70 protein-coding genes and 2 pseudogenes (2 of these 72 cut by a window edge) are annotated in these 54,240 nt (G+C 54.9%); 44 read left to right on the top strand and 28 right to left on the bottom strand.

Annotation, left to right across the window (positions count from 1 at the left end; translation table 11 throughout):
- A protein-coding gene (locus AZH53_RS06480; RefSeq protein ID WP_319642700.1) for a tubulin/FtsZ family protein crosses the window boundary here: on the bottom strand, positions 1-2,013 show its 5' portion. It extends 147 nt beyond the left edge of the window; the window shows 2,013 of its 2,160 coding nt (coding positions 1-2,013); it begins with the start codon at positions 2,011-2,013; its stop codon lies beyond the left edge, outside the window.
- A gap of 309 nt (positions 2,014-2,322) precedes the next feature.
- Between AZH53_RS06480 and AZH53_RS06475 the strand changes: the two genes are divergently transcribed.
- Together AZH53_RS06475 and AZH53_RS06470 are read left to right on the top strand one after the other, a co-directional pair.
- Complete coding sequence (locus AZH53_RS06475; RefSeq protein WP_319642699.1) at positions 2,323-3,324, top strand: 5,10-methylenetetrahydromethanopterin reductase; 1,002 nt, start codon at positions 2,323-2,325, stop codon at positions 3,322-3,324.
- 420 nt (positions 3,325-3,744) lie between these two features.
- Complete coding sequence (locus AZH53_RS06470) at positions 3,745-4,362, top strand: hypothetical protein (RefSeq protein WP_319642698.1); 618 nt, start codon at positions 3,745-3,747, stop codon at positions 4,360-4,362.
- Between the two features lie 81 nt (positions 4,363-4,443).
- On the opposite strand, the gene AZH53_RS06465 is transcribed toward AZH53_RS06470, so the two are convergent.
- A complete protein-coding gene (locus AZH53_RS06465; RefSeq protein ID WP_319642697.1) occupies positions 4,444-5,283 on the bottom strand; it encodes a F420-dependent methylenetetrahydromethanopterin dehydrogenase in 840 nt (279 codons plus the stop codon).
- A gap of 140 nt (positions 5,284-5,423) precedes the next feature.
- Here AZH53_RS06465 and AZH53_RS06460 point away from each other — a divergent pair, with 140 nt between their 5' ends.
- The 28 genes and pseudogenes from AZH53_RS06460 to cmk all read left to right on the top strand — a co-directional run bounded on the left by AZH53_RS06460 (position 5,424) and on the right by cmk (position 20,821).
- Positions 5,424-5,828 (top strand): Tfx family DNA-binding protein, encoded by a 405-nt coding sequence (locus AZH53_RS06460; RefSeq protein ID WP_319642696.1) that lies wholly within the window; start codon positions 5,424-5,426, stop codon positions 5,826-5,828.
- 561 nt (positions 5,829-6,389) lie between these two features.
- On the top strand, positions 6,390-7,346 hold the full coding sequence (locus AZH53_RS06455; RefSeq protein WP_319642695.1) for a 50S ribosomal protein L3: 957 nt from the start codon (positions 6,390-6,392) through the stop codon (positions 7,344-7,346).
- A gap of 6 nt (positions 7,347-7,352) precedes the next feature.
- Entirely contained in the window at positions 7,353-8,099 is a 747-nt protein-coding gene (gene rpl4p / locus AZH53_RS06450; protein WP_319642694.1) for a 50S ribosomal protein L4, read from the top strand.
- Positions 8,100-8,348 (top strand): 50S ribosomal protein L23, encoded by a 249-nt coding sequence (locus AZH53_RS06445; RefSeq protein ID WP_319642693.1) that lies wholly within the window; start codon positions 8,100-8,102, stop codon positions 8,346-8,348.
- Positions 8,349-8,359: 11 nt separating this feature from the next.
- The gene (locus AZH53_RS06440) at positions 8,360-9,070 is read left to right on the top strand and encodes a 50S ribosomal protein L2 (protein ID WP_319642692.1); all 711 of its coding nucleotides are present in this window, start codon (positions 8,360-8,362) and stop codon (positions 9,068-9,070) included.
- Positions 9,071-9,082: 12 nt separating this feature from the next.
- Complete coding sequence (locus tag AZH53_RS06435; protein WP_319642691.1) at positions 9,083-9,496, top strand: 30S ribosomal protein S19; 414 nt, start codon at positions 9,083-9,085, stop codon at positions 9,494-9,496.
- 5 nt (positions 9,497-9,501) lie between these two features.
- Positions 9,502-9,957, top strand: a complete 456-nt coding sequence (locus AZH53_RS06430; protein WP_319642690.1) for a 50S ribosomal protein L22 — start codon at positions 9,502-9,504, stop codon at positions 9,955-9,957.
- Between the two features lie 6 nt (positions 9,958-9,963).
- Complete coding sequence (locus AZH53_RS06425; RefSeq protein WP_319642689.1) at positions 9,964-10,680, top strand: 30S ribosomal protein S3; 717 nt, start codon at positions 9,964-9,966, stop codon at positions 10,678-10,680.
- A gap of 2 nt (positions 10,681-10,682) precedes the next feature.
- Positions 10,683-10,883 carry a 50S ribosomal protein L29 gene (gene rpmC, locus AZH53_RS06420; protein WP_319642688.1) on the top strand — a complete coding sequence of 67 codons (201 nt, stop codon included), beginning with the start codon at positions 10,683-10,685 and terminating at the stop codon, positions 10,881-10,883.
- Between the two features lie 33 nt (positions 10,884-10,916).
- Positions 10,917-11,192: a ribonuclease P protein component 1 gene (locus AZH53_RS06415; protein WP_319642687.1), complete on the top strand. Its 276-nt coding sequence runs from the start codon at positions 10,917-10,919 to the stop codon at positions 11,190-11,192.
- Between the two features lie 7 nt (positions 11,193-11,199).
- Positions 11,200-11,526, top strand: coding sequence for a 30S ribosomal protein S17 (locus AZH53_RS06410; RefSeq protein WP_319642686.1), 327 nt, complete (start codon positions 11,200-11,202; stop codon positions 11,524-11,526).
- Positions 11,523-11,921, top strand: a complete 399-nt coding sequence (locus AZH53_RS06405; protein WP_319642685.1) for a 50S ribosomal protein L14 — start codon at positions 11,523-11,525, stop codon at positions 11,919-11,921. Before AZH53_RS06410 ends, AZH53_RS06405 begins: the two co-directional genes overlap by 4 nt.
- A 12-nt stretch (positions 11,922-11,933) precedes the next feature.
- Positions 11,934-12,299, top strand: a complete 366-nt coding sequence (rplX, locus tag AZH53_RS06400; RefSeq protein WP_319642684.1) for a 50S ribosomal protein L24 — start codon at positions 11,934-11,936, stop codon at positions 12,297-12,299.
- Positions 12,299-13,027, top strand: coding sequence for a 30S ribosomal protein S4e (locus AZH53_RS06395; RefSeq protein ID WP_319642683.1), 729 nt, complete (start codon positions 12,299-12,301; stop codon positions 13,025-13,027). The genes rplX and AZH53_RS06395 overlap by 1 nt, the downstream gene beginning before the upstream one ends.
- Positions 13,024-13,530, top strand: coding sequence for a 50S ribosomal protein L5 (locus AZH53_RS06390; RefSeq protein ID WP_319642682.1), 507 nt, complete (start codon positions 13,024-13,026; stop codon positions 13,528-13,530). Before AZH53_RS06395 ends, AZH53_RS06390 begins: the two co-directional genes overlap by 4 nt.
- The gene (locus AZH53_RS06385) at positions 13,530-13,706 is read left to right on the top strand and encodes a 30S ribosomal protein S14 (protein ID WP_319642681.1); all 177 of its coding nucleotides are present in this window, start codon (positions 13,530-13,532) and stop codon (positions 13,704-13,706) included. The genes AZH53_RS06390 and AZH53_RS06385 overlap by 1 nt, the downstream gene beginning before the upstream one ends.
- A 12-nt stretch (positions 13,707-13,718) precedes the next feature.
- Positions 13,719-14,111, top strand: coding sequence for a 30S ribosomal protein S8 (locus AZH53_RS06380; RefSeq protein WP_319642680.1), 393 nt, complete (start codon positions 13,719-13,721; stop codon positions 14,109-14,111).
- A gap of 9 nt (positions 14,112-14,120) precedes the next feature.
- Positions 14,121-14,645: a 50S ribosomal protein L6 gene (locus AZH53_RS06375; protein ID WP_319642679.1), complete on the top strand. Its 525-nt coding sequence runs from the start codon at positions 14,121-14,123 to the stop codon at positions 14,643-14,645.
- Positions 14,646-14,651: 6 nt separating this feature from the next.
- The gene (locus AZH53_RS06370) at positions 14,652-15,107 is read left to right on the top strand and encodes a 50S ribosomal protein L32e (RefSeq protein WP_319642678.1); all 456 of its coding nucleotides are present in this window, start codon (positions 14,652-14,654) and stop codon (positions 15,105-15,107) included.
- Positions 15,100-15,552: a 50S ribosomal protein L19e gene (locus tag AZH53_RS06365; protein WP_319642677.1), complete on the top strand. Its 453-nt coding sequence runs from the start codon at positions 15,100-15,102 to the stop codon at positions 15,550-15,552. The genes AZH53_RS06370 and AZH53_RS06365 overlap by 8 nt, the downstream gene beginning before the upstream one ends.
- Complete coding sequence (locus tag AZH53_RS06360; RefSeq protein WP_319642676.1) at positions 15,552-16,079, top strand: 50S ribosomal protein L18; 528 nt, start codon at positions 15,552-15,554, stop codon at positions 16,077-16,079. The genes AZH53_RS06365 and AZH53_RS06360 overlap by 1 nt, the downstream gene beginning before the upstream one ends.
- 1 nt (position 16,080) lies before the next feature.
- On the top strand, positions 16,081-16,698 hold the full coding sequence (locus AZH53_RS06355; protein WP_319642675.1) for a 30S ribosomal protein S5: 618 nt from the start codon (positions 16,081-16,083) through the stop codon (positions 16,696-16,698).
- On the top strand, positions 16,699-17,160 hold the full coding sequence (locus AZH53_RS06350) for a 50S ribosomal protein L30 (RefSeq protein ID WP_319642674.1): 462 nt from the start codon (positions 16,699-16,701) through the stop codon (positions 17,158-17,160).
- Between the two features lie 6 nt (positions 17,161-17,166).
- Entirely contained in the window at positions 17,167-17,592 is a 426-nt protein-coding gene (locus tag AZH53_RS06345) for an uL15m family ribosomal protein (protein ID WP_319642673.1), read from the top strand.
- A 21-nt stretch (positions 17,593-17,613) separates the two neighbouring features.
- Positions 17,614-19,047 carry a preprotein translocase subunit SecY gene (gene secY / locus AZH53_RS06340; RefSeq protein WP_319642672.1) on the top strand — a complete coding sequence of 478 codons (1,434 nt, stop codon included), beginning with the start codon at positions 17,614-17,616 and terminating at the stop codon, positions 19,045-19,047.
- Positions 19,048-19,079: 32 nt separating this feature from the next.
- A pseudogene (locus AZH53_RS06335) lies at positions 19,080-19,650 on the top strand (adenylate kinase).
- Positions 19,651-19,655: 5 nt separating this feature from the next.
- Entirely contained in the window at positions 19,656-20,297 is a 642-nt protein-coding gene (locus tag AZH53_RS06330; protein WP_319642671.1) for a DUF106 domain-containing protein, read from the top strand.
- Complete coding sequence (gene cmk / locus AZH53_RS06325; protein ID WP_319642670.1) at positions 20,297-20,821, top strand: (d)CMP kinase; 525 nt, start codon at positions 20,297-20,299, stop codon at positions 20,819-20,821. Before AZH53_RS06330 ends, cmk begins: the two co-directional genes overlap by 1 nt.
- A gap of 96 nt (positions 20,822-20,917) precedes the next feature.
- Here cmk and AZH53_RS06320 read toward each other — a convergent pair whose 3' ends face one another.
- From AZH53_RS06320 to AZH53_RS06285, 8 genes and pseudogenes are all read right to left on the bottom strand, one after another.
- Entirely contained in the window at positions 20,918-21,709 is a 792-nt protein-coding gene (locus tag AZH53_RS06320; protein WP_319642669.1) for an energy-coupling factor transporter transmembrane component T family protein, read from the bottom strand.
- Positions 21,709-21,981 carry an AAA family ATPase gene (locus AZH53_RS06315; protein ID WP_406600386.1) on the bottom strand — a complete coding sequence of 91 codons (273 nt, stop codon included), beginning with the start codon at positions 21,979-21,981 and terminating at the stop codon, positions 21,709-21,711. The genes AZH53_RS06320 and AZH53_RS06315 overlap by 1 nt, the downstream gene beginning before the upstream one ends.
- Positions 21,955-23,738, bottom strand: a pseudogene (locus AZH53_RS06310) (ATP-binding cassette domain-containing protein); the annotation flags it as partial. The gene AZH53_RS06315 and the pseudogene AZH53_RS06310, both read right to left, overlap by 27 nt.
- 87 nt (positions 23,739-23,825) lie before the next feature.
- A complete protein-coding gene (locus AZH53_RS06305) occupies positions 23,826-24,341 on the bottom strand; it encodes a hypothetical protein (RefSeq protein WP_319642668.1) in 516 nt (171 codons plus the stop codon).
- A 142-nt stretch (positions 24,342-24,483) separates the two neighbouring features.
- Positions 24,484-24,933 (bottom strand): universal stress protein, encoded by a 450-nt coding sequence (locus tag AZH53_RS06300; RefSeq protein WP_319642667.1) that lies wholly within the window; start codon positions 24,931-24,933, stop codon positions 24,484-24,486.
- Positions 24,934-25,053: 120 nt separating this feature from the next.
- Positions 25,054-26,274: an ArsB/NhaD family transporter gene (locus AZH53_RS06295; protein WP_319642666.1), complete on the bottom strand. Its 1,221-nt coding sequence runs from the start codon at positions 26,272-26,274 to the stop codon at positions 25,054-25,056.
- A gap of 13 nt (positions 26,275-26,287) precedes the next feature.
- Entirely contained in the window at positions 26,288-26,830 is a 543-nt protein-coding gene (locus AZH53_RS06290) for a universal stress protein (protein ID WP_319642665.1), read from the bottom strand.
- A 110-nt stretch (positions 26,831-26,940) separates the two neighbouring features.
- The gene (locus AZH53_RS06285; RefSeq protein ID WP_319642664.1) at positions 26,941-27,492 is read right to left on the bottom strand and encodes an archaemetzincin family Zn-dependent metalloprotease; all 552 of its coding nucleotides are present in this window, start codon (positions 27,490-27,492) and stop codon (positions 26,941-26,943) included.
- A gap of 17 nt (positions 27,493-27,509) precedes the next feature.
- Between AZH53_RS06285 and AZH53_RS06280 the strand changes: the two genes are divergently transcribed.
- Complete coding sequence (locus AZH53_RS06280; RefSeq protein WP_319642663.1) at positions 27,510-27,911, top strand: UPF0146 family protein; 402 nt, start codon at positions 27,510-27,512, stop codon at positions 27,909-27,911.
- Here AZH53_RS06280 and AZH53_RS06275 read toward each other — a convergent pair.
- On the bottom strand, positions 27,908-29,326 hold the full coding sequence (locus AZH53_RS06275; RefSeq protein ID WP_319642662.1) for a replication factor C large subunit: 1,419 nt from the start codon (positions 29,324-29,326) through the stop codon (positions 27,908-27,910). The two genes, AZH53_RS06280 and AZH53_RS06275, sit on opposite strands and share 4 nt — an antisense overlap.
- Positions 29,327-29,467: 141 nt before the next feature.
- Between AZH53_RS06275 and AZH53_RS06270 the strand changes: the two genes are divergently transcribed.
- The 13 genes from AZH53_RS06270 to AZH53_RS06210 all read left to right on the top strand — a co-directional run bounded on the left by AZH53_RS06270 (position 29,468) and on the right by AZH53_RS06210 (position 40,813).
- The gene (locus tag AZH53_RS06270; RefSeq protein WP_319642661.1) at positions 29,468-30,652 is read left to right on the top strand and encodes a site-specific integrase; all 1,185 of its coding nucleotides are present in this window, start codon (positions 29,468-29,470) and stop codon (positions 30,650-30,652) included.
- A gap of 203 nt (positions 30,653-30,855) precedes the next feature.
- Positions 30,856-31,023: a ribbon-helix-helix domain-containing protein gene (locus tag AZH53_RS06265; RefSeq protein ID WP_319642660.1), complete on the top strand. Its 168-nt coding sequence runs from the start codon at positions 30,856-30,858 to the stop codon at positions 31,021-31,023.
- Positions 31,024-31,314: 291 nt separating this feature from the next.
- Entirely contained in the window at positions 31,315-33,147 is a 1,833-nt protein-coding gene (locus AZH53_RS06260; RefSeq protein ID WP_319642659.1) for a phage tail tape measure protein, read from the top strand.
- Positions 33,148-33,325: 178 nt separating this feature from the next.
- Positions 33,326-33,529: a hypothetical protein gene (locus AZH53_RS06255; RefSeq protein WP_319642658.1), complete on the top strand. Its 204-nt coding sequence runs from the start codon at positions 33,326-33,328 to the stop codon at positions 33,527-33,529.
- Positions 33,530-34,122: 593 nt separating this feature from the next.
- Complete coding sequence (locus AZH53_RS06250; protein WP_319642657.1) at positions 34,123-35,580, top strand: RNA-binding protein; 1,458 nt, start codon at positions 34,123-34,125, stop codon at positions 35,578-35,580.
- A gap of 568 nt (positions 35,581-36,148) precedes the next feature.
- On the top strand, positions 36,149-36,436 hold the full coding sequence (locus AZH53_RS06245) for a hypothetical protein (protein WP_319642656.1): 288 nt from the start codon (positions 36,149-36,151) through the stop codon (positions 36,434-36,436).
- A gap of 93 nt (positions 36,437-36,529) precedes the next feature.
- Positions 36,530-37,102 (top strand): hypothetical protein, encoded by a 573-nt coding sequence (locus tag AZH53_RS06240; protein WP_319642655.1) that lies wholly within the window; start codon positions 36,530-36,532, stop codon positions 37,100-37,102.
- A 148-nt stretch (positions 37,103-37,250) separates the two neighbouring features.
- Positions 37,251-37,595, top strand: a complete 345-nt coding sequence (locus tag AZH53_RS06235) for a hypothetical protein (RefSeq protein ID WP_319642654.1) — start codon at positions 37,251-37,253, stop codon at positions 37,593-37,595.
- 97 nt (positions 37,596-37,692) lie between these two features.
- Complete coding sequence (locus AZH53_RS06230; RefSeq protein ID WP_319642653.1) at positions 37,693-37,863, top strand: helix-turn-helix domain-containing protein; 171 nt, start codon at positions 37,693-37,695, stop codon at positions 37,861-37,863.
- Positions 37,864-38,147: 284 nt separating this feature from the next.
- Positions 38,148-38,444, top strand: coding sequence for a hypothetical protein (locus AZH53_RS06225; RefSeq protein WP_319642652.1), 297 nt, complete (start codon positions 38,148-38,150; stop codon positions 38,442-38,444).
- 208 nt (positions 38,445-38,652) lie between these two features.
- On the top strand, positions 38,653-39,648 hold the full coding sequence (locus AZH53_RS06220) for a methanogenesis marker 2 protein (protein ID WP_319643657.1): 996 nt from the start codon (positions 38,653-38,655) through the stop codon (positions 39,646-39,648).
- A gap of 9 nt (positions 39,649-39,657) precedes the next feature.
- Positions 39,658-40,401 (top strand): methanogenesis marker protein Mmp4/MtxX, encoded by a 744-nt coding sequence (gene mtxX / locus AZH53_RS06215; protein WP_319642651.1) that lies wholly within the window; start codon positions 39,658-39,660, stop codon positions 40,399-40,401.
- A 196-nt stretch (positions 40,402-40,597) separates the two neighbouring features.
- Positions 40,598-40,813 carry a histone family protein gene (locus tag AZH53_RS06210; RefSeq protein WP_319643656.1) on the top strand — a complete coding sequence of 72 codons (216 nt, stop codon included), beginning with the start codon at positions 40,598-40,600 and terminating at the stop codon, positions 40,811-40,813.
- Between the two features lie 37 nt (positions 40,814-40,850).
- Here AZH53_RS06210 and hisB read toward each other — a convergent pair whose 3' ends face one another.
- The 17 genes from hisB to AZH53_RS06125 form a co-directional block, all read right to left on the bottom strand.
- Complete coding sequence (hisB, locus tag AZH53_RS06205; RefSeq protein WP_319642650.1) at positions 40,851-41,432, bottom strand: imidazoleglycerol-phosphate dehydratase HisB; 582 nt, start codon at positions 41,430-41,432, stop codon at positions 40,851-40,853.
- Positions 41,429-42,145, bottom strand: a complete 717-nt coding sequence (hisA, locus tag AZH53_RS06200) for a 1-(5-phosphoribosyl)-5-[(5-phosphoribosylamino)methylideneamino]imidazole-4-carboxamide isomerase (RefSeq protein WP_319642649.1) — start codon at positions 42,143-42,145, stop codon at positions 41,429-41,431. Before hisA ends, hisB begins: the two co-directional genes overlap by 4 nt.
- A gap of 6 nt (positions 42,146-42,151) precedes the next feature.
- Positions 42,152-43,030, bottom strand: coding sequence for an ATP phosphoribosyltransferase (gene hisG, locus AZH53_RS06195; RefSeq protein ID WP_319642648.1), 879 nt, complete (start codon positions 43,028-43,030; stop codon positions 42,152-42,154).
- 25 nt (positions 43,031-43,055) lie between these two features.
- Complete coding sequence (locus tag AZH53_RS06190; protein WP_319642647.1) at positions 43,056-44,264, bottom strand: methionine adenosyltransferase; 1,209 nt, start codon at positions 44,262-44,264, stop codon at positions 43,056-43,058.
- Between the two features lie 121 nt (positions 44,265-44,385).
- A complete protein-coding gene (locus AZH53_RS06185) occupies positions 44,386-45,180 on the bottom strand; it encodes a DNA integrity scanning protein DisA nucleotide-binding domain protein (RefSeq protein WP_319642646.1) in 795 nt (264 codons plus the stop codon).
- Entirely contained in the window at positions 45,177-46,043 is an 867-nt protein-coding gene (gene sucD, locus AZH53_RS06180) for a succinate--CoA ligase subunit alpha (RefSeq protein ID WP_319642645.1), read from the bottom strand. Before sucD ends, AZH53_RS06185 begins: the two co-directional genes overlap by 4 nt.
- Complete coding sequence (locus tag AZH53_RS06175) at positions 46,040-47,128, bottom strand: succinate--CoA ligase subunit beta (RefSeq protein WP_319642644.1); 1,089 nt, start codon at positions 47,126-47,128, stop codon at positions 46,040-46,042. Before AZH53_RS06175 ends, sucD begins: the two co-directional genes overlap by 4 nt.
- A gap of 24 nt (positions 47,129-47,152) precedes the next feature.
- Positions 47,153-47,689: a 2-oxoacid:ferredoxin oxidoreductase subunit gamma gene (locus AZH53_RS06170; protein WP_319642643.1), complete on the bottom strand. Its 537-nt coding sequence runs from the start codon at positions 47,687-47,689 to the stop codon at positions 47,153-47,155.
- The gene (locus AZH53_RS06165; protein ID WP_319642642.1) at positions 47,686-48,483 is read right to left on the bottom strand and encodes a thiamine pyrophosphate-dependent enzyme; all 798 of its coding nucleotides are present in this window, start codon (positions 48,481-48,483) and stop codon (positions 47,686-47,688) included. The genes AZH53_RS06170 and AZH53_RS06165 overlap by 4 nt, the downstream gene beginning before the upstream one ends.
- Before the next feature lies 1 nt (position 48,484).
- On the bottom strand, positions 48,485-49,588 hold the full coding sequence (locus tag AZH53_RS06160; protein ID WP_319642641.1) for a 2-oxoacid:acceptor oxidoreductase subunit alpha: 1,104 nt from the start codon (positions 49,586-49,588) through the stop codon (positions 48,485-48,487).
- Positions 49,585-49,857: a 4Fe-4S dicluster domain-containing protein gene (locus tag AZH53_RS06155; protein WP_319642640.1), complete on the bottom strand. Its 273-nt coding sequence runs from the start codon at positions 49,855-49,857 to the stop codon at positions 49,585-49,587. Before AZH53_RS06155 ends, AZH53_RS06160 begins: the two co-directional genes overlap by 4 nt.
- Positions 49,858-49,937: 80 nt before the next feature.
- Positions 49,938-50,483, bottom strand: coding sequence for a FumA C-terminus/TtdB family hydratase beta subunit (locus tag AZH53_RS06150; protein WP_319642639.1), 546 nt, complete (start codon positions 50,481-50,483; stop codon positions 49,938-49,940).
- The gene (locus AZH53_RS06145; RefSeq protein ID WP_319642638.1) at positions 50,480-51,316 is read right to left on the bottom strand and encodes a fumarate hydratase; all 837 of its coding nucleotides are present in this window, start codon (positions 51,314-51,316) and stop codon (positions 50,480-50,482) included. Before AZH53_RS06145 ends, AZH53_RS06150 begins: the two co-directional genes overlap by 4 nt.
- Positions 51,317-51,398: 82 nt before the next feature.
- Complete coding sequence (locus AZH53_RS06140; RefSeq protein ID WP_319642637.1) at positions 51,399-51,908, bottom strand: 50S ribosomal protein L16; 510 nt, start codon at positions 51,906-51,908, stop codon at positions 51,399-51,401.
- A gap of 61 nt (positions 51,909-51,969) precedes the next feature.
- Positions 51,970-52,731 carry an ABC transporter ATP-binding protein gene (locus AZH53_RS06135; RefSeq protein WP_319642636.1) on the bottom strand — a complete coding sequence of 254 codons (762 nt, stop codon included), beginning with the start codon at positions 52,729-52,731 and terminating at the stop codon, positions 51,970-51,972.
- A gap of 3 nt (positions 52,732-52,734) precedes the next feature.
- Positions 52,735-53,532 carry an ABC transporter permease gene (locus tag AZH53_RS06130; protein ID WP_319642635.1) on the bottom strand — a complete coding sequence of 266 codons (798 nt, stop codon included), beginning with the start codon at positions 53,530-53,532 and terminating at the stop codon, positions 52,735-52,737.
- 70 nt (positions 53,533-53,602) lie between these two features.
- On the bottom strand, positions 53,603-54,240 hold the 3' portion of the coding sequence (locus AZH53_RS06125) for an ABC transporter substrate-binding protein (RefSeq protein ID WP_319642634.1). The gene runs 367 nt beyond the window's last position; the window shows 638 of its 1,005 coding nt (coding positions 368-1,005); its start codon lies beyond the right edge, outside the window; its stop codon occupies positions 53,603-53,605.

Genomic DNA, 54,240 nt, shown 5'->3' with positions numbered 1-54,240 from the left:
GGTTTCGACCCGTGCCATAAGTTCGTCCTTGGGGGCAGGGATTTTCTCCTTCATCCGGACTTCTCCGTCGAGAAGTTCCTTCGTCTGTATCTTCGACCCCGAAAGCTGCACTGAATTGCCGGAGACGACGCTGTCGTTGAGTCTGGTATTGACCGGCCGCACCTTCACCGACGACCCGTTGATGGAACTGTCGTTTGGCCCGGCTGCCGAAGCAACGGATACCTTCCCTCCCTCGAAGGTGCTGTCCTTCGCCCGGAAGCCGGGGGTATCGATGGCGATGGAACTGCCGACAAGCGAGGTATCTCTTGGACCCTTCTGCCCCCTCTTCGGGATCTCTTTCAGTCCGAAGATTGCATCGTTCGGCGCATTGTTCGAACCGCCGCTCGTCATACGGGTCATATCGGCGACTGTTCGGGCCTGTCTTCCGGGAAGGACCAGCTTATCGTCACTGCTTTCCTGCCTGCCTGCACCTGCAATAGTAATCTGTCCATCCTTCGCTGTGAGGGAATCATCTGTCGAATCTTTCGTAGCAGCAATTCCCTCAAGGCGTACCATCTCATCCTTCACGTCGCCGTCATCTCCTTTGGACCCATAATCCGTATCATAATCCTGTGAATACTCCACATATTCCCGGGATGTGACCGGGCGGCCATCCTCATCATTCAAAACCGCCTCTTCCTCTCCTTCCCCGGAAATTTCGGGCGGCATGCATTCATCGTCATCTTCGAGGAGGTCGATAAAGGAAATTCCTCCCGTAGTCTCCCCGGAATTACGATAATCCCCCGTATCGGGATTCCGGGCGGTGACCCATGATTCCTCTTCGGCCTCCCAGGCCTGCATCTCTTCTCTCCTTTTTATTTCCTCTTCTTCTTCGAGACGTTCAGCCTCATATTCTTTCTTAATGTCGGCGAGTTCGGTCACCCGCGGGATGTTTTCGATCCCCGAGAGAACGATGATAATCCCCACGTATTTCGTATTGCGGACAGGGTAGTCCCCGGAACGCATCTCGAGCCCCGAAATGCTCCGGTCAATCCATTTACGTACCGTCTGGAATCCCTTCATGGACAGTTCCTGTGAAGGGCCTGCAATGAGTACCAGTGCCTTGTCTGCGCTGGTGATGTCGCATGGGACTGAGATATCTTCGTAGACCGCCTTTTTTGCAAGGGATACAATGCGGGTGGCCCGTTTATGGGAATATTCCGAGAAATAGGTCTCTGAACGCCAGTTTAAAAAGCGTTCCTTCAGGGATACCGTGAGCGGTTCGACCGCATATCCGATTGCGACCAGTCCGTTGTCACGCAGGGTGTTGAGTACCTCCCCTGCGTCCAGAACGACCTCCGCTGCTTCCAGGCCCTCTTCATTGAATTCGCCCGCCCTGAGCAGGAGTCCTATCTGACGGGCAATACGATCATTGAGCATCCGGTACAGATCGCGGGGGTTTTCCGGAAACTTTTTCGCCGGATACGGGAGGCGCTTCTCCTCCATGGCCACGCTGTGCTCATGAAATTCCGCCTGCAATTTCCCGTACCAGGTCTCATTGTCGAAGAGAATGACCGCATCAAGCACATCACGAAGCATTATGATGTCTTCCGATGCCTTTGAGGATTGTTTCTTTCCCTCATGGCGCATGGGGAGGGTACAGACCCCGAATACTGGTTCAATATAGGCAATTCTCAGTTCTTCGACGAGCTCGGGGACGGCGTCGATGACGCTTCCTCCCAGGCCCGCGAAGATCATGATGGCATCGATTTCGACCGTATCCATCCGCTGGATCATGGTCATGATCTCTTCAACATTGACCGTTGAAGGAACATCAAAATGGATATCAGGATCGAGGGGAGGAAAATTCATCCGCTGGGGCTGGGGGATAAACTCGAGCTGGCGCAGACTATTGCCATCCATATCGACGGCGAGCGCATTGACACACCCAACACGGCTCCTGGTGTCGTGATCATAGAGCTGATCGACAATCCGTGTTCCGGCGCCGCCCAGTCCAATTGCAAGTATTCTCATGTGGTGCCCTGCAGGGGGGTTTTCCCCCAGATCTTTTCCGTTCTTCGTACCTGAATGTGTGTGCGGGATGCCACCCGGGAAAAAGACCCGGATAAAACACAATTTCCTAAATGTAAGGTGTGTTCAGAAGCATAATAAAATCTCTGGATGCATATTCATAAAATCGCCATTTTGTGGAATCCAAAGAATAATAAGCGTTATTGGGGCGAATTTTAGAAAAATACTCCCATTGAAGAACCCAAAAATCCAAGCAAATGATAACGTATATTAAGAACGATGCAGTAATACTAAATTTGAGGTGAAAGACCTATGAGCTATGGAATTGAATTCGTTCCGGGAAATGTCAATGTAAAGCAGGTTGTCAACTACTGTAAACTTGCTGAGCAGAAGGACATTGACTTTGCCTGGATTACCAACCACTACAACAACCGCCACTGCTACCCGACCCTTGCGGCCATTGCACAGGCGACCGACTCCCTGAAGATGGGACCCGGCATCATGAACACCTTCACCGACACTCCGGCAGCAATTGCCTCGTTCATGTGCACCCTTAACGAGATTTCCGACGGCCGTGCAGTCCTCGGTATCGGACCGGGTGACCTGTCCACTCTTCCGAAACTGGCCATTGACCCCGTAAAGCCGGTGGCACGCCTGAAGGAGGGCGTCGTGCAGATCAAGGCGCTCTGCTCCGGAGAAGAAGTCAAGAAGACCGGCGACATGGAATTCTTCGACTACGATGGTGCAAAGCTCACCGGTGTGACGCTTCCTGCAAAGAAGAAGCAGATCCCCGTCTACATCGGCGCACAGGGCCCGAAGATGCTCCAGCTTGCCGGCGAGATCGGAGAGGGAGCTCTCATCAACGCATCCAACCCGAAGGACTTTGAGATTGCAATCCCCCTGATCAAAGAGTCATGCGACGCAGTCGACGAGAAGAAGTTCAAGAAATTCGACGTCGGTGCATACACCGCAATGTCCATCGACCAGAGCGAGAAGAAGGCACGCAACGCAGCAAAGATCGTTGCAGCATTCATCGCAGCAGGCTCGCCGCCCCCCATTCTGGAGCGCCACGGCCTTGACATGGCAAACGTCGGAAAGATCAAAGACGCACTTGCACGCTTTGACTTCGGTGCAGTTGGCGGCCTTGTCGGCGACGCCGAGATTGACGCATTCACCATCGCAGGTACTCCTGAAATGGTCAAGGAGAAGTGCGACGACCTCACCGCATCCGGTGTTACCCAGATCATCTTCGGTTCCCCACTTGGTCCGGACATGACCAACTCCATCCGTCTCCTCGGCAAGTACATTGTCTGAGAAGAACAGATACCAATTCTTTTTTTTATTTCGCAGTCCTTCTCCTGTGTGTGGAGCTAATACTCCAAATCCGGCCGTATGCCGCCTGCAGGAGGGAGATTTTGAATGTTTACCATCAGTGAAATCCGCGGGATGCCCTTTCCCGTGCAGTTGCGCACCGACCACCTGACCGGTCAGCAGTGCAGGATCAGTCCGCTTCGGGGGGGCAGAGGTATCGGTACCGGGGCATGTGTGGCCGCTGATACCGGGGAGGTCCCGTGTCCCTTCTGTCCTGAGCGGATTTTCCGGGAGACGCCCACCTTTCCGTCGGGGAGGCGTGTCTGCATCGGGGAGAGCGTGACATTTCCCAATATGTATCCCTTCTCCGCTTTTCATCTTGTAACGGTGATCACACGTTCTCACACTCAGGAAAAGTTTTCTGTGCAGCAGATCGCAGACGCACTCGAAGGGCAGTGGTCGGCATTGGCAGACGCACGGGGATATGTGTCGGTGAACTGGAACCACCTGTCATCTGCAGGTGCCAGTATGTATCATCCTCACATGCAGGGCATAGCGGACGATAAACCGACTGTATATACCCGCCGCTGCCTGGAGGGGGGTGCCCGGTACCGGGAGAAAACCGGTGAAAACTACTGGGAGACTTTTCTTGATGGCGAGATGGGCGGCCCAAGATACCTCTTTGGCGATGAAGTACCATGGTATGCACACCCTGTCCCCATGGGAGAGAAGGAGATCCGTGCATATCTTCCCGTTGGTACCCTTCCTGATGCGCACCCCTACATTGATGCTCTTGCCTCCGGTCTTCATCAGGTGATTGGATTCTATCATTCGCAGGGCCACTGCGCCTTCAACGTCGCGGTTCGGTTCGACCGTGCAGGCAGCGCCGGTGACTTCAGGGCACATCTGTCGATCATTGCACGGATAAATCCGACGCCTGCGGGAACGTCCGACTCGGCGTTTATGGAACGTCTTCACGATGAACCGGTGCTCTTCACCATCCCGGAAGAACTGCCGTCGATGTTTTTTAACGGAACGTGAGTCGTTGCACTCTGCCCGATCGGCACACAACTATTGCAGAAAAAAGGCTCAAACTGGAAAAGAAAAATTGGGTTTGGGTATTTACTCCGGCTTGGAGATAAGAGTGGTCTTGGAGACGATGGTGCCGTCATTCTTGTGCGGCATGCGCACAACACCGTCACAGCCCTTCTCGATCTCACGTGCTTCGTCACAGAGGACGGTTGCAGCGCGCATCATTTCGTGTGCGGATGCAACGATAGGTACGTAGTTCTCGAATCCCTTGGTCATGAAGCAGCCCTTCACGTTGACCATTGCGACTGCTGCTGCAATCTCGAATGCTGCACGTGCCTTTGCATATGCGTAGGGGTTGGTGAATTCGTCCTTGACAGCCTTGTCAGCGGTCATGACAATCTTGGGGAGCTCGAGTTCTGCACCTGCTTTGCCTGCCTTGACCTGGTCGATGACTGCATCGATTGCGATCTGCATCTTGCGGAATGCACCGGTGACGGTGAGGACCTTGATGAGGTTGCCGTTGTAGTCGGACATCTCATTCGGGTCGAGGAATTCACGGCGTGCACCGATCATGGAGTCTGCCTTCTGGATAACATATCCGAAGTCGCTCTCCTTGAGGTCCGCCCATTCCTTCTTGGTGGTGACATCGTCAGTGATGACGATTACGGGGATGCCTGCTGCCTTGAGTGCTTCACGTGCACCGGTGGGGCCGGGGAGGACACCGTTCGGTGAAACCACAATTGCGAAGTCGGGCTTGTATGCGATAAGGTTGCTGACCACACGGTCGACGTCCTCGACTTCGAGCTTGGTCCCGCTTGTTGCCATGAAGGTCTGCATGTCCTGACGGTCTGCACGCTCGTCGAGGAGTAACTCGACCATAACACCACTTGCGATGTTGCCTAATTTTGCAACTCCAACTTTAACTACCATATTCTAAACCTCTCAAATTTGAGAACATTCAACTATCAACAAGTCTGGTAATAAACATTTTGAATTTCTGCCAATCGACGGATTTGTACGGCTGATGTTAAATGAAATAGTTTAAGTTTCTGCGCGTGATACTATAGTTAATGAAACAAGGGCTCCTTACCGATCGGCAGAAAGAGGTGCTCAGATTCCGCAAGCAGGGTCTCACACAGCAACAGATAGCAGATATCATCCACACGTCCAAGGCGAATGTGTGTACGATTGAGAAGGCTGCATATGAGAATATCGAAAAAGCAAAGGAAACTCTCGAATTCCTGTACACTCTTGATGCGACGCATCTTTGTACGATCAAGTCGGGCACGGATCTCTTCGATGCAATAGGGGAGATATATACCGAGGCCGAGAAGATACATATCAAGGTGCGGTACGATTCAATAGGTCTCATTAACCGTCTCAAGGAATCAAACCCGGAACGGTTCAAGGGTCGGTTTGTCAGGGATGATGTTGAGGTGTATATCACCGAAGAAGGCGATCTCTGCTTCGGATGAAGCACTCCTTTTCTCCAAATTTCCGACATGTTTATATCTCTTTCTTTGCAATATTTATGGAACCAATATGAGGATTTCATCTACCGGTGCCGGAATCATTCCGGCCGCCCGGTGAGATCTTCTCATATCGTGGTGGCTCTCACCTCCGTTTTCGGAGGGGGGAGATACCGAGATGGGTTGTGCACAGGCGCAACAGGTGAAAGACGTAGGATCTGACGGAACCGTAAGGGTGGACGTTTCGTGGAAACGAGCCCATTTCCGCCGCCCATCATGGGTGCGCAGAATGCGGGAAGAATCAGGATCACTTTGTGAGAATCAGCAATTCCGGTCCACACCGGAAGAATCTCCCAACCTAAAAGGGCCCGTATGCAGGGAATTCGTCGGAAATCTCTTAATAAAGAGGTTTTCGTGCGGTACGCTGCATCATCGGAAACCGGCCGCAAGGCCATGGCGTCAGTTGACCCTTGAACTGTCAGCACGAAATCTCGGAGCTCCAGGCACATTCGTGCCCTGAGGCTTAACGTTCGCAACTGAAACCAAGAATACAGGATTGATCGAAAAATGTCGAAAACATCCAGACCACGCAGGGGCTCACTTGCATACAGTCCCCGCAAACGTGCCCTGAGCCAGGTACCAAAATACCACTCCTGGCCGGCGTACGACGGGGAACCGGCGCTGCAGGGATTTGCCGGCTATAAGGTGGGTATGACCCATCTTATTATGGTGGATGACCATGCCTCCAGCCCGTCAGAAGGCAAAGAGATCATGGTGCCCGTAACCATTGTTGAAATTCCCCCGATGAAGGTTGTCGGTGTCCGTGGCTACAGGGAGGATACCTATGGGAAGCACGCCTGTGCTGAAGCATGGTCCGAGGAAGACGTTTCCAGGATCCGCGAAGCGGCAGAAGCCGGGAAACTCTCGGATATTTTTGTCATCATGCAGACGCAGCCCGCGGAGATTACCGGTGTTCCGAAGAAGACCGGCGACATCATGGAAATGGGTGTCGGCGGTGACAGCATGGCAGAGCGTGTAGAATATGCAATCTCTCTCATGGGAACCGAAATCACAGCGGATATGATCTTCGATGCAGGTCAGTACATCGATGTCACCGCAATTACCACCGGAAAGGGAACAAATGGTCCGGTAAAGCGCTGGGGCATTCAGACCCGGAAGGGGAAACACGGCCGTCAGGGAAAGAAGCGTCATATCGGCAACCTTGGGCCGTTCAATCCGTCCCACGTCAGGTGGCAGGTTCCGCAGATGGGTCAGATGGGATACCAGCAGAGGACCGAGTACAACAAGCGGATTCTGAAGTTCGGCACGAGCGGTGAAGACATCAACCCGGCAGGCGGATTTGTGAATTATGGTCTTGTCCGGTCGAACTATGTCGCCATCAAGGGCTCGGTGCCCGGACCGGTAAAACGTCTTATCAGAATTCGTCCGGCCATCCGTCCAGGAAACCATGTAGACCGCGTACCGGTAATCCAGTACGTCAGTCTTGCCAGCAAACAGGGGTGATCAGGAATGAAAGCACAGATTAGAACACTTGACGGCGGCTCTGCAGGAGAGATCGATCTTCCGGCAGTATTCAGCGAAGATTACCGCCCGGATCTTATCAAAAACGCAGTTCTTGCACTCCAGAGCGAGAGGTACCAGCCTCATGGCACCGACCCATATGCAGGCATGAGGACGTCTGCGGTCTCTTGGGGAAGTGGCCGTGGTGTCGCACAGGTTCCCCGCCTGAAGAACGGTTCCCGTGTTGCACGGATTCCCCAGTCCGTCGGTGGACGTGTTGCACACCCCCCGAAGACTGCAAAGATCCTCGTCCGAAAGATGAACAAGCAGGAGAAGAGGAAGGCGATTCGCTCGGCAATTGCCGCGACTATCAACGAAGAACTCGTCGCAGCCCGCGGACACCGCTTCGAAGCAGGGATTCCCGTTGTCTTTGATGATGCATTTGAAGGCCTCACCAAGACCTCCGATGTGGTAAATGCTCTCCGTGCAGCAGGCGTCTTCGCAGATGTGGAACGCTCCGCAGCAAGCCGCAAGGTCCGTGCAGGCCGCGGGAAACTGCGTGGCCGCAGGTACAAGCAGCGCACGTCACTTCTTATCGTAACCGGTGAGACTGCCCTGAAGGCAGCATCGAACCTTGCAGGTGTCGATGCCGTCAGCGTCGCAGAACTCAATGCAGAGCTTCTTGCCCCGGGCACACAGGCCGGCAGGCTGACCGTCTGGACCGCAGGGGCACTGAAGAGACTGGAGGATATGTAAATGGTAATTAAAACTCCGTTTGTCTCGGAAAAGGCAACCATGCTTCTTGAATCCGATGGCAAGCTCCAGTTCCTCGTGCGCCGTGAGGCAAGCAAGAATGATGTCGCAGCGGCGGTCGAGGACATGTTCGGGCACAAAGTCACGTCGGTCCGGACTCTCATGACTATGAAGGGACAGAAGAAAGCTATCGTCTCGTTTGAAGACGAGAAAGCCGGGGAAGAGATCCTCTCCCGTATCGGTATACTCTGAGGTGGCGGAACATGGGAAAACGTATTATCTCACAGAACCGTGGACGCGGCGGCCCGACCTATCGTGCCCCTTCGCACAAATACAAGGCATCGCTCAAGCATCCCGGCAATGTCGGCGATGTTACCCGCGGGGTTGTCATTGATATCGAACACGATCCTGCCCGTCACACCCCGATTGCAAAGATCCAGCTCGAAAGCGGGGACAAGATGTTCATGCTTGTCACCGAGGGCGTGGGCGTCGGTGACGACGTTGAATGGGGTGCTGAGGCACGGGTAAAGAACGGCAACACCCTGCCGCTCAAAAATGTCCCCGTCGGTGCCTACGTATGCAATGTCGAGGCACGCCCCAACGATGGCGGCAAGTTCATCCGCGCAAGCGGTGTTCAGGCCCAGGTCATCGGCAAGGATGGCGATCGTGTCGGTATCAAGATGCCGTCCGGAACACACAAGTGGTTCAACGGCGACTGCCGTGCCACCATCGGCATCGTAGCCGGCGGCGGGCGTGGCGAGAAGCCGTTCGTCAAGGCCGGAAAGAAGTTCCACAAGATGAAGAGCCAGGCTCAGAAATGGCCTCGTGTCAAGGCTGTCTGTATGAACGTCATCGATCACCCGTTCGGCGGTGGTGGCCACCAGCACGTCGGAAGGCCGAAGACCGTTGCACGTGGCACATCTCCGGGACGTAAGGTCGGCCACATTGCGGCCAAGAGGACCGGAAGGAAATAGGGGGTCTGAAATATGGCAAAGAAAACACAGAGAAGGTTGCCGCGGCGGAAAGAGGAATTCACCTACCACGGCTACAAGATCGAGGATCTTCAGCAGATGGGCATGAGCGAGCTGCTCCCCATTATGCCGGCACGTTCACGCCGCAAAATCAACCGCGGATTTACCCCCGGCCACGAGAAGGTTCTTCGTGAAATTCGGGAAGGCAAGGAGCGTGTGCGGACACATGCCCGTGACATGGTCATCCTGCCTGAGATGATTGGAAAAACGATCGAAGTGCACAACGGAAAGGATTTCGTTCCGGTTGAACTCCAGCCCGAGGCGGTCTTCCACTACCTCGGGGAGTTCGCACTCACCCGCAGGCGTGTCAGCCACGGCAGTGCCGGTATCGGTGCAACCCGGTCGAGTAAGTATGTGCCCCTGAAGTGATGATCATGGCAAGGACAGGATATTCAGTTCAGACCGGGGAAGAAGAAGCACGCGCGAAAGCAAACGAGCTTCCGATCTCGCCCAAGCACTCGATTGAGATTGCCAGAACGATTAAAGGAATGAAGACCGGCGATGCGATTGCCTACCTCGAGGATGTAGTTGCCCTGAAAAAGGCAATTCCGTTCAAGCGGTTCAACCGTAACGTTGCCCACAAGAAGGGACTTGAGGGTTGGGATGCCGGGAGGTATCCCGTCAAGGCATCCGCGAAGTTCATCCGCCTCATCAAATCTGTTGAGAAGAATGCGGAGTACATCGGCCTTGATGTGGAAAACCTCGTCATCACTCACGTCTCTGCAAATCGTGGACGGAGAATGCGCGGGATCTTCCCGCGTGCAATGGGCCGTGCGACACCGAAATACGCAGAATCGGTCAACGTTGAGATTGTGGTAAAGGAGGCCTGAGCAGACATGGGAATTGAGAAGAGATTTATCGAGGACGGTGTCCGCTCAGCACGGGTCGACAAGTTCCTGACAAAAGAACTGAAGCGTGCCGGCTATGGGGGCATGGATATTGCCCGTACTCCCCTCGGCACCCAGATCACGATCTTCGCTGAAAAGCCCGGTATCGTGATTGGAAAAGGCGGAAAGGTGGTTCGTCAGATCACCGCCGATCTTCAGGCCCAGTTCGGGATTGAATCCCCGCAGATTGAGGTCCAGCAGGTCGACAACCCGTCGTTCAATGCACAGATTATGGCCGAACGCCTGGCAAGCTCACTCGAGCGCGGCTGGTATTTCCGCAAAGCAGGAAACAGCACCATCCGCCGTGTGATGGAGTCCGGTGCACTCGGGTGTGAGGTTGTCCTCTCCGGAAAGCTTACCGGTGCCCGTTCACGTGTCCAGAAGTTTACCGAGGGCTACATCAAGCACTCGGGAGAGCCGTCTGACACAATCGTCGAGAAGGGGTATGCAATTGCCATTAAAAAGCTCGGCGTCATCGGCGTTCAGGTTAAGATCATTCCGCCGGGAGCCCGGCTTCCCGACACCTTCGAGGTTCTCGAACCCCAGCCTATGGCAGAGGTTGAAGAGGCTGTCTACGAGGAAGGGACGGATGAGGATATCCTCGGTGCAGAGATCGATGCCGAACTCTCCGAAGTCGAGGATGTTCCCGAAGAGGAGGCGTTCTGAAAATGGCAATCTTCAGGGCAAAGGAAATCGCTCAGTTCAGTGATGTGGAACTCCAGGAGCAGCTTGGAAAGCTCAGGCTCGAACTTGTCCAGGACAACGGAAAGGTCAGTGCCGGTGGAGCACCGGAAAACCCCGGCCGTATCCGCGAGATCCGGAGAACCATTGCACGGATTGCAACCGAGCAGAACAGGCGCAGGGCCTGAGCAGTTCAGGCCGATTAAGGAGGAAATACGCGTATGATCACAGCAGCAAACATCTGCCGCCACGAGCTTGTCGGGCTTGAGGCCTGTGTTTCCGGGTCGAAAAACCCGTCACAGGTCGGCATAGCGGGCAGGATCGTTGGCGAGACAAAGCAGATGATTACGCTTCGCTGTGATGGACGCACTCTCCATGTTGCAAAGAACACTGCAACATTTGACCTTCGCCTTCCCGATGATACCCGCGTACGGGTTGATGGGTCGGTGCTGGTCATGAGGCCTGAAAAAAGAACCAGCATGCGAATTAAAATCTGAGGTATACATGGCAAGAAATCCAGGATTAAACGTCTCCGTTCCGGAGAAGGAATGCGATGACGTCAACTGTCCATTTCACGGCGCTTTACCGGTGCGCGGCCAGGTGATCACCGGCAAAGTCGTGAGTGACCGGATGCAGGGATCTGTGGTGGTCTCAAGGGATTACCTGCACTATGTGAAGAAGTACAAGCGTTATGAAAAACGCAGTTCAAAGCTTCACGCACACCACCCCCCCTGTATCGACCTGAAGGTCGGCGACACCGTCAAGATCGCGGAGTGCCGTCCTATCAGCAAGACCAAGAAATTTGTCGTCGTGGAGGTCGCTGAGGAATGAAAGCAAAACAGTCCCGCACCCCGCGCGCACTGTCAACCGGTACCCGGCTGACCTGTGCGGACAACACCGGAGCACGCGTGGTACAGATCGTTTCCGTCGACCGGTACCACGGTGTACGCCGTCGCCAGCCCAAACTGGGTCTCGGTGACATGGCAATGGTCTCTGTCAAAAAAGGCACTCCCGATATGCGGCGCAAGCTTGAAAAAGCAGTCGTGATCAGGCAGAGAAAAGAAATCAGAAGAGTAACGGGTCTTCGCCTGTCCTTCGAGGACAATGCGATGGTCATCACAAATGAGCGTGGCGAGCCGAAAGGCACCGAAATTAAGGGCCCGGTTGCCCGTGAGGTAGCCGAGAGGTTCCCGAAGATCGGTTCCATGGCGACCATCATCGTATGAGGTGCATGAGAAATGGTAAGAATTGCTAGCACGCAGCCCAGAAAACAGCGGAAATTCCGCTACAATGCGCCACTTCACGTGAGGGGTCGTTTCCTCAACGCACCACTCTCCGCAGAACTGCGTGAGAAGTATGGTCGTCGCAGTGCCCGCATCATTCTCGGTGATACGGTCAGGGTCGTCAGAGGCGACTTTGCCGGTGAGGAAGGCGTTGTCGATATGATCGACACCAGCAACGGACGGATTGTCGTTCACGGTGTAGCTGTTACCCGTGCCGACGGAACCGAAGTGCCCCGGCCGGTGAATGCATCGAATGCATGCATCACGAAACTCAACCTGAATGACAGCCGCCGTGCAGAGAAACTGGAGGCGAAGAAGTAATGTCGAATCATCTGAAACGGCTCAACAGCCCCGGTTCGTGGCGTATAGCCAAAAAAGAAAGGACGTTCGTATCCAAGACCGCTCCCGGCCCGCACAATGCAAGTGCAATGCCCGCAGCAGTCTGGCTTCGGGACCACATGGGCCTTGCGCTCACCATGAAGGAAGTCAAGAAGATCCTCAAGGATCGCTCTCTTCTGGTCAACGGCAGGCCCTGCAGGGATCCGAAGATGGGTATTGGCGTATTCGACATCGTCGCTCTCCCCTCGGTGGATAAATACTACCGCATTCTCAGGGCGAAGAAAGGCGATATCATCTCCGTCCCCATCACCGCGGAAGCGGCATCGAGTCGTCTCTGCAAGATTGCAGACAAGACCGTTGTCAAGGGCGGGAAGATCCAGCTCAACCTACGCTATGGTGCGAACATCATCGTCGATTCGAATGACTACCGTCCCAAGGACTCTGTGGTCCTCTCTCTTGCAGGCGAGAACCGCTTCACCGTCATCGATCACTTCCCCTTTGCCGTCGGCAACACCGCAATGGTGATTGGCGGTCGCCACTCGGGGAAGATCGGCAGGATCACCGATATCAATGTCGTACCTGGAAGCATCCCGAACCGTGTCATCCTTGAAGAGGTCGACACCGGTGATGTGTTCGAGACGATTGAGGCATACATCTTCATGGTCGGCCGTGAAGAGTCCGCGATCAAGGAATGGGGGATTGAACAGTGAACCCAATGCGCGAACTCTATGTCGATAAGGTCGTCGTCCACATGGGCGTCGGTGAGGCTGGCGACAAGCTGGTCAAAGCCGAGAATATCATGACCGAGATCACCGGCCAGTCCCCGATTCGCGCATTTGCAAAGAGGACCCAGCCGGCCTTCGGCATCAGGAAAGGCCAGCCGATCGGTTGCCGTGTCACTCTGCGCGGAGACCGTGCCGAGAACTTCGTGCGCACCGCACTTGAGATCGTGGAGAACACCATCTCCGCAAGCCAGTTCGATGCAACCGGCAACTTCTCATTCGGTATTGAGGAACACACGGACTTTCCGGGCCAGAGCTACGATCCGATGATTGGTATCTATGGCATGGATATCAGCGTTGTCCTTGAACGGAAGGGCATCCGGATTGCACGCCGTGCACTCCAGGAGAAGAAACTCCCTTCAAAGCAGCGGGTGACCAAAGCCGATGCCGTGGCGTATATGAAAGAGGCATTTAACGTGGAGGTGCTGTGATGTCTGAACAGCAGAAGCAGAACAAAGAACAGGACACGACAAAGAGCGGACGCGGTGCGAACGAGTGCCTGATATGCGGAAGAAAGCAGGGCCTTGTCCGCCGACACAATATCATGCTCTGTCGTCAGTGCTTCCGCGAGAATGCCGCCAAGATCGGCTTCAAGAAGATGAACTAAGGAGGCAGAAAAATGGCACGATTAAATCCCATTGCCGATGCAATGAGCACCATCAAGAACGCCTCTGATGTGGGCAAGACCGAATGTATCGTCGAGCCCGCAGGCAGACTTCTTGGAGCCATGCTTGGCATCATGAAAGAGAAAGGATACATCGGAGGCTTCGAACTCATCGAGGACGGCCGTGGTGACCAGTTCCGGGTGTTTCTGAACGGAAACATCAACAAGTGCGGTGTTATCACCCCGCGGTTCTCCATCCAGGTCGCAGAACTTGAGGAGTGGGAAACCCAGTATCTTCCTGCAAAGAACTTCGGAATTCTCCTGATGACCACCTCAAAGGGTGTCCTCGCTCATGACGAGGCACGCAAAGAGGGCGTCGGTGGAGAACTGCTGGCGTATGTGTACTGAGGTGTAGAGATGCTTACAGAGAAAACTGTTGAAATTCCTGAAGGTGTCACCGCATCTATGGAAGGCAGCAATTTCGTGGTGTCCGGTCCGAAAGGAACCCTCAAGAGAGGGATGCGATACCCTGGCATTGATGTCACCTGTGACGGCAGCGTCTTCAGCGTTCGTACCGAATCATCACGGAAGAAGATCCTTGCAATGCTCGGCACCTATGCCTCCCATGCAAACAACATGTGCAACGGGGTCACGGATGGGTTTGAATACCGGATGAAGGTTGTCTACAGCCACTTCCCGATTCAGCTCAAACAGACCAAAGAGGCACTTGAGATCGCCAATTTCCTTGGTGAGAAAGAGTCCAGATTCGCACGGATTCCTGAGGGAGTCGATGTGAAGGTAGCCGGTGACGAAGTCATTGTTACCGGAGCGGACAAGGAACTCGTCGGAACAACTGCGGCACGTATTGAGCGTGCAACGAAGGTCAGAAAGCGTGACCCGCGTGTGTTCCAGGACGGTATATACATCGTAGAGAAGGCGTGATGAGAGATGGTTGACGAAAAAACACGACTTATCCGTGCAAGAAACGCAAAGCGTGCAACCTTCACGCGCCAGAACCTTCACCAGAAGAAACGCCTGAAGGACACCTGGAGACGCCCGCGTGGTCTTCAGAGCAAACAGCGCAAACAGTTCCGTGCGAAAGGCCGCCAGCCGACACCCGGCTACGGAAGCCCCCTTGCCGTCCGCGGGTTCCATCCCAGCGGATACGAGGAGATCCTTGTCAGCCGTGTCGAGGACCTTGAGGGTCTCGATGCAGAGGTACAGGCAATCAGGATTGGAGGAACCGTCGGGAACAAGAAGCGCGAGGCAATCCAGAACAAGGCACTCGAATATGGCCTGAAGGTCCTCAACCTCAAGGATGCATCCCTGAAAATCTCAGAGGAAGAACCCGTGGAGGAAGAAGAGGCCGAGGACACCGAGGAAGAGGTGAACGACGATGAGTGATCTGAAAAACCAGAAGCGCATCGCCGCCGCTGTTCTTGGCTGCGGTGTTCACCGCGTATGGCTTGACCCCGAACGTGAGAGCGACATTGAAAATGCCATCTCACGTGGCGATATCAGGGAGCTCATCGAGGATGGCGCCATTTCTGCAAAGCCCGTCAAAGGGGTAAGCAGGGGACGCGCACGTGCACTTACCGCCAAGCGTTCCTATGGTCACTGCAAGGGAGCAGGCCGCAGGAAGGGAGCTGCCGGTGCACGCAATCCGTCAAAGAAGGTGTGGATTCGCAAGATCCGTGCTATCCGCAGGGAACTCAGGGTTCTCCGTGACGACGGCACGATCGACCGCCGTATCTACCGTATGATGTACAGGAAGGCTGCAGGTGGACAGTTCCGCAGTGTGGCACACATGAAGGCCCAGCTCGAACAGATCGAAGGGAGGATGAACTAATGGCAACCGGACCACGGTATTTTGTTCCGTTCAGAAGAAGGCGCGAGGGCAAAACCGATTACTACAGGCGGATGAAGCTCCTCCTCTCGGAGAAACCAAGGATGGTCGTCAGGAAGACGAACCGCCAGATTATTGTTCAGCTTGTTCAGGCTGAACTCGAAGGAGACCGCACTCTCGTCGCTGCATACTCCACCGAACTCAAGGATTTCGGATACAGCGGCGCAACGGGCAACACCCCGGCAGCATATCTTACCGGCATGCTCTTTGCGGTCAAGGCGCAGAACGCCGGATACACAGAGGCAATTCTCGATATCGGCCCCAACAGGGCAACCACGGGCGGTAAGCTCTTCGGTGCTCTGAAAGGAGCGGTCGCAGGAGGCCTTGAGATTCCGCACGGCGAAGACATCCTTCCGGATGACGACAGAGTCACTGGTGCGCACATTGCCGAATACGCACCCGAGCGTGCCGGTGACCTCGTCGAAAATGTCGGACAGGCAGCAGAAGCAATCATGAAGGAGCTGAAATAACATGGCCTACGAAAAGGAAGAATGGATTCCTCTCACGGGCCTCGGGAAGAAAGTAGCTGCCGGTGATATCGCAAGCATCGATGAGGTGCTCGAGAGCGGCAGGCCTATTAAGGAGCCCGGGATTGTCGATTATTTCCTCCCGGACCTCGAGGACGAGGTTCTTGACATTAACATGGTCCAGAGGATGACCGACAGCGGCCGTCGTGTCAAGTTCCGCTGTGTCGTTGTTGTTGGAAACCGCAACGGCTATGTCGGGTTCGGACAGGGAAAAGACGCACAGGTTGGAAATGCGATCAAAAAGGCAATTGCACACGCGAAGCTGAACATCATTCCGGTGAAGCGCGGATGCGGCAGTTGGGAATGCGGCTGTGGCGAAGCTCACTCGATCCCTGTTCGGGTCGAGGGCAAGGCCGGCAGTGTTACGGTAACCCTCATGCCTGCACCCCAGGGTATTGGCCTTGTGACCGGTGACATAAGCAAGAAGGTTCTCGAACTTGCCGGCATCACCGATGTCTGGAGTTCATCCTCCGGGCAGACCCGGACCACCATCAACTTTGCAAAGGCAACCTTTGACGCACTGAAAAACTCGAACCTCATCCGGACAGGAGGGTCCCAGTAAATGTATGTGGTTGTTCAGGTCCGCGGCGTGGTAAACTGCCGTAAGGAGATCAAGGATACCCTGAAGATGCTTCGCCTCCACCACATCAACCATTGTGTGCTCGTCCCCGACACCCCTGCATATCTCGGTATGATCAGGAAGGTCAAGGACTACGTCGCATATGGTGAAGTGGACCCTGAAATGCTCGCAACGATCCTTCAGACTCGCGGCCGTCTGACCGGCAACGGCAAACTGACCGACGAGTATGTGAAGGAGAACTCGGGCTTCGAGGACATTGCGGCATTCACCCAGGCACTCTGTGCCGGAGAAGCAGCGATTGAGGACATTCCGGGTCTGAAGCCCGTTCTCAGGCTTCACCCGCCCCGCAAGGGATTCCGCTCCATCAAGCGGACGTACCAGCAGGGTGGCGCACTCGGAAACTATGGGAGTGACATCAATGCACTCCTTTACAGGATGCGGTGATGAAGGATGCCAGTGAATAAACGCTCAAAGTACCGTGGATCACGCACATGCGGCGGCGGTACGTCCAAGAACAGGCGTGGTGCCGGAAATCGTGGCGGCCGTGGAAGAGCAGGTCACAGGGACCACCGCTTCTCCCACTTCCTTATCGCAAACGATGTTCACAACGGCAAGCATGGGTTCGTTAACAAGAACCCCTCCCGCCTGACCGCCCTTGATATCGGTGAAATCGACCAGATGGCTGACGACCTTGTTGCAACCGGGAAGGCAGCCCTTGAAGGTGACGTAATTGTCATTGACGCGGGTCAAATCGGTATCGATAAAATACTTGGGGGCGGACAAGTTACCAAGAAGATGAACATCTCTGCACTGTCAGTTACTGACAGGGCCCGACAAAAAATCGAAGAGAACGGCGGCCAGATTCTGGAAGCCTAATCTCTTTTTGGTGAACCAATTATGGGAGCGATGCTGGACCGACTAGAACCACTGCTGGCTTCAATGCCATCAGTGAAACATCCGGAAGGCCACGTCCACTTCAAAAACAAATTGTTGTGGACTGCCGCGATTCTGATTCTGTACTTTTTCCTGACCAATATTCCGGTATTTGGGATTGATCCGAATTCTCAGGATATCTTTGCCTTTTATCGTGCTCTTCTCGCCGGTGCGAGCGGGTCGATAGCGCATCTCGGTATCGGACCAATCGTGACCGCATCAATCGTCCTGCAGCTCCTGAAAGGTGCTGATCTTCTGGACCTTGATACGAGTGATACACGCGGACAGGTTATGTACATGGGGCTGCAGAAGCTCCTGATCTTCGTAATGATTGTCCTTGAGGCAATTCCCAATGTCGTCGGAGGATTTCTGTCCCCTGACCCCGTGGTTGCCGCGTCACTCTTCGGTGGAAATCTCGGGATTGTAACCTTCCTGATATTCCTGCAGATCTGTATCGGCGGCGTTCTGATCTTCTTCATGGATGAAGTCGTCACCAAATGGGGTGTCGGCTCAGGTGTGGGTCTGTTCATCATTGCCGGTGTATCACAGGGTCTCATCAACGGTTTCTTCAACTGGGAGGCCGTCCAGGACGCATATCCTGTCGGGTTCTTCCCGCGGCTCTTTGCAGTGATAATGGATGGTGCGCCGTTCCTCGAATACTTCGGAACGGACCTTCTGGCTCTTATCACGACAATAGGTATATTCCTGCTCATCGTCTACGTGGAATCCACCCGTATCGAAATTCCGCTTGCCCACTCCTCCGTGCGTGGTGCACGTGGAAGGTTCCCGGTCAAACTGATCTACGCCAGTGTGCTTCCGATGATCCTTGTCCGTGTGCTGCAGGCAAACTTCCAGATGCTGGGTCTCTTCCTCAACAATATGGGGATCACCATTCTGGGAGAATTCGTCGGGCAGACGCCGGTCAATGGTATCATGTACTACATTGCACCGATCAACGGCCCCTCCGACTGGATGTGGTGGGCCTACGATGTCGGTCACGAGATATGGCAGATTCTCATCAGGATGGGTGTGGATCTCTTCGTGATGGTCGTCGGTGGTGCAGTCTTCGCTCTCTTCTGGGTGAAGACCGCAGGCCTTGACTCGTCCCATGTCGCACGGCAGATCCAGATGAGCGGAATGCACATCCCCGGTTACCGGCGCAGTGAATCGGTGCTGGTCAAATATCTTGACCGGTACATTCCGCGTGTCACGGTGATCGGTGGTGTGTTCGTCGGTCTTCTGAGTGTCATCGCCAACTATTTCGGTGTCATCGGAATGGTCGGCGGCACAGGACTGCTGCTGACGGTGAGTATTGTCTACCGCCTCTATGAGGAGATCGCAAGTGAACAGATCATGGAGATGTATCCGTTCATGCGCGGATTCTTCGGAAAAGAGTAATCATATATAGGCTGAATGAGGAGAATGGTTGTATGGGGAAAAAAGTCGTAATTACCGGTGTCCCGGGTGTGGGGAAGACAACCGTCATTAACAGGGCGATTGAAGAGCTTGGTGCCGAGGGCATCGAGTATCAACCCCTCAATTTCGGGACATGCATGTTTGAAGTCGCGGCGGAACGAGGTCTGGTTCAGGATCGCGATGAGATGAGAAAACTCGATCAGGCACAGCAGCGCGATCTCCAGCGCAATGCAGCCCAGTTCATTGCCCGGTCAGAGGGGAATATTATCATCGATACCCACTGCACTGTCAAGACACCGAAGGGCTACCTGTCCGGTCTTCCGGAATGGGTGCTCCGGGAAACTGATGCCTGATACTGTCATCCTTGTGGAGACCGATGAGGATCAGATCCTGAAGCGCCGTCTCTCGGATGAAACACGCGTCCGTGACCTCGAAGGGTATAACGACATTCTCGAGCATCAGCAGTTCAACCGTTCCATGGGTGCTGCATATGCCATGTTAACCGGTTGCACGGTCAAGATCGTGAAAAACCCCGACTTCCTCCTCGACAAAGCTGTTGAGGATATGAAAGATATTCTGAGGTGAAGAGGGTGGCAAAGGCTCCTCCGGCAAAGAAATCTGTCGGCGGCGGTATGATGGGATTTTTCATCATCATGCTGATTGTGATGGGGATCTACTCCATCCAACCAATACGGGATGTTGTTGCCCAGGCGGCAGATGTCATCCTCTCCCCGTTCTTTTCGATCTTTGGGAATGAGCCCTACAGCTGGGTCATTGTAATTCTCGTCCTTTCGGCACTGACGGGTCTGTATTCTTCTCTTCTCCAGAAATATACAATAGACTACGAGAAGATGCAGGTACAGCAGCAGAAAATGAAGGATTTCCAGAAGATGTTTCGCGAGGCCCAGCTCTCGGGAGACGAAAAGCGGGTGCGCAAACTCAATGAGAAGCGCGAGAAACTCATGCAGGACCAGATGGCCATGTCCCAGGAGCAGTTCAAGCCCATGGGGTGGATCATGCTCATCACGGTGCCTATCTGGATATGGCTGTTCTGGACCATCTCCGGTTTCCCTGTAGAGGAACTCCCGACCATTACCTTCCCGTACTGGGGCGAACTGGCCCTCAGCGATCCGACGGCGCTCTTCCTGCCCGCATGGATCATATGGTACATGATCTGTTCCCTCTGTCTGAGTCAGGTCATACGCAAGGGGTTGAATATCGGGGGTCTCTGATGCGTATCACCATCAGTGGCCCTCCGGGGAGCGGCACGACCTCGCTTGCGAAGTATCTGGTTGCCCGGCATGGGTATGCCCTGATCTCTGCAGGCGAGGTGTTTCGCACCCTTGCAGCAGAACATGAGATGGATCTCGCGTCCTTCGGGACTCTCGCAGAAAAGGATGACTCCGTCGATCGGATGATTGACAGTCGGCAGAAGGAGATCGGTGAGGCGAGGGATGATATCATCATCGAGGGACGTCTCGCCGGTCATATGATCGACAATGCCGATATCCGGATATGGATTATGGCATCAGTCGAATGCCGGTCCATCCGTATCTCGGACCGCGAGGGTCTGGATGCACAGACGGCGGCCGAGCTTACCATCGAACGTGAAGAATGTGAAGCCGGACGGTACCTGAACTACTATGGCATCGACATCGGGGACCTCAACATCTATGATCTGGTGATCAATTCAGAGGTCTGGGGCATTGAGGAGACCGGGGCCATTGTCGATGCCGCTATTGCGGGTATCCGCTGACACCATCGTATTTTTTATTGTACCCTGTCACCGTGCTCCGGTGTATTTTTAAAAAGTGAGATCCGGACGGTATGGTCCGCGAATTCAAATCTCGTATCAGATAATGCCGCCATAGTAGGCGACGGCCACGATGGCACAGATGGCGACTGCGGCAATCATGACATAGTCGGCAATTCCGAATGGTTTGTCGGTGGACGGTGTTCGTTCCATGGTGCGCAGTCCGCGCAGGTCAATGGTCAGCCCGAGAACATTTGCCTTTCCAAGGGCGTTGGAGACGAGCGGTATGATGATGGGGGTGAGAGCCCGGACCTTTCCCATTACCCCTCCCCCCGGGTTGTATGCCCGTGCAAGCTGTGCTTCCTGTATTCTTTTTCCTTCCAGCTGGAGCGTCGGAATAAAGCGAATGGCGATGAGAAGCATCAGCGTGTAATCGACAGGGAAGCGAATCTGCTGGAGTGCTGCCACCAGGTCTCTCGTCTGGGTCGAGATCACCATCAACTGGAATGCAAAGAGCATGGCAAAGAACCTGAGCGAGAGCACAATGGCAAAGTTCAGCGCCCCGGTTGTGATGGGGATATAGCCTCCGATGACCGGAATCGCCGATGGTATAAGGTATCCCATCACTTCACCGCTCTGCATCGTAAGCACGGTGAGAAGGATGAGCCCCGCACTCAGGAAGAGGAGCATCGGGATCTGCCGTGCGAGTTCAACGGCAAATTTTCCGATCACGGCTAGAAGGAAAAGAGCCGCTACGATTGCAATCAGGACCACGGGATTTGTGGAGATTATCGCAAGAATGATGACAAAGAGCAGGAACGCGATCTTTGTCAGGGCATTCATGTGGTGGAATACACCGTCGATTCGTTTATACTGAAGAATGTCTGCCATTATGCGATCCCTCCGTTCCTGGCACCGCTGTCATGCACAATGCGCCCGCTTTCCATCCGTATGATCCGCCGGGCATGATGTTCAACTATCTGCATGTCGTGACTGACCATGATGACGGTGTGGCCAGACGTACTGAGATTCTGAAGGATAGTCATGATGCGGTCCGCCTCTGCCGGGTCAAGGCCGGTGGTCGGTTCATCGAGGATGATCACCTCCGGCTGCATTGCGATCACGCAGGCAATGGCCAGGCGCTGTCGTTCTCCCCTGCTCATCGAACGTGGAAACGTCGAACGCTGATCATGGAGGCCGACCTGATCGAGAACTGCCGTGATCCGCTCCTGCGCCTCTGCCGGGTCTCTCTCGATATTGGTAAGGCCGAAGAGAATCTCCTTCTCGGCAGTGTCCTCGAAGAGCATGGTGTCGGGATTCTGGAATACGAGGCCTACATGGCGTGCAAGATCAGTGGTGCGGGTCGTTCCGGCGTCGATCCCACAGACCGTGACTGTTCCGGAGGACGGGCGGAGAAGACCGTTCAGGTGTTTGACGAGGGTCGTCTTGCCCGAGCCGTTCTCTCCGATGATGGCGATGAGTTCACCCGGACATATCCGCAGGGATACCTGATCAAGTCCGAGGCTCTCGCCGTAGTTGTGGGTGAGGTCACGGATCTCGATGATGGGGGTATCGCAGGTTGCCGCATCTCCTGAAAAGGCCTGATGCTGCGGTTGTTTCTCTTCAGGCAAAGAGGAAAAATAATCCTTTGCGGCCACATGTCCGGTGATCCGCCCCTCGTCGATGAACAGCACCGAATCGGCAATTTCCGCCATCTCCTTTGGTTTCTGTTCAACGACGATGATCGTCTTCCCTTCCCGCTTCAGTTCTTTTAAAATGGAGATGATGGTGGCTGTCGCCTCAACATCAAGTTCTGCGGTGGCCTCATCAAGGATCAGACACCGGGTTCCCGAAGCAAGGGTGGCGGCAAGGGCCACCCGTTGTTTCTGGCCTCCGGAGAGAGTGTGGGGGGACGGTGCCGGAGGTGCTCGAGGTGTGTCAGCCTGAGGATATCTTCGAGGCGTCTTCGAACATCTTCAGGCTGAAGGCCACGGTTTTCGAGCCCGGAGAGGACTTCCTCTTCGACGGTGGTGAAGATAAGCTGGGCATCGGCATCGTCAAAGACGACACCGATGGTTTTTCCGATGTCCCCCATATCCTCGTATAGAGCAGCCTCTTTTCCAAGAATTGCAACGGATCCCTCCATTGCTCCTTCGTATTCATGGGTGAGAATACCAGCAGCGGCCAGGCAGAGGGTTGTCTTTCCTGCACCAGTGGGTCCGTTGACCAGGATACATCGGCCCTGTTGGATGTCAAGATCGATGCCGGAGAGGGCGGGGGCATGCGCCTGCGGATAGGTGTAGGAAAATCCTCTGAAACGAATCATCGGGGTATCGGTGGATATCTCGGTTTCCGAGGTCTCTTCATGCTCGTGGGCAGACGATTTTGCCGCCATTCCCCGCATCAGTATCCGTGATGAGGGGAAGTAGAGGACCTGGGTTATGGCGGCATTTGCAATGGCGGTGAGGATGATGATCGGTGACACCGCAAGAATGAATGCCCCCATCGTAAAGTTTTCTCCGGGTGCCTGGATGATGGAGGAGGCAATGACGAAGAGACTTACGGCAAGGAAGGTAAAGCCGCTGACAAGCGTTGCAATAAGGGTGGAAATCCCTGCGGAAAGGGGAACTCTTTTTCGAAGGCCGGTATAGACGGCAAGGCAGACGAGTGCCCCGAGAGGTTCGCTGATGAGGTTTGCAGGCGGAAAGATGGAGTGGCTGATAAGGGCAGAGATTATTCCTGCCACAATTCCGATACCCAGAGCATCCTTGAGACGCGGAGTGATCAGAATAATGCCAAGACAGTAGAGGGCGATGATGGGATTGGCAACGATGGCGCCGGGGACGATATTCGATAGATACCTGAGAATTGCCCCGATCGCAAGCAGAATGCCAACAACTGCGATATCTCGTGATTTCATCTGATTTCTCCGTTCATTGGTGCGTTATAATGTATATATATGTTCAACAGTGTAATTAATCGTTCTCATAAAAGCAGAAGACGTCAGTTACCTGACGTACATCCGCTGTGCCGGGAAGAAGAGAACCTGGGTGACCACAGCGTTGAAAGCCGCGGTGATGAGAACAATCGGAAGAACGGCCAGGAAGAATCCGGTCACTGTACCTGTCGGCACCGCCACAATCGATGCGAGCATGACAGCCATCGCAATGAGAACGAATGAAAATCCACTGACACAGGTGGCAATAAAGGTCGTCGCGGCGGGCCCGAGGGGTAGTCTTGCGACAAGACCATACACCGCTGCACAGGTGAGTGCTCCGAGGGGTTCGCTGATGAGGTTTGCCGGCGGAAAGATGGAGTGGCTGATGAGCATGGAAACGACCCCGGCAACCAGACCGATGCCAACGGCTTCCTTTAAGGTCGGACGGATGAGGATGATCGCGAGACAGTAGAGGGCAATCACCGGGTTGCCAACAATCGCACCGGGGAACATGTTCGCTACGAATCTGAGGATTGCACCGATGGCAAGACAGATCCCGACGATCGCAATGTCCCGGGATTTCATTCGATGCTCCTTACATATTCGGTGGAGTGGTCGAATCCGGGTTCCGGATAATCAGACTGTGTTAGTACTTTAGTAATCATCATTGTATATTTCTGTACATTATTGTATATATAATGGTGCACAGGTGGCGGGAGAAAAAAAATTAATGGGCGATGAAGAGGGGGATGGCCACTTCATTGGAGATATTGACAAAGAGTTTGCTGGGGGTGGCACGGGCCTGCTTTCCGGATGCACCCATGATAATAAGGGAATATCCGCCCGTGTTTGCTTCATTGACCACTTCCCTGACGAGATCACCTTCTACTATCCGTGATGTGGCGATGACCCGCTGTTTTCCCAGCTGGATGAGCATCTGGGTCATCTCGTCATTGATACTGCGGCGCATATCGCGCCAGATCTGCGATTCGTAGTTTTCAATCCGGTCGCACATGTTGCTTTGCGTGCAGAAATTAAATGCCATGGATTTCGATTCCCGCTTGTCGAGAACCGAGAAGAGCATGATCTCCGCGTTCTTTTTCTTGGCGATCTGAAGGGCATACATCGCCGCCTTGTGGCTCCACATCGAGCCGTCGATGAGTACTAATATCTTCATTTCATCATTCTCCTACAGGAATCCAAACATTGCATACAGCATCACAAGCCCTACCCCCACCGTAATGATGAGGACCGGTATTCCGAGTTTTAGGAAGTCAAAGAAGGTGATCCTGACGCCTTAGCGCTCAGAGACCCCGAGAACCACCACATTGGCCGATGCGGCAATCGCCGTCCCGTTTCCACCCATGCAGGCACCAAGGGAGAGAGCCCACCAGAGCGGGTATACGTCCATGGAGACACTCATGTCGTGAATGAGCGGGATGAGTGCAGCCGTCAGTGGGATGTTGTCGACTATGGCCGATGCAAATGCCGAGAACCACGCGATGATAAACATGGCCTCCTGGGTGGTGCTCACGGTGCTGATCATGTATTCCGAAATCATTGCGATGATCCCGACTTCAACGAGGGCCCCGACGATGATGAAGAGACCTGCGAAGAAGAACAGGGATGTCCATTCTATCTTCTCGAAGATCTCATCCGGCTGGATTCTCGACCAGATGAGGATGATGGCGGCACCGATGAGCGCCACCTCGGCGGGTTCGAGGGTCATTGCCTGGTCGACAAAGGGCAGGAGCGGATGCAGGAGTGCACCTATGTTGCTGTGGACGAAGAAGAGCAGAACCACGAAGAGGATTACGATGACGGATCTCCTGAAGAGTTTCATGTCCTGGATGGCCGCCCGTTCATCGAGTCCGCCTATGGTTCTCGCAATGATCTCACGTTCCTCCGTGCTGACCTTCATGCTTTTGCCGTAGATAAGGACGAACATGGCAACGATGATGATCGTATCGACGAGTGCGATCGGGCCCATTATGGTCAGGAATTCATTGAATGAGAGTCCTGCCGAGGATGCGATCATGATGTTGGGGGGATCGCCAATCAGGGTGCCCGCCCCGCCGATGTTCGAGGACATGATCTCGGCCAGGAGGAATGGTACCGGGTTGAGGTCCATCAGCTTCGTGATATAGAGGAGCATCGGAGTGAGCAGCAGGACCGTCGTCACGTTATCGAGAAAGGCGCTCGTAACGGCGGTGACCAGCGAGAAGAGCACCAGGACCATGATTGGGCTTCCTTTCGCCAGTTTGGCGGTCACGATGGCGATGTATTCAAAGAGACCGCTGTGCCTGGCCACATTGATGATGATCATCATCCCCATGAGAAGGAAGATGGTCCCGAAATCCACATGTTCCAGCATGCTTTCCCACGGGACGATCCCAAGGAAGACCACAACCGCTGCACCGGCCATTGCTGCGACGGCACGGTGAATGCGTTCGTCAATGATCAGGATGTACGTGAGAATAAAGACAACGAGCGTGAGGAGTTGTATGATGGTTAGCATGGCGTCCTCCTCTCTAGTAGACGACCGTCGGGAGACGGACACTCTGGGCCAGGACCATGGAGATGGGACTCACTTCCCTGGAGGTGGGATCATGACTTCCATAGGACTTCGGGATGATGATCATGTCATAGTCATTCATCGCTTTGATGACGTCCTCAATCTTGTCGCCCAGAAACATTCTCCGGTGTACCCGGGCGCCCAGCGGTTCGAGACAGGTTTCGATTCTGTCCATGAGGGCGGCCCCGTACTCCTCCTTTTTGATCCTGAAATCCTCGCCTGCCTGGGGGCTGAGGGCGTCCTGGATTATTCCATATATCCTGGCGTCGGTGATGTACATGAGGGAGACATCCGCTTCGTATATACCGATCAGTTCACAGAGTTCATCGGTGATCCCTTCGACAGAAATGTCCAGAGGAAGGAGGATCTTTTTGATTTCACGCGGCAGGAGTTCTTCTTCTGTCGGAAGAAACTCGTGATACTCCTGCTGCACCGTTTCATATCGTGAACCTACGACATCCTTGAATTTTCTTTTGATAAGTCCTGAATAATATCCCATGGTCTTTCCCGTCGTTATACCAGCATTGATGGTAGTGGTTAATACTGTTTTTGCACCAGCGGAATAAATAGGTGTCCTCTTTTTTACAACAACAGAATTGCGGAGGCCGATCAATCAGGGCACAGTTCCTCAATTGCGCGGGTGAGCCTCTCCCTGCACTCCGGGCAGAGGGTCTTTCTCTTCCGGTCAAGCTCATCGAGGGTGTTCGGGCAGAACATGATGCACTCGTTATCGTCGCAGTGCTCGAGACCGAGTGTGTGGGCAAGCTCGTGGGTGCCTTCCTTAATCACCCGGTCAATGGTATCGTATATGTCCTCGCGTCTGCCGTAGTAGCTGTTACGGAGGCGCGCGGTGGAGACGATGGATGCTTTGATATTCGGACGTGCAAGCCCGAAGACGAAATCACGCCCCGGAATATAGAGATCCTTTCCGGTCACAATCAGGATATTATCCCCTATCCCATAGAGGCGTGTATAGATATCCTGCATCTCGGTGAGGATCCTGCTTGCATTGTACTGGTTCCTTGCCCCGTCAAATCCCCTCAATATCACCGGGTTTTCCACGACCTCGACCGGGCATTCGAGAATGCCGGATATACCCCGTGCCACCGGCACCTGGAGTCCCTCTGGTGAACTGTTATCCCAAAAGATAAGGAAACTCATTCAAAATATCTTTTGTAATGGGGACCTATAAGGATATTGAAGAGAAATTCGCGTCTTTTATTCATGCTCACTATCATCGGCCGGTCGAGGTGGGGATTGGCAGAAACCCTCATGTCGCAGTCCGGCTTGCGGAGGCGGGACTCCGGGTGATCGCAACCGATATTATTGAACGGGATGTGCCGGGTGCGGTCAGGTTTGTGGTGGATGATATCTGTGCTCCGGACTTCTCCATTTACCGGGGAGCCGACATTATCTATGCAGTTCGTCCGGGGGTCGAGATGATCCCCTGTCTCATGGAGATGGCACGTGCCGTCGGTGCCGACTGCATCGTCTATCATCTGGGAAATGAAATCTACCTCGACGGCGGAGAAGTGATCGATGCAGGTATAATCCTGCACCGGTATGTACGAAGCCCTTAGAACCCGTCAAAAAGCGTCTTTTGCGCCCTGTCCGGTTCCTGTACCGGTTCATCCTGTCCCGCCGCGGGAGAGGATTCGGGCGGGGCCGGGTCAATCGGGTCCTGGACCTTACGGGGAGATTTCTTCGTCTCATTTTCACCCTTTTTGACCTTCTCCTTAGTGTACCCTTTTTCCTCTTCCCTGCGTTCCTTTGCGATCTCTTTCATCACGCTTGCGGCGGTCTTTTTGTTCCCGATGAAAAATTCGAGTTCGTCCTGTTCCAGGTGGAGCTCGCGGGTGAAATAATCGGGATTCTTCTCCACCATGATCGTCACCGGGGTCAGAAAATCCTCCATCAGGGCTTGTTCGGGGATATGATAGGCGCCTGACACTTTTCGCAATACCGAACGACGGATCAGTTTCTGCTTTCGTCCCGCCCCCATCTTCTTCCAGCGTCCGGGGGGCATGATTCGGCCGGGGGAAGTTGGCTTTCGCGTTGCCGCTCCTGCGCTGCCGATCACCATGAGGGCGGTGGCATATTTCCAGAGGGTATAATACTGGCGGCGGTAGGTACGCCCGATAAACCGGTCGGCTCCGGCAAGCGCTTCAAAAGCCTCCCAACGGCTCTCCGGGTCCTCAAAGTTGCCGATTGATTCTTCCAGCCACTGCTCAATGGTGTCTGGCTCTTCATCGACTTCCCATGCCCGGCGCATGAGGGAATCGTCGTCCTCCCCGTGATAGGTGGCGGTTATCAGCTGGAAGATGGTGGTCCGTTCGTCTTTTCTGGCGGTGTGGACATCTTCTGCATCGAGGCGATCCTCTCCGGCGGCGGCGGCATCCAGCATGGTCACGGCCGAACGCATATCTCCTCCTGCCTGTTCGGCGATGGAGGAGAGGGCATCCGGCGAACATTCAATTCCTTCGGCTGAACAGATATATCTCAGGTGAGGGGCGATGGAGCGGGCGGGAAGGGCTTTGAACTGGACGGGTTCGCAGAGGTACCGGAGGGCCGCATCCATACCGTACATGTCATTTGCGATGAGAATGATCGGCTGACGCGATGCCTTTATCGTATCGACAATTGCCTTTGCGCCGCCACGGTCGGCATTACCGTGGAGGTTGTCGGCTTCATCGAAGATGATGAGTTTGCGAGATGCGCCGGTGAGACTTGCGGTGGTACTGGATGTGCCGGCGATCCTTTCGATGATGGCACGCGTCCGCTGGTCGCTCGCGTTGAGTTCGATCACCTCCCAGTTCATGTCATTTGCCAGAGCATAGGCTGCCGTCGTCTTCCCTATGCCGGGTTTTCCGTAGAGGAGCAGCGGCTTTGTTCCGGTGGTCCAGTCCCGTGCCCATTCGGATATACGACGGATGGCCGTTCCGTTACCGACGATGTCTTTGAGGTGCTGCGGACGATATTTTGAGGCCCAGTCCATCTGTGTACTTCTTCGCATGCAGGTGGAATAAAGGACGCGGTCAGGATATGAAAGGGGCGTCGGGCATAATACGCATATATTTCACAGTTGACTATTACAAATATACCATACATTTATTATGTTGGGGGTCTATGTAGGATCATGAAACCCATAGGGGAGTATATTTCCTTGTTCCAACAGAACAAGGGGACGCAAATAACATACAGGGGTTCTATCTACAAGTTTCTCGATTTCAAATACGGCAAGCAGCGGAAAGACAAACAGGTAACAGAGGCAGAGAAAGAGATCTACGAGGGGCTAATGGCCCAATACCTGGAATCTGTCGAAGACTTCTCGGCGGACATGCTCGCTTTCTCCATCTCGCTGGAATCATCCGCACCAATCACAGCCAAGAATGTCTTTTCTCAAGTGGTCGGGTTCTTTGAGCACCACGATCTTGAATTGAACAAGCGGGAACGCAAGAGGACCGTCCGGCGGCTACCAAAGGGGGGCGTTAGGACCGTCGAGAGGGACATGGATGCGGAGGTTATCAGGAAGATCCTCTTTCACAGCGACGCAAAGGCGACCGCGTTATATCTGATCCTTGCCTCTTCGGGGATGCGAATAGGCGAAGCGTTGCAGATCCGTGTGTCTGATGTGAACCTCGATGCGGTTCCGGCGGAGATCACGATCAGGGGAGAGTACACAAAAACGGGGCACCAGCGATATACCTTCATCTCAGATGAAGCGACGGCAGCCCTGATTGAATGGTTGAAGGTCCGCGAGGATTACATCCGTGCGGCACAGAACAAGAACCGGGGACTTATTGACGCTCAGAGATCGGGGGCCCGTGTTGATGAGGATCGGCGCCTGTTTCCCTTCTCTGCAAACACCGCCTATGAAGCCTGGAGGAGCACCCTAAAGAAAGCCGGACTCTATAGCAAGGACGAGAGCACGGGCCGGACGCAGATCCATATTCACCAGTTCAGGAAGTTCTTTATCTCGCAGCTGTCCCTCGCAGGGGCGAAAGAGGTCGCCGAAACGCTCGCGGGCCACGAGGGATATCTCACATCGGCATACCGGCGATACACGAAAACACAGCTCGCCGAGGAATATCTCGAAGGTATGGAACGCCTCAATATCTACGAATCACAGGGGATCCGCACCCTTAACGAGAGCGTGAAAGAACAAAAGGAGATGTACAACGAGCTGGCCCTCGAAAACACGAAATTAAAGAAAGACTTTGAAGCACTTCGGCAGGAGAACGAGCTCATACGGTCCGATGAAAGGTGGATAGAGGAACTTATTAATAAGAGACTCTCCGAGCTACTTCAGGCCAAATCATAACTTTTGCAACCCTCTTTTTTAAAAATACGCCATAATCACATTTAGATTGTGGTCTCCTCAGCATAAAGTATTATATTAATGTAACGCAAATGTATATATACAACTATCGTATGAGGGGTAAGGGCTCGCCTCTGACCGTATGAGGAGTAAGAGCTCGAATGCTAATAAACCGAGGCCTCGAATACGGTAATAGAGGAAAGCACATGAAACGTCGTGTGACCATAACACTCGAACCTGAGACCCTTCAGGCGCTTGATGAAGCAAAGGGTATTGCATCGAGATCTGCGGTCGTTGGGCACATCCTTGATCTGGCCCTAGCGGTCTCGCGGGACAACGGACGAAAAGACGAGGGGGCCTCCTGCCTGTGTTGAAGGATCAAAGGAAATGCGGAAAGGGGCTCCCCGTTGGCGCGAAGTGGCCCGTTTCCGCACACACTGCAAACATAATCCAACCCATAAAGGGGGCTTATGTCTGATAGATACTGGTATCTCTTCTGTACATAAGGTTTCGGTTGATGGAATCCCCACAATAACAAAGACATCGTTTAACCGAATCTCTCCACTCCATAGGCGTTTTGCCCAACTCCTAATCGACGAGGGCGACCTCATCCTTATCGACGACACGCCTGTCGAGCCGACCGGCTGCTCGTGGGGGGTTTCCGCGTGACGCAGGTAATAAAAGAGCTCATGGTCGTTCTCGGCCTGAAGAATAACCTCTCCACACAAATGGACAAGGCTACCAGAGGGATCAACAAGAACGCTCTTGCCATCGGTGCCGCGATGACCGGCGTCGGTATCGCTGCCGCTGCGATGGTGTCCGACATAAATTCCACGTTCATGGACTTTGACACTGCGATGGCGCAGGTGAAGAGTCTGGGTGGCGTCACCGTCGAACAGATGGAAGCCATGGAAGATGCGGCCATATCGATCTCCAAACAGCTCCCGATATCTGCCGATGAAGTGGCCGAGGGCTTTTACATGATGCGCTCGGCGGGCTACTCCGCCGAGGAAGCTATCGCAGGCATCCCGGCCATCGCAGACATGGCGGTCGCTGGCAACCTTGACATGGCAGAGGCAGTCGATGCGACGACGATGGTGCTTGATGTCTACGGGGATAGAGCTGGCGACGCTAGCCACATTACTGATGTGTTGATCGGGACTGTGCAGGACTTCAAAACCACGTTACCAGAACTCCAGCAGGAACTCTCCAAAAACATCGGTGTCGCGTCAACATTGGGAATCTCATTCGAAGAGCTCGCCGCGATGAACGGTATGCTGAAGAAGGACTTCACGAGCTCGGAAGAGGCGGGCACGGCGATGAAGACCATGCTCATGTCTCTCGCTGATGAGACGAAGCAGAGCAAACTGGCAGATCTTGGCATCGCTGTAAAAGACGCACAGGGCAATTTTATCGGGATGGAATCCGTCCTCGCCGGGTTAGGTGATGCTCTTGATGACGCGGGAGGCAACGTTGAGCAGATGTCCATCATGCAGGATATCTTCGGGGCGTATGGGGTGCGGGCTGCCATGTCCCTGTCCCGACAGTCCGACGAGCTGGATGATTACGCATCCGCTGTCGGAGAGAGTGGGGCAGTTCAGAGCGCTTTACAGGCCCAACTCGACACGACCGCCTCGAAGACCGAGATCGCCGAGAACAAAATGAATGCGGCGAAGATCGCACTCGGCGAAGGGATGGCTCCCGCAACAGCGGCGGCCGCCGGGGCAGTTGGTATTTTCGCTGACGGTTTGGCAGGACTTCCGGCCCCACTCCAGACGGTGGCAGGCCTTGGGATATTCGGAGCGCAGGGGCTCGCACCCCTGGGGCCGCTGATGATGCTTTTGAGTACCACGTCAATTCCGAGTTTGGGTGGGGCCCTCATGACCCTTGCAGCGAACCCCGTCGTTCTTATCATCGCAGGCATCGTCGCACTCGGTCTCGGTCTTTACGCCCTTGAGAAAAAGTTTGGAGTCGTCTCGAAGGCGGTTGATTGGGTGAAGGCCCGGATCATGGGATTCGTCGATTGGCTGAAGGGAGACGGCGAAGGGGGCATCCTCGGATTCGGCGATAACCTCCTCCTCCTCCTCGGCCCGATTGGATGGGTGATCTACGCATTCAAAAACTGGGAGCAGATCGCTGAGACCGTAACGGGAGTTTTCGATTCGATAAAGAACATAATCCTCGGTGCCATCGACTGGCTCGCGAACGCCGGGTCGCTGATGATGGACGCCCTTGTCGATGGTATCCTCACCGGCAAGAGTCCTGCGTCTGCGATACTATCGGGTTTTGGGGCCATCGGCGAGTTGATCTTCGACCAGAACACCGTCACGCCAACTCCGGCCCCTGCGGCTTCCAGTGGCGCCGCTGGTGGCACGGTAGATCAGTCTATCACGATCGTGAACCCGACGATATCCTCGCCGGATGACATCGACAAGCTCATGACCGAAATCGGGTCGGCTCAGAGACAACAGCGGTTCAGAGCGGGGGTGTCGCATTGACACTCCCCCCTGGACGAAGACTCGAAAAGGGAGTGCGATTCTTCGATGTCCCCACAAAACCCGAAAACCTAAAATGTTATATAAGCATTACGGACAAACATTATATACAATGAGAAAGTGGCCACGCCGTTGGGCCGGGGCCCGCCGTGTGTAATGTTGTGCACATATTGTATCTGTAATGGGGCTACAAGACAACAACCGAAAGAGGGAAAAAATGAAAAAAGCGAGAATGAACGTTTCCATCGATCACAAGACGCTCAACGCCTTAGACGAAGTGAGGGGGCTGACGAGCCGATCATCAATCGTAAACAACCTGTTAATAGTTGCGTTGGGTGTCAACGATAGAAGCGAGACCGAAAAAGCAGAGGCGACTTGCGAATGATTCCCGATAGGAAGGCCGCCCGAGATGCGGGAACATCTCAAGCGGCTCACATAGTAAATCGAACAAACCGCAAATGTCCTAAATTCGCACGGGGTGTTCACTCTTGTTTCTGAGTTTCACCCATATAAGGACATCGTTAGAGGAAATCCGGGGCCCGGTGACCGTTGTCGATGCTCCGGGGCGTTCCGCCGTTAGCAAGACCACCAACCGGAGGGGGTAAAAATGGCATCCCCGCAGAGCCCTCCCGAGGATACATATTCAGCATTCCACGAAGAGGTGCTGCGCTTTTGGTCGCCTGGCGGATACAGAGAAAAAGGTATATCCCTTATTCCTGGCCTGTGGGATGGCAGTAGCCAGAGAATATATGTATGGGACGCTCAGAATTGCAGTTTCACATGGTATTACCCCCCATTTGGGATACGGGATACCCGCGATTGTGTTCTTCCAAGCCTTCTGCCCATGGGGGGTGGTCAACGGGTCTCTATATTTCTGGCGGGGAATATCGATCCCGGCGTCGTCTGTGGGGTACCGTGGGCGCTTAGACTTGCCCTTCGAAAAGCACAGATAAAACATGAACAGGGAGGCCCCCGGGTATGAGCAGCGCCACGGGCGTGGCCGCCCCCGCCTCCAACCCTTTAGATGATCGGGCCATGCGCCTTCGGGAGCACATCAAGGAGAGGATAGACGAAGGACATGCTGGTGATCGTATAATCGCCGACCTTGCCGAGCTCCATTCCAACCATTATGGGGAAGAGGACGTTGCCGCCGCATATGATGAGGTGATGCGTTCGCCCGATTACCCCCCGGCCCGTGCCAAATACATTCTGGAGAATGGCGACCCCCTCGCATTTCTCAGGCAGACATTTAAGACGCTCCACAGCGAGGACACGGCTGTTCTTGACATCATAGCGGTAGCAATTGGGGCCCAGAGTTGTGTGACGACCCAAGGCGTGCAACCAGCCTTAACAGGGGCCAAGGGGGCCGGGAAGACCGCAGCAGTAAAGGCAGCCGTGCACTTGTGTCCGGAGGAGTATTTGATCACCTCTTCATTCAGCAACAAGGCCCTGTTCTATGGTAAACTAGAAGCGGGCATGATTCTCTTCAGCGACGACACCACCCTGACCCCGGAAATGACCGACCTTGTCAAGCGCTGCATGTCATCTTTCCAGGATGAGACCGAATATCGGACCGTAGATAGCAAGCTCCAACAAAACGTGCGTACCATCCCCCCGCGGATGATGTTCTTATACACCTCTTTGGGGGACCAGGGCGACGATCAGCTGAATGACAGGCAGTATAAAATTGGCATTGAAACCGGCCCCCTATTGGATGCGAAATATGAAGAGTTCATGAAGAAGAAAGCGGTAAATGGTGAACCGGACTATCCGCTTAGCCAGGACGTGCTTGTCTGTCGGGCCATCATTCGCGAAGTAAAAAAACACCTCTTCCGGGTCCGGATGCCATTCTTCGCGTATGTTACTTTTGAGGACAAAAGCAACCGCCGGATCATGCGTTACTTTGTTGATTTTATCGCGGCTGTTGCGGCGCTTCGGTTTATGCAACGCGAACAGACAGACCCCGACGAGAACGGCGTGGTTACGCTGACTGCCGCGGTCGAGGACATGCTGACCGCAGCAACGTTGTTTAAAACGAACGAAGATACCCGGAAACTCGGGCTCACCAAGGAGGAGCGTGCGCTATGGCAGTTCATCGCCGATCGTGGTGGTGAGGTTCCTGAAGACGAGATCATTGAAGGGTATTCAAAGGAAGGAACGAAACGAACCGCTACCCGGACAAACGTCCGCCGGCTGCTCTATGGACGGACCGATCGGGGCCAGAGTGATGGCGGGATCGTGGGAAAAATTCCCGGGGCCACACCCCGAAAGGATGTTGTAACCACATACAACAAGAAGGGGGAGACCGTTCACAGGCAACAGAACGTGATTGTAATCCATGCGACCCCCAACATCAGCCAATACGCCGGGTTTTACAGCTTCGATGAAGAGGCCTGGAAACGCGATCCGGAGTATGTTCCGGAGGAGGGTTGTTGATGAACCCGATGAACCCGAGATGTTCCCGAAATGAACCCACAATGGGTTCACGAAGGAATGAGCTTCATTTGCCAAAAGACCTGAGAATAATAGTAGAATATAATAATTTATTATATTATTATTCTTCAAGAACCAAGATCCGAAACCCAAAGGCAGGGAACCGATATCACGAACACTCTTCCGTTTGTTCCTGTGCGGGTTCAGGAAATGGGTTCAGGAAGATATCCCAAACCAAACAAATTGAAATTTTCAATCGGATTTGTGATTTGTGCTCATATCGTTCTTTTCCCACTTCGGGTTCGGGTGGGTTTGTATGGGTTCATGGGAACACGGGCCGCGGATCACGGGGTTCCAAGGCCACGACCGCCCGTGACACCCCTCGCAACCAGTAACGACCACAGAGCGCCCCCGATGATCCGGTTGGCGGGGCCGGGGAGGGGGACACACCAATCCGCAAGGAACCAACATGACTTCATCAGAACGAAAAACAATCACCAGGACAATGGAGAACATGAGGATCGGTCCGGGCAGATCCCTCTTTGCTCCGAAATGCACCAAGGGAAAAGAAATGACCGACGAACAGCGAAGACAAGCAGCCGTCGAGGTATTGCGTATGCAGCGTTATCAGATGCGCATTGACAATCTCAAGAAACAACAGGCAGAACTCCAAAAGGAACAGGAAACACTCAAAAAGAAACTCACATCCCTTGAAAAAGAGAGCAGGCAGTCGCAGAAAAAAAGCCTCGATATTCTGTATGGGGAACTCCATATACCTCGACGCGTTCTGAAAACCCTGACTCTTGAAGGGGGGCGAAATGCCGTACCGATCAAAGACCTCGATATCCGGTACAGGTGAACGTTCCAAAGTATGGGGCCCAACCGATACATTTAAATACTATATCGGACTTAGTGGGGCGCCCTTTATAAAGATACCACAAAGGAAACCAACATGACACTTACAGAATCCATCACATCAAAACTCGCCGGGGGGAATGCCCCGAAGAAACGCAGGGAGCCCACGAACGAAGAGATCGTTGCGGCTCTCAAGAAAAGCGGTATCGATGTAGACCGCTGTATCGAAGAAAGAGCGAAAGAAGAGCAGCGGGCCCAGGCACAGATCGAACGCCAAGAACGTAAGGAGGCGGAGAGGGTCGCGAAGAGAGCTGCACACCTCGCACGGGCCGGGCGGATGTTCAAGGACCGCGACCTCGTGATCGACATCATCGGCGATAAGGGGTTCAAACGCCTTCCACAAAAGGCAGAGCTGCCGAAGATCAAGTGCCCGCACTGCGGGACGGAATACATGCAGGCAGAAGAACGCATCGTCGGTCTCATGGAGGAGTTTGCGTATCTCCAGACCCTTGGAGGGCAACCATGCGGCCCGGAATACTATCGGGGTGAGGGTTTGCATACATTTGGTGCTCATGCGTTCCCCGGCATGTTCGCCCGGGTCGGCTGCCAGTGCGGAAACCCCTACCACATACGGATACAGATGCTTTTCCCTCCGTCTCGGGAAGTCTGATCCGATCTTTTCCATGTTCATAGGCGCCGGGCCCCCACATCGTCGAAATCTCGCACGATCGGCCCCTTGCCTATACGTTTCTATGGTCCGTGCGTAAACGCGCTGAGATCGCTTCTGTGTGCTTTGACGTATTTTGAGATATATTTATATGTGTATTACAGTTTTACGTTATTTAATCGATGTCTATGGGCTATTTTGGGAATGTTCTGTAGAAACCTATATATATTTTCTATGCGTTGGCATTTTCATCGGCAAAACGCCGGAGGGAACTGAAATGACATCGCAAACACATTCGGCAGAGTCTGCCCAGACAAGCAAGGAAAAGATAGAGGTTTTTCGGACGTCACAGTGCGTGGTCGATCAGGTTCTGAACGACGACCTGCATCCGGTGGATGGGATCGCGCTGCGGATTATGATCGAGCGCGGAATGGTGGAAATTGTAGACAATGCCTCTTTCGATCCTTGGGCTGGTACCAACTGGAACCGGACTTAAACTCTTTCTTTTCTTATCTTTGAGATAATTTCAAAAACTTTCATCTATTTCAGACATCATCAATATCTTTTTTTAGGTGTTCGTGTAACTTCGGGTAATGGTACTTAAGGAAATATACACTGTTGATGAAATTGCCGAAATACTGAGTATAACCCCCATGACGGTCCGGCGCTATATCAACGAGGGCAAGATCAAGGCCATAAAGATCGCCCGCTCGTGGCGTATCCGGCGGGACGAGCTGGAGCGCATCATGGAAGAGGGGGTTTGATGAGGCCCCAAACATGCACATGCCCGAGGTTAGATCGTGATTGTGTATTCCAGGACGAAGGAGAATGCCCCACAAAATGCCCTCAGTTCCGGGAGTGCCCGTTCTCGCAATTTGTGCGAGATCAGGAGAAGTATACAATAACCCTCTGTTCTTCGGGCTCGTGGGTTTCCAAGTTCAGAGAAAGGCACGGACGCGAGCCGACAGAAGAGGAATACCAAGCATGGAAGGATGGGCGAATATGAGAGGTGTTATTTAATAGATCTATAGCCATCAGTTAAAATCGTATGAGTGAGATGGCGCAATTGGGAGTGAGAGCCCCACATGAACTCGTCAAAAGGATTGATTGCATTGCTAATTATCGGGGATGTACCCGGACCGACGTGGTTCTGGAGGCGTTGGGAGGGTATGCCGAAAAAAACTATAGCCCGGAAATGGAGGAAGAGATCGTTTGCAACCGCTCAGATTTAAGAGAAGTACTTCTCCAATTTGTCCGAGACGATCCGTCGTTCCGTGAGGAGGTTTTTGAAGTGTTTCTGCAATTCATTAAAGCTCCCGATAAACAACCAGACGAAGAATTGTAGCGGATTTGGGTTTGAATACCTCGCACCTAGGGCCCCCGGGGGGCGATCTCCCGGGAGAACAAGATCGACAACTATTTTTCCGCCCAGCAGAAAACCCGGAATGAAGAAAAGAGCACCAGCAGCGTTTGTATTTTTTTACAGTTAACAGCAGGACATACGCATATCTTTAATGGTGCTCAGGATGATGAATTTAAGTACAGATGGTGTTATTGTGGTAAGGTGTTCCACAGATACAATAGCTCAGGCAGTCCGTGAATATGCAGGAGTCACCCGCAAACGGGCGATTGGAGAAATTATCCGTTCCCTTCGCCTCGATGACCCGGATGTTGCCGTTTCTTTCGGTGACGATGCGGCGCTGATAATAAATGGAGATGACGGCCTTCTGCTTGCCGCCGACGGGATATGGAGCCGTCTTATGGAGGCCGATCCCTACTGGGCAGGATTCTGTTCGGTCCTCGTAAATGTGCATGACATTGCGGCGATGGGCGGAAAGCCAATCGCTATGGTGGATATCCTTTCCATCGGGAATGAAGAGGTGTGCCACGAAGTCCTGCGGGGGATGTTCGAGGCATCGAAGAAGTTCGGCGTCCCGGTTGTCGGTGGCCATCTCCACCCCGATGCGGAGATGAACATCATCGATGTTGCGATCCTCGGTACCGTCCGCCCGGAAAATGCAATATTTTCTCATACCGCCCGTGAGGGCGACCGGGTCGTTGCCGCCATCGATCTCGAAGGCCGTGTCCACCCGTCCTGCGATCTGAACTGGGATAGTGCCACCCTCCGGTCTGCGGGAGAGGTGCGCGCCCAGATTCAGGTGATGCGCATCATCGGTGAGGAGCATCTGGCAACGGCGGGAAAGGATATCAGCAACCCGGGTGTGATCGGAACGATGGGGATGCTCCTCGAGACGAGTGAAAAAGGAGCCCTCATCAACCCGGAGAAGATACCCCGGCCCGACCTGAAGGCACTGGGCATTCCATTCGAGCACTGGATCAGGATGTACCCCGGAATGGGTTTCATCCTCACCGTCCCCGAGGAGCATGTTGGAAAGGTCATCAGTCTCTTTGAGGAGGTGGGCATCACAGCAGCGGATATCGGTGTTGTCGATACCTCCAGGAAACTGAAGGTGTCGTATGCAGGCAGGGAGACCGCCGTATTTGATCTCGCAAAAGAAGGGATCATGCACATATTCAACACACCCTAGGACATTTGTATGATCATCGGGATCGGTGCCGGTACCGGGCCGGCAACTATTCTCTCTTCTCTTGCGGTCTTTTCGGGCAGTGCCCGTGTCTGTATCTATACATCAGCGGACCTTGCCCCCTTCTTTGACGGGCAGATGGTCCGGGTCAGCAGCGATCCGGCCGCCGCAATGATTGGGGATCTCTGCAATGGTGCCATCGACGCGGCCGTCAGGGGAAGCCTTCCCGCCAATCATACGCTTGCTGTTCTCAGGGAGATGACGGGGGCCGGGTACCTTGAGCGGATTGCCCTCCTCGAAACTGCCTCGGGGAAACGGTTTCTTCTTGCCCCGGTGGGCGTGGATGAAGGGTGGACGGTCGAAGAGAAGATTTCGCTCATTGAGCGGGCCCGGCCCATGGCAAAGGCGTTTGGCCTCAACAATAAGGTCGGTATCATGTCCGGCGGACGTATCGGGGATATCGGCCGACATCCGCAGGTGGACAGGACCATCGAGGATGCGCTGAAGGTTGCCGCGGCGACAGGAGGGGATCACATTGAAATTCTTATCGAAAAAGCGGCAGGGGAGTATGGAGTGATTATTGCACCCGATGGAATTTCCGGGAATATTATTTTCAGGACTCTGGCCCTTCTTGGCGAAGGGAAAGCACATGGTGCACCTGTGGCAAATATCGACAAAATATTTGTCGATACATCGCGCGCCTCGTCAGATTATTCCAATGCCCTATTCATTGCGAATTCTTTGTTAAAAAAATAAAAAAGGATAAATGGACAATATATTTTTAAATTTAAGCTAAATTTGAGAGTTTTTTCTTTTGCCCTCTCATTAACGCTTTTTCGAAAAAATATCCGGTAACTGGTGCGCAATATGCATTTTGCCATCCGAAATGTCCCGAATTTCCAGAAAGTTTATATATTAACTTGCCGATTTTCTTTTTGAGGTGGAATTGAAAATGGCGAATGATCTACCTATTGCAGCAGTCGTGAGGATTGCGAAGAACAATGGTGCTGAGCGTGTTGGCAGCGATGCTGCACAGGCAATTGCCGACGCAGCAGAGGGCTACATTGCCGAACTTACCAAAGAGGCAAGCAAGTACGCTAAGCACGCGGGCCGTAAGACGATCAAGAAAGAAGATGTTGACCTTGCAGTAAACGAACTTGCTGCATAAACATTTTCTGATTTTTTATTTTAAAAAAAACTAAATTTTACAGCACTCCTTTGGTGCTGGGGATTTCGGTGCTGCCCTCCTCCCGGGAGATAGCCCTCCCGAGGGCAATGCCGAATGCCTTGAAGAGCGCTTCGCATTTGTGGTGATCATTTTGTCCGGCAAACGACAGGTGCGCTGTTACGCCGGCATTGATGCAGAGGCTGTAGAAGAAGTGCTCAAAGAGATCCGGTGGGAGTCCTCCCGGTCCGGGGTTTGCAAAGGTTCCGTTCATGACGAGATAGCCCCGGCCGCCGACATCGAGGACGGCCGTTGCTATTGCCTCGTCCATGGGGACTGACATGGAAGCGAACCTGACGATGCCTGTGCCGTCCCCGATTGCCTGCGAGAGGGCCTGTCCCATCACGATGCCGATATCCTCCATCGTGTGGTGTGCGTCGACCTCGAGGTCTCCTGCAGCCTCTATGACGATGCCGAATTTGCCGTGACGGGCGCATGCGGTGAGCATGTGATCCAGAAATCCGATGCCTGTTGCAACGGAGGTGCCACTTCTGTCATCGAGAGATACGGTGACGCTGACATTCGTCTCCTTTGTTTTCCGTTTGATAGTAGCAGTTCTCATTTCTCTTTCCCTGCCTCCAGAGCCTCCTGGAGCGTAATCTTCCCGCCGTAGAGGGCCGACCCGAGCACGATGCCGCTCACACCGATATCCGCCAGAGTCCGCACGTCCGCAGGCGTTGTAACGCCGCCCGAGGCGATGACGGGGAGACGGGTTCCGGCGACCAGCCGACGTACGGGTTCGGGGTCGATGCCCTGCTGAAGTCCTTCGACATTGACATTCGTGAAAAGGAGGGACCCTGCCCCGAGTGCTTCAAAACGCTGTGCCCATTCGATATAATCTCCTGCCGGCTCTTCCCAGCCCCTGACAACGACCTGACCGTCCTTCGCATCGACCCCTGCCATTATGCGCTTGCTCCCGAACTCGTCAGCCAGTTCACGGATGCAGTCCGGCTCTTTCGTTGCAAGGGTGCCCAGTATGACCCGGTCGACACCGATCTCGAGCCACCCCGCAGCATCTCCTGTGCTCCTGATGCCGCCGCCCAGCTGCACCTCTGCGCCGGTTTCGCTCAGGATGTCCTTGATGACCGATGCATTTGCCTCGGCGGCGCCGAACGCTCCGTCGAGGTTGACGATATGGAGGGCATCCGCCCCCTCATCCAGCCACCGGATGGCACGGATGACGGGGTCGCCATAGTCCGTGGCGGTGGCACGGTTCCCCTGGATGAGCTGGACGCATCTTCCGTCAAGGATGTCCACTGCAGGGTATATCTTCATGAAATATCACCTGATCATACGTTCAATCGGCATGACAAGAATGTCGCGTGCCCCTGCCTTTCGCAGCTGGCTGATGAGTTCGTAGATGCGTTCCTCGGCGACGACGGCATGGACCGCGACGAGATGTTCGTTCGAGGCCACGTCCATGACGGTCGGCCCGGCAAGACCCGGCAGGACATTCCTTACCTCATCCAGAGCGCGTCGTTCGACATTCATCATCAGGTAGCACTGCCCCTGTGCGGCAAGGACGCTCTCGAGTGCAAGACAGATCTCGTCGATCTTGAGGGCCTTGCTTGTCCGCGATATGCTATTTGCAATGACGATGGTGGTCGAGGAGAGAAGTTCGTCGATGATGCGGAGATGGTTGGTCTTCAGCGTCGTTCCCGAGCTCGTCAGGTCGACAATTGCATCCGCGACGCCAAGATAGGGGGTGGCCTCACACGCACCGCCGACAGGGAAGAGCCGCGGCGTGATGCCCCGATCACCGAAGTAGCGTGCGGTGATCCCCGGAAATTCCGTTGCGATGGTCATGTCCGCCATCTCTTCAGCCGTGGTGATTCCGCTCTCCTCGGGAACCGCGAGGACGAGGCGTGCCTCTCCCATCTTCAGGTCAAGGAGCTCCTCGACCTGTGAGCCTCTTTCGAGGACCATGTCCCGTCCGGTGATGCCAAGGTCTGCTGCACCGCTTGCCACGTACTCCGGGATGTCGATGGGGCGTGCAAAGAGGACCTCGACCATCGGGTCGACGGTTTTGGTGATGAGCTTTCTGCCCCCGGAGCTCTGCAGGTGGAGTCCTCCCTTCTCAAGGAGGTCGATGATGGGCTGGGAGATACGCCCTTTGTTTGGTATGGCAAGCCTGACCTGTTCGTTTTCTGTCGGCTTCATTATCTTCCACAGGTTACTGATCGCATCAGAAGGTTTTCAGTTCTCCCTGGATCACCCGTTCGGTAATCGAGGTGATGTTCTCGAGTCCGTCGTCGATGATGGCCTCGATCTCCTTTGCTGCCCGCATCTCGTCGATGCCGGATTCCGAGACGTACTGGACGCTTGCAACAAGCGGCTTGTCGATCGGTTTTCCTATCTGTGAGAGGAGGCGGACATAGAGGTCGTCGATGCCCTCGACTTCCCGTGTGCATTTGGTGGCCAGATCGGTTGCAAGGAGATTATAGATTTTCCCGATGTGATTGATCGGGTTCTTTCCGCTCGTAGCTTCCATGCTCATCGGGCGGTGGGGGGTGATGAGGCCGTTGGCACGATTTCCACGGCCGACGGATCCGTCATCACCCATCTCCGCAGATGTCCCGGTGACGGTGAGGAAGATGGAGCTTTCGCTCTTGTAGTTGTCGCCTGTATTGACCTGCACTGCAACTTTTCGGGAGCTCTGGGCGGAGGCGACGGCCCTTGCCTCTTCGGTCACCTTCCGGACCGCTTCGATATAGTCGTCCATGGAGGAGCAGAAACGGTCAATCATCGGCACGCAGAGGGTGAGGGTGATGTCATCCCCCTGACGAAGACCCATGATCTTCACATCGGTCCCGATAACGGGGTGTTTCGGCCGATAGACATTGTCGAGGTGTTCGCTGACGGCCAGGATAGTCCGTTCCAGATCCGAGAACGGGGCATGGCCGACCCCGAAGGACGTATCGTTTGCATGCGGCCGGGAGTTGTCGCTACAGGCCTTGAAGACATCCCTCAGATCGGATGATCCGACGCCCATCCTGCAGTCGACGATGACATCATGCTCCATATTCAGGAATTCGAGGGTATTCCTCAGGTAATTCCGTGCTGCTTCGACAGCAATGGAATCCGTTGGAATGGTGGCTCCGTCATAGAACTTGGTGGCACGACCGGTCAGGAGAATATACATCGGGCGGGTGACGACACCACCGCCGAATTTTGGCAGGGACTCCCCGGCGACGACTTCACCCTGGTCGGTATTGTGGTGAAGGACGGCACCGCATTCGTCGAGATAGGACCTCGAAAGTGCACGGGAGATCGCCTCTGCAATTCCATCTGCTATACTGTCCGGGTGCCCGATACATTTCCGTTCCGCAAGCTCTATGTGCTGCTTGTTTACCGGCATCTCACGTAAGGTCTCTACTGCAATATTTCGTGCCATTTCAGCTCACGAACTCCTACTATTGTTTAAAAGTGGGTGGGCTCGCACTTAACGATTTCCTTATGGGAAATTATATAAAATGCCGTGATTTCCAAGAAAAATAAAAACAAGCAAAATGGGTTTATTTTCGGATTCTGACATCCGAACGGATGGTGAGTTTGCATTCTCCTGAACGGAAGACCCGGACCATGCCGCCACTCTCTGAGACCGTAACGCCGATGGCGGAGATGATATTGGTGAGTGCCGCGGTCGCCCGGTGGCGCCCGCCCATTCCGTGCGGCATGTTGAGCCCGTCGCTTCGTGCAGTGATGTACCTCCCTGCCGACTGGATGATCCCTTCCCGGTCGACAACGAAGACCCCGTCCAGCTGGGCGAACTCCTTGACGCTCTCCCAGTTGTCGACGTTGGTGATGTCGCGGACTTCCTTCCGGTGCCCCTGGAAGGGGTTGATGATCGCCGCATGGGAGTACTGGTTGATCTCATCCACATCGCCGATGACAAATGCCGTCCCGATGGAACGCCCTTCCCTGCCCTCGACGGCGATCTCCATGGCGAGCTGAAGGACCGCCCGCATGACATCCCGGGGGACGAGGTCGTCGAATTCCATGACACTGATGAAGTCCTTGCCGCGGTTGATGTCGTAGATGAGGATGGCGTAGGGGAAGACCCCTATCACCTTCCCCTCCTCGTACTCCTGCGACAGGTAGATCTGGACCGCTGCATCGTGCAGGTGGCGTTCGGAGATCTCGAGGATGTCGTGCATTGTTAGGTCACGGAGCACGTCCAGTTGCAGGTCCTCGACCCATATCACGGGGATACGGCTTTTGAATTCGATCGGTTCGATGAAGGAGACGATTGCCTTGGCATCGACCTCTTCCGCGAGGCTTGACGCTGCTGCCATCAGGGTTTCTTTCATAGGAGCTCCCGTACGAGGGCAGGTATTTCTGAGGGTTTGCCCGCAACCGGGACGCCCATGCTGGTGAGGCGGCTAATCTTCGACCGTGCGTCTCCCTCTCCTCCTTCGATGATGGCACCGGCATGGCCCATGCGCTTCTCAGGGGGGGCGGAGACTCCTGCCACATACCCGACGATGGGAAGGGTTGTTGAGGCGGCTCCCTCCTCCTCAAGGTTACCTCCGACCTCGCCGATGAGGACGACCGCTTTTGTCTGGGGGTCCTGTTCGAACCGCTCGAGGACGTCGACGAAGGTCTGGCCGATGATGGGGTCCCCGCCGATTCCCACGATGGTCGACTGGCCGATGCCCGCGCGGGTGAGTTCGTTGACCACCTCATAGGTGAGGGTACCGCTTCGGGAGATGACCCCCACGTTACCCGGCATCGCAAGCTGTGGCGGCATGATGCCGAGTTTGAGCTCACCGGGGGAGAGGGTTCCCGGACAGTTTGGCCCGATGACGCAGCACCCTTCCATCTGTGCGAAGGCAAGGGCCTTCATCGTGTCGTGGACGGGAATCCCTTCGGTGATGGCGACGACGAGGTCGAGGCCGGCACTGGCCGCCTCCATGATGGAGTCCCCTGCGGCAAATCCGGGGACGAAGAGTACCGATGTCGTGCAGTCATGCTCCTCCGCCGCTTCACGGACACTGTCGTAGACCGGGACGCCGTGTACCGTCTGTCCGCCTTTCCCCGGGGTTACGCCGGCCACGACGCCGCGCCCCCCGACCGAGCGGGCATATTCGTTCATCAGGCTGATGTGGAACGCACCCTGGTTGCCGGTTGCGCCCTGAACGATGACGCCGGTGGATTTATCTCCGTAGATCATGCCTCGGCCTCCTCGACCGCGGCGCGGACGACTTCTTCCATGGTGTCGAGCATCTGGTAGCCGTATTTTGCAAGGATTGCCTTTCCTTCCTCTTCATTGGTGCCCGCAAGACGGGTGATGACGTGCTGGTCGATGCCTGCCTCGATGATGCCGCGTGCCACTTCGTCACAGCGGGTAATGCCCCCGAGGAGGTTGACGATGATCACCCTGACGCCGGGCATACCGCCGACGAGTCGCACAGCCTTCATGACGCGTTCCCTGCCCGCACCGCCGCCGACATCGAGGAAGTTTGCCGGTCTGCCATTGTAGTGGGTGATCAGATCAAGCGTGGACATGGTCAGTCCCGCACCGTTGCCGATGACGCCGATGGTTCCGTCGAGTTCCACGTAACTGAATCCGTTCTCCTCCGCCTCGCGTTCACGGGGCGTCAGGTCCCTGTTGACGGTGATGCCCTGTCGTTTGAGGGCATTGTCGTCGACGATGAGTTTGGCATCCGCCGCATAGACGCCCCTCGTGGTCGTAACGAGCGGGTTGATCTCCGCGAGGAGTGCATCGGAAGCGCAGAATGCGTGGTACAGGGCGTTGATCACCGGGCCGAGCTCCCTCGGTGCCGACCCGAGGAGATGACGCATCTGGTACCCCGGCACCTCGGTGAGCAGGGGCGAGAAGCTTGCCCGTCGGAGGGCACCCGGATTCGTGCGTGCGGTCTCTTCGATGTCGACACCTCCGGTCTCTGCAAAGAGAATCATCGGCTGGCGGGTAGCACGGTCGATGGTGATGCTCACATAATATTCATGTTCGATGGGAAGCTTCTCCTCGACGAGGAGGGTTTTGGCTGTCAGGCCCTTAATGGGGGTTTTAAAAAGATGGGTCGCGGTTGCCACGACATCCGCCTTCTTGGTCACGATGATGCCGCCTGCCTTTCCCCGTCCGCCCACGTCAACCTGTGACTTGACGACGACCTCGTCTGCAAAATCATCCATGTGCAGATAGAGTTCATCGGGGCTTTTTACAACCTTCCCTTCCGGTACCGGAATACCATGCTTTTTAAAAATATCCTTCGCCTCAAATTCCAACAGTTTCATGGTTCACCCGCCATTGAATAATGTCTAGTTGCTGTTTTGCTCTCCAAGTTCAAATCCGCGTCGCAGTGCGGCCATGTTCAGGTCTTCCGTGCCCTTGGGGACACTGTCAAGGACCGCCTGTTCGATGGCCTCTTTCGAGACGACGCGGGTTGCGGTCACCACCGCCCCCAGCATCACGATATTTGCGACAATGACCCGTCCGAGGCCGTCTTTTGCTTCCTTTGTTGACGGTATCTCACGGTACCGGCATTCGGGCCGCTCGAGCACCAGTTCGCTGTCAAGAAGCATCGTCGCGGAGGGCGGAGCGCCTGCCCCGTACTTCTCGAATCCCTGCTGGGACATAATCACGTAGATGTCGGGTTTTTTTACCTTCGGGTAGAGGATGGGATCGTCATCGATGACGACGGCGCTCATCGATGCCCCGCCGCGTGCCTCGGGGCCGTAGACCTGGGTCTGGACGGCGTATTTGTTGTCGTAGAGTGCCGCAGCCCTGCCGAGGATCACCGCCGAGAGGATGATGCCCTGACCGCCAAACCCGGAGAAGAGCACTTCATGTCTCATTTCGGCACCCCCATCGCAGGGCGGTACCGGCGAATGAACTCTCCGACGGTGAACATGTCCTCCGGTATCTCTTTCCCCTGTTCCTCCAGCCGGTGCTTCTTTGCAAGGAGCATGGCATGGCTTCGCATGTATTCGACCTGTTCGCCCACCTGGCGGAGTTTGTTGCGCCTGCCGTAGGCGGTCGGACACTGGACCATTGCTTCGATGAAGGAAAGGCCCGGGGTCTCAAGGCCCACGCCGATTGCCTTAATGAGTTCGGCCACATGGTATGATGTCCACCGTGCGACATAGTTCGCCCCGGCTGCAACGGCCAGTTCGGCGAGGTCGAAGACCGGTTCGGTCGCCCCGTAGGGGGTGGTGGTGGAGATCTTCCCCACCGGGGTGCACGGGCTTCCCTGTCCGCCGGTCATGCCGTAGATCATATTGTTCATGCAGATGACGGTCATGTCGATGTTTCTCCGGCAGGCGTGAATGAAGTGGTTGCCGCCGATGGCGGAGAGGTCGCCGTCGCCGGTGAAGACAACGACATGAAGGTCGGGATTTGCCATCTTGACACCTGTTGCAAAGGCAAGCGCCCTCCCATGGGTCGTATGGAGGGAGTCGGTGGTGATGTATCCGGGGGCACGGGAAGAACAGCCGATGCCCGAAACGAAGACCGTGTCATCGATCTCCCATCCCATCGCATCCACCGCCTTGATGGTGCAGTTCATCACCGTGCCGTTGCCGCAGCCGGTGCAGTAGATGTGGGGGAGGCGATCCTGCCGGTACCACTTCTCATAGGTTTCTGTGGACACCCTAGGCCACCTCCTGCACCTTTTCGTAGAGTTCATCCGGCGAGTGGATGGTTCCACCGAGCCGCCCCATCGGGATCACCTGCTGTCCGGTGACATGCCGCTGGACTTCCCGTGCCATCTGGCCGAGATTAAGTTCGGGGACGATGAAGGTCTTTGCGTTGGTGAAGAGCTTCAGGGTGTCCTCCGGGAAGGGCCAGACGATTCTCAGGTTCAGGTGCCCGATGTTTTCCTCGGGATGGTCATGGAGCACCTGGCGGACGGCACGTGTCGATGGGCCGTAGGTGACAAAGACCGTCTCTGCATCGGTATTGACCGCATCGTAGTCGGCAATTTCGTGGCGTTTTGATTCGATCTTGTCCACGAGCCTGCGTACAAGAGCCTCATGCAGTTCGGGATTGGTCGCCTCGGGGTATCCCCGCTCATTGTGGGTCAGGCCGGTGACATGCGCACGGTACCCCTTCCCGAAGGTCGGGAAGCCGGGGATCATGTCATCCTCCGCTTCATAGGTGAGCTTGCCGGGTTTTGGCTCCTTGCGGGGGATGATCTCGACCGAATCCGGAATGGAGATCTTCTCGCGCATATGGCCGATCGTCTCATCGGACATAAGAAATGTCGGGACCCGGAACCGGTCGGCGAGGTTGAACGACTTGACCGTCAGGTCGAACATCTCCTGGACCGTGGAAGGCACAAGAGCTATTGTTGAGATGTCACCGTGTGATCCGAAGCGACACTGGAGCATGTCGCCCTGTGCGGACATGGTCGGTTGCCCGGTCGACGGCCCGCCCCGCTGGATGTTGACCACAACACAGGGAGTTTCCGTCATCACGGCATAGCCGAGGTTTTCCATCATGAGGGAGAACCCGGGACCGGAGGTTGCCGTCATCGCCCTCGCACCGGTCCATGAGGCCCCGATGACTGCACCTATGCTTGCAATTTCATCTTCCATCTGGATGAATACGCCGCCTTTTTTTGGCATTTTGAGTGCCATCCGCTCTGCAATCTCCGTCGAAGGGGTAATCGGATACCCTCCGAAGAAGTTGCACCCTGCGGCGAGTGCCCCCTCGCAGCAGGCGGCATTTCCCTGCATGAACTCAAGTGTCGTCAATATTCAATCACCACCTTTTTCGTTGCATACGGGTCTTCCTCTTCCCAGAATATAGCCTGATCCGGACATATCAGCTGGCATGCGCCGCACAGCTGACGCCCGTAGAGGTGACGGAGCCTGCAGTTTGTGCATCGCTCGGGCCGGTCCAGAACGGGAACGATAATTCCCCGTTCGTTCAGGTTCCTGCCTTCCTGAAATATATGGTATGGGCATACGGTGGTACAGAGGTTACAACCCTTGCACCGCCGTTCGTCTATGACTAGTCTCATCGGCTCGTCCTTTTTATTTATTTGGTTTTGACCGTACTAAAGGTATCGCGCGGTGCACCCGGAAGTGCCGCCCGTTCCTCTCATTTCGGAAACATCCGTACGAATTCTGCCTGCGCCCGTTGTGCCACGTCCCCGAAGAGGTTGTGGCCGTGGGCGTCCATGCCGACGGTGAGCGGCAGGTGGTCGAGCTCCAGCGCCCAGACCGCTTCAGGCATCCCGAGATCCTCGAACCATACTCCCCTGACCTTCATCCTGGATGCCGCGAGTGCCGCACACCCGCCGGTAAAGGCAAGATAGACGGCACGGCCTTCGAGGAGGCCGAGCACCTCATCGTTCATTCCTCCTTTCCCGATAAGTGCCCGCACGCCCGCATCGAGAAGAAATCCAGTGAGGGTGTTCATGCGGGCGGAGGTGGTGGGCCCGGCGGCAACGACGCAGTTTTCGCCGATGACAGGGCCGCAGTGGTATACGGCGGCACCCTTGGGATCGAATGGGAACCCCTCCTCCTGCATGCGCAGGTGGGCCTCATCACGGGCGGTATAGACAATTCCCGTCAGTGTGACACGGTCCCCTGCCTGTAGGTCGAGGACCTCGTCGCCGAGGGGTGTTGTCAGGTGAGTGGTCACAGGACCACCTCCACCGTTGCCCGGCGGGCGGCCCAGCACTGGATATTGACCGCCACCGGAAGCGAAGCCGTGTGGCACCCCGCACGCTTTACCTTCACCGCGAGACAGGTGGTGGCGCCGCCGAGCCCCATGGGGCCGATGCCGAGACGGTTCACATCATCACAGATCTGTTGTTCAAACTCGTCCATCGTATCGATGGGTTCGAGGAGCGCCTCCTTTGCCAGGAGGGCGGACTGGTCGAATGTTCCCCCGATGCCGACGCCGAGAATGATGGGGGGGCATGGCCTGCCCCCTGCTTCGAGGGCGGTCTCCACGACAAAGCGGCGGACATCATCCGACTGGGAAGGGAGGAGCATAGCAATCCGGGATACGTTCTCGGAGCCTGCTCCCTTTGGGAGCACGGTGAGGGTGAAGGTTGCGCCCGGGGAGATATGGACGGCCGGCATTCGCTCTCCGCAGTTGTTTCCGCTGTTGTCCCGTGTCAGGGGTGAGACGACGTTGGGGCGAAGCGGCACGGACATGGTTGCACGGGCGACGCCGTCCCGTACTCCCTCTTCAATGGCCGTTGTGAGGGGAATGCCGGGAGGGAGGGTGATGAAGACTACGGGAACGCCGGTGTCCTGGCAGATGGGTTTTCCCGTCTCTCCCGCGAGGGCGATGTTGTCGAGAATTGCGCTGAGTTCTGCCCGCGCCACCGGGTCCCGTTCGGCTGCATATGCAGCATGCAGCGCTGCAGTGACATCCTCCGGAAGGCGTATCTGTGCAATCTCCAGTGCCTTGTGCGTGGCGTCCGAGACGGCCCGGAAGATCTGTGAGTCCGTCACTCTGTGCATATGGTATCCACCATTGTTTTGTCACTACAAAATACTGCGGGAAAAATATTGGTCCCCGGGTGGGTGACCTGAAAAAAAGGGCTTAGTTTCCTGTCTTTTCGACGACGATCCGGCCGGGTGAGGGGAGCTTGTAGATCCCGTGGCGCATGATCTCCCGTACCTTGTCGGCATTTGCCTCGGTGGTATAGCAGGTAAAGATCTTCTGGTTCGGTTTGACGCGGGCTGCTGTGCCCACTGCCTTGCCGAATGCCATGCGCATCCCTTCGGACACACGGTCAGCACCAGCACCGGTTGCCTGCTTGTTCTCCCTCAGAACATGGTGCGGGTAGGTGCGGAGCTTGAAGTGGAAATTCATCCTTCCAATATCTTTGATGAGTTTACGGTTGATGTTGACACGTGCTGCTTCGAGAGCAGTGTGGCGGATCTGGCATTCCTCATCGACGGTGATCGAAACTTCGACCGGGAAATCTGCCTTCAGGTTGCCCATATCGAACTGTACGATTTTGCTGCCGGGCACACCGCCCATATATTTCCTGCGAGTATATGCCCGCTTTGAAACAGCCCTGTACATTTTGGCGGGTTTTCGGACCATAGAATAAAACTCCTCTGTGTATAAATGTGCTTTAAAAAATGGAAATCCAACGTAATAAACCTTACCGAACCGGCGCTCCTTCTTCCATACGTTTGAGGATGTACTTGCGCAGATCCGCAAATGCCGGTTCCGTCCGATCACGCGGACGGGGCAGGTCAACATCGATGACTTCCTCTATCTTTCCCGGACGGGGACTGAGAACAACGATTCTGTCGGCGAGATAGACCGCCTCGTCAACGCTGTGCGTGACAAAGACGATGGTCTTTTTCGTCTCTTCCCATATGTCCAGGAGTTCTTTTTGCATGACGTTTCTCGTCTGTGCGTCCAGCGCGCCGAACGGTTCGTCCATCAGCAGAACGCGTGGTTTGTTCGCCAGTGCCCTTGCAATGGCAACCCGCTGACGCATACCTCCCGAGAGTTCGTGGGGGTAGGCATCCCGGAACTGCTCCAGGTTGACGATATGGAGGTAATCCTCGGCGATTTCCCTTCGTTCCTGCCGGGATATGCCCTTCATCTCGAGGCCGAAGGCGATGTTGTCGATGACACTCTTCCACGGGAAGAGAGAATACTCCTGGAATACCATCCCCCGCTGCGGGTCGGGCCCGGCAATGGGGGTATCGTCCAGGCGGACTTCGCCGGATGTCGGTTTCTCGAGTCCGGCGATGATGCGCAGAAGCGTTGTCTTCCCACATCCGGAAGGCCCCACGAGACAGATGAACTCCTTCTCCTCTATCTCCAGGTTGATGTCGGCGAGGGCGGTGGTCGGTTTCAGTCCTTCGCGTTCAAAGACCTTGTTCAGGTGGGTGACTGATACGATACTCATCTCTCACATCTCCTGTCCCTGCCAGCGGACGGTTTGTTTGGCCACATAATATCTGAAGATCATATCCATCATCAGGCCGATGAATCCAAGGACGAGCATATAGACGACCACACTGTCCATCTGGTGAAGGTTGTAATACGTCCATAGATTTTTCCCGAGGCCGTACTTGCCGGTACCTGCTCCGAAGATCTCGGCACCGACCAGGCACATCCACCCTACGCCCATGGAGATGCGGATGCCTGCGGTGATCTCAGGGATGGCCGAAGGGAAGGCAATGTTTTTGATCTGGCGCAAACTGCTCGTGCACCCGAGCACTTTTCCCGCCTCGATGAACACTTTCGGCACATTGCGAAAACCGGTATAGGTGTTGACGAGGATGGGAAAGACCGCCCCAATGAAGATGATGAATCCTGCTGATGCATGGGTGAGACCGAACCATATGATGGCGAAGGGGATCCATGCCAGGGGGGGGATGGGCCGGAGAACCTCGACCAGCGGGTTGAGTGCCTGGTCGACGGTTTTGAACCATCCCATCGCAACACCGGCCGGAATTCCGACAAGGAGGGCGACGGCCATGCCGATGGCGAAGTGATACAGGCTGACCACTGTGTCGGTCGACAGGGTCCCGCGGGGGCCGAAGAGGTCGCGATAGAACGCATCGAGGACCTGGGTGAAACTTGGCAGGGCAAACGGGTTGTCAATAATATAGACCGCAACTGCCTGCCAGAGGAGAATGACGACGAGAACCGATGTCAACGGAATGAGAATCCGCCTGAGCTGGCTCTTTTGTTTATTATCCATATCTGCTTTCTTCAGGTTTGTCCGCGGTGGTTATATGACTTCCCGCGATGCCAAAAATAGTGTGGGGGGGTCAGGCTGCCACAGCCTTCTCATAGAAGGAGAGATCGAAGATCTCGTCAGCGGTCATCGGATTCTTGATGTACCCGAGTTCTGCCTGGACTTCGGTGTAGTCAACAACGGACACCACGATAAGTGCGGGGTCGGTTACCCAGCGGCCGTCCCAGCTGGCAAAGGATGCCTCGATGACATCGAGTTCCACCTTGTTCATGTCATGGTAGATCTGTGCCGCTTCTTCCTGATTTTCGATGGAGTACTCGGTTGCCCGGATGTGGGTCTTTACGATCTGTTCGACGATGTCGGGGTGGTTGCGGATGAGGTCACCGGATGCGACAAGGACACAGCATGCGTGGTCCTGCATCATCTCGCCCGAGGTGACGGCGGTATATCCGTTGCCTTCGGCAGCGATGGTGGCCGGTGCCGGGTGGGGCAGGAATACTGCATCAACAGCAGATTCGGCGATGGCAACGGTTGCATCGCCGGGTCCCATGCCGCGGATATCGACATCGGTGTCGGGGTCAATACCGTTTTGCTGGAGCCAGTCGCGCAGCAGGGTGTCCTGGATGGTGCCGGGAGGGAAGGTGGCGATGGTAAGGCCTTTCAGGTCTTCGGGGCCCGTGTAGGTCACCTCGGGGCGTACCACGAGGTCGG

This window comes from Methanovulcanius yangii (genome assembly GCF_018687785.1).
In the GTDB taxonomy this organism is placed as follows: domain Archaea; phylum Halobacteriota; class Methanomicrobia; order Methanomicrobiales; family Methanomicrobiaceae; genus Methanovulcanius; species Methanovulcanius yangii.
This window is presented reverse-complemented; position numbering and strand designations above follow the sequence as displayed.

What these genes read in the sequence shown, in the direction of transcription:
- AZH53_RS06425 (WP_319642689.1), top strand. Translation starts at nt 9,964, where the DNA reads ATGGGAATTGAGAAGAGATTTATCGAGGACGGTGTCCGCTCAGCACGG.
- AZH53_RS06145 (WP_319642638.1), bottom strand. Translation starts at nt 51,316, where the DNA reads ATGCACAGAGTGACGGACTCACAGATCTTCCGGGCCGTCTCGGACGCC.
- AZH53_RS06170 (WP_319642643.1), bottom strand. Translation starts at nt 47,689, where the DNA reads ATGAGACATGAAGTGCTCTTCTCCGGGTTTGGCGGTCAGGGCATCATC.
- AZH53_RS06465 (WP_319642697.1), bottom strand. Translation starts at nt 5,283, where the DNA reads ATGGTAGTTAAAGTTGGAGTTGCAAAATTAGGCAACATCGCAAGTGGT.
- AZH53_RS06305 (WP_319642668.1), bottom strand. Translation starts at nt 24,341, where the DNA reads ATGAAATCCCGGGACATTGCGATCGTCGGGATCTGTCTTGCCATCGGT.
- AZH53_RS06225 (WP_319642652.1), top strand. Translation starts at nt 38,148, where the DNA reads ATGAGTGAGATGGCGCAATTGGGAGTGAGAGCCCCACATGAACTCGTC.
- AZH53_RS06295 (WP_319642666.1), bottom strand. Translation starts at nt 26,274, where the DNA reads ATGCTAACCATCATACAACTCCTCACGCTCGTTGTCTTTATTCTCACG.
- AZH53_RS06455 (WP_319642695.1), top strand. Translation starts at nt 6,390, where the DNA reads ATGTCGAAAACATCCAGACCACGCAGGGGCTCACTTGCATACAGTCCC.
- AZH53_RS06185 (WP_319642646.1), bottom strand. Translation starts at nt 45,180, where the DNA reads ATGAAAGAAACCCTGATGGCAGCAGCGTCAAGCCTCGCGGAAGAGGTC.
- AZH53_RS06290 (WP_319642665.1), bottom strand. Translation starts at nt 26,830, where the DNA reads ATGGGATATTATTCAGGACTTATCAAAAGAAAATTCAAGGATGTCGTA.
- AZH53_RS06435 (WP_319642691.1), top strand. Translation starts at nt 9,083, where the DNA reads ATGGCAAAGAAAACACAGAGAAGGTTGCCGCGGCGGAAAGAGGAATTC.
- rpl4p (WP_319642694.1), top strand. Translation starts at nt 7,353, where the DNA reads ATGAAAGCACAGATTAGAACACTTGACGGCGGCTCTGCAGGAGAGATC.
- AZH53_RS06395 (WP_319642683.1), top strand. Translation starts at nt 12,299, where the DNA reads ATGTCGAATCATCTGAAACGGCTCAACAGCCCCGGTTCGTGGCGTATA.
- AZH53_RS06355 (WP_319642675.1), top strand. Translation starts at nt 16,081, where the DNA reads ATGGCCTACGAAAAGGAAGAATGGATTCCTCTCACGGGCCTCGGGAAG.
- secY (WP_319642672.1), top strand. Translation starts at nt 17,614, where the DNA reads ATGGGAGCGATGCTGGACCGACTAGAACCACTGCTGGCTTCAATGCCA.
- AZH53_RS06345 (WP_319642673.1), top strand. Translation starts at nt 17,167, where the DNA reads ATGCCAGTGAATAAACGCTCAAAGTACCGTGGATCACGCACATGCGGC.
- AZH53_RS06380 (WP_319642680.1), top strand. Translation starts at nt 13,719, where the DNA reads ATGGCACGATTAAATCCCATTGCCGATGCAATGAGCACCATCAAGAAC.
- AZH53_RS06130 (WP_319642635.1), bottom strand. Translation starts at nt 53,532, where the DNA reads ATGGATAATAAACAAAAGAGCCAGCTCAGGCGGATTCTCATTCCGTTG.
- rpmC (WP_319642688.1), top strand. Translation starts at nt 10,683, where the DNA reads ATGGCAATCTTCAGGGCAAAGGAAATCGCTCAGTTCAGTGATGTGGAA.
- AZH53_RS06235 (WP_319642654.1), top strand. Translation starts at nt 37,251, where the DNA reads ATGTGTATTACAGTTTTACGTTATTTAATCGATGTCTATGGGCTATTT.
- AZH53_RS06140 (WP_319642637.1), bottom strand. Translation starts at nt 51,908, where the DNA reads ATGGTCCGAAAACCCGCCAAAATGTACAGGGCTGTTTCAAAGCGGGCA.
- AZH53_RS06280 (WP_319642663.1), top strand. Translation starts at nt 27,510, where the DNA reads ATGGGGACCTATAAGGATATTGAAGAGAAATTCGCGTCTTTTATTCAT.
- AZH53_RS06190 (WP_319642647.1), bottom strand. Translation starts at nt 44,264, where the DNA reads ATGGCACGAAATATTGCAGTAGAGACCTTACGTGAGATGCCGGTAAAC.
- rplX (WP_319642684.1), top strand. Translation starts at nt 11,934, where the DNA reads ATGGTAAGAATTGCTAGCACGCAGCCCAGAAAACAGCGGAAATTCCGC.
- AZH53_RS06365 (WP_319642677.1), top strand. Translation starts at nt 15,100, where the DNA reads ATGAGTGATCTGAAAAACCAGAAGCGCATCGCCGCCGCTGTTCTTGGC.
- AZH53_RS06265 (WP_319642660.1), top strand. Translation starts at nt 30,856, where the DNA reads ATGAAACGTCGTGTGACCATAACACTCGAACCTGAGACCCTTCAGGCG.
- sucD (WP_319642645.1), bottom strand. Translation starts at nt 46,043, where the DNA reads ATGATCTACGGAGATAAATCCACCGGCGTCATCGTTCAGGGCGCAACC.
- AZH53_RS06475 (WP_319642699.1), top strand. Translation starts at nt 2,323, where the DNA reads ATGAGCTATGGAATTGAATTCGTTCCGGGAAATGTCAATGTAAAGCAG.
- mtxX (WP_319642651.1), top strand. Translation starts at nt 39,658, where the DNA reads ATGATCATCGGGATCGGTGCCGGTACCGGGCCGGCAACTATTCTCTCT.
- AZH53_RS06370 (WP_319642678.1), top strand. Translation starts at nt 14,652, where the DNA reads ATGGTTGACGAAAAAACACGACTTATCCGTGCAAGAAACGCAAAGCGT.
- AZH53_RS06210 (WP_319643656.1), top strand. Translation starts at nt 40,598, where the DNA reads ATGGCGAATGATCTACCTATTGCAGCAGTCGTGAGGATTGCGAAGAAC.
- AZH53_RS06375 (WP_319642679.1), top strand. Translation starts at nt 14,121, where the DNA reads ATGCTTACAGAGAAAACTGTTGAAATTCCTGAAGGTGTCACCGCATCT.
- AZH53_RS06240 (WP_319642655.1), top strand. Translation starts at nt 36,530, where the DNA reads ATGACACTTACAGAATCCATCACATCAAAACTCGCCGGGGGGAATGCC.
- hisA (WP_319642649.1), bottom strand. Translation starts at nt 42,145, where the DNA reads ATGAAGATATACCCTGCAGTGGACATCCTTGACGGAAGATGCGTCCAG.
- AZH53_RS06320 (WP_319642669.1), bottom strand. Translation starts at nt 21,709, where the DNA reads ATGGCAGACATTCTTCAGTATAAACGAATCGACGGTGTATTCCACCAC.
- AZH53_RS06350 (WP_319642674.1), top strand. Translation starts at nt 16,699, where the DNA reads ATGTATGTGGTTGTTCAGGTCCGCGGCGTGGTAAACTGCCGTAAGGAG.
- AZH53_RS06410 (WP_319642686.1), top strand. Translation starts at nt 11,200, where the DNA reads ATGGCAAGAAATCCAGGATTAAACGTCTCCGTTCCGGAGAAGGAATGC.
- AZH53_RS06445 (WP_319642693.1), top strand. Translation starts at nt 8,100, where the DNA reads ATGGTAATTAAAACTCCGTTTGTCTCGGAAAAGGCAACCATGCTTCTT.
- AZH53_RS06255 (WP_319642658.1), top strand. Translation starts at nt 33,326, where the DNA reads ATGGGGCTACAAGACAACAACCGAAAGAGGGAAAAAATGAAAAAAGCG.
- AZH53_RS06360 (WP_319642676.1), top strand. Translation starts at nt 15,552, where the DNA reads ATGGCAACCGGACCACGGTATTTTGTTCCGTTCAGAAGAAGGCGCGAG.
- cmk (WP_319642670.1), top strand. Translation starts at nt 20,297, where the DNA reads ATGCGTATCACCATCAGTGGCCCTCCGGGGAGCGGCACGACCTCGCTT.
- AZH53_RS06415 (WP_319642687.1), top strand. Translation starts at nt 10,917, where the DNA reads ATGATCACAGCAGCAAACATCTGCCGCCACGAGCTTGTCGGGCTTGAG.
- AZH53_RS06385 (WP_319642681.1), top strand. Translation starts at nt 13,530, where the DNA reads ATGTCTGAACAGCAGAAGCAGAACAAAGAACAGGACACGACAAAGAGC.
- AZH53_RS06285 (WP_319642664.1), bottom strand. Translation starts at nt 27,492, where the DNA reads ATGAGTTTCCTTATCTTTTGGGATAACAGTTCACCAGAGGGACTCCAG.
- AZH53_RS06250 (WP_319642657.1), top strand. Translation starts at nt 34,123, where the DNA reads ATGAGCAGCGCCACGGGCGTGGCCGCCCCCGCCTCCAACCCTTTAGAT.
- hisG (WP_319642648.1), bottom strand. Translation starts at nt 43,030, where the DNA reads ATGAAGCCGACAGAAAACGAACAGGTCAGGCTTGCCATACCAAACAAA.
- AZH53_RS06135 (WP_319642636.1), bottom strand. Translation starts at nt 52,731, where the DNA reads ATGAGTATCGTATCAGTCACCCACCTGAACAAGGTCTTTGAACGCGAA.
- AZH53_RS06270 (WP_319642661.1), top strand. Translation starts at nt 29,468, where the DNA reads ATGAAACCCATAGGGGAGTATATTTCCTTGTTCCAACAGAACAAGGGG.
- AZH53_RS06175 (WP_319642644.1), bottom strand. Translation starts at nt 47,128, where the DNA reads ATGAAACTGTTGGAATTTGAGGCGAAGGATATTTTTAAAAAGCATGGT.
- AZH53_RS06230 (WP_319642653.1), top strand. Translation starts at nt 37,693, where the DNA reads ATGGTACTTAAGGAAATATACACTGTTGATGAAATTGCCGAAATACTG.
- AZH53_RS06245 (WP_319642656.1), top strand. Translation starts at nt 36,149, where the DNA reads ATGACCGACGAACAGCGAAGACAAGCAGCCGTCGAGGTATTGCGTATG.
- AZH53_RS06275 (WP_319642662.1), bottom strand. Translation starts at nt 29,326, where the DNA reads ATGGACTGGGCCTCAAAATATCGTCCGCAGCACCTCAAAGACATCGTC.
- AZH53_RS06440 (WP_319642692.1), top strand. Translation starts at nt 8,360, where the DNA reads ATGGGAAAACGTATTATCTCACAGAACCGTGGACGCGGCGGCCCGACC.
- AZH53_RS06315 (WP_406600386.1), bottom strand. Translation starts at nt 21,981, where the DNA reads ATGAGCAGGGGAGAACGACAGCGCCTGGCCATTGCCTGCGTGATCGCA.
- AZH53_RS06405 (WP_319642685.1), top strand. Translation starts at nt 11,523, where the DNA reads ATGAAAGCAAAACAGTCCCGCACCCCGCGCGCACTGTCAACCGGTACC.
- AZH53_RS06300 (WP_319642667.1), bottom strand. Translation starts at nt 24,933, where the DNA reads ATGAAGATATTAGTACTCATCGACGGCTCGATGTGGAGCCACAAGGCG.
- hisB (WP_319642650.1), bottom strand. Translation starts at nt 41,432, where the DNA reads ATGAGAACTGCTACTATCAAACGGAAAACAAAGGAGACGAATGTCAGC.
- AZH53_RS06460 (WP_319642696.1), top strand. Translation starts at nt 5,424, where the DNA reads ATGAAACAAGGGCTCCTTACCGATCGGCAGAAAGAGGTGCTCAGATTC.
- AZH53_RS06430 (WP_319642690.1), top strand. Translation starts at nt 9,502, where the DNA reads ATGGCAAGGACAGGATATTCAGTTCAGACCGGGGAAGAAGAAGCACGC.
- AZH53_RS06155 (WP_319642640.1), bottom strand. Translation starts at nt 49,857, where the DNA reads ATGAGACTAGTCATAGACGAACGGCGGTGCAAGGGTTGTAACCTCTGT.